Source organism: Alicycliphilus denitrificans (assembly GCF_044792555.1).
In the GTDB taxonomy this organism is placed as follows: domain Bacteria; phylum Pseudomonadota; class Gammaproteobacteria; order Burkholderiales; family Burkholderiaceae_C; genus Alicycliphilus; species Alicycliphilus denitrificans_A.
Window position 1 is genome coordinate 557308 of the sequence record NZ_CP126238.1, and the last position, 56773, is coordinate 614080.

At 67.2% G+C, this 56773-nt stretch carries 48 protein-coding genes and 2 CRISPR repeat arrays (2 of these 50 running past the window's edge); of the genes, 22 read left to right on the top strand and 26 right to left on the bottom strand.

The features are described 5' to 3' along the window. Window positions 1-677 carry the 3' portion of a Bug family tripartite tricarboxylate transporter substrate binding protein gene (locus P7644_RS02650; RefSeq protein ID WP_404301455.1) on the top strand. Its footprint begins 304 nt before the window's first position, so the window shows 677 of its 981 coding nt (coding positions 305-981); its start codon lies beyond the left edge, outside the window; its stop codon occupies window positions 675-677. A gap of 253 nt (window positions 678-930) precedes the next feature. Continuing rightward, window positions 931-2163: a DUF4382 domain-containing protein gene (locus tag P7644_RS02655; RefSeq protein WP_404301456.1), complete on the top strand. Its 1233-nt coding sequence runs from the start codon at window positions 931-933 to the stop codon at window positions 2161-2163. 163 nt (window positions 2164-2326) lie between these two features. Here P7644_RS02655 and P7644_RS02660 read toward each other — a convergent pair whose 3' ends face one another. The 5 genes from P7644_RS02660 to P7644_RS02680 all read right to left on the bottom strand — a co-directional run bounded on the left by P7644_RS02660 (window position 2327) and on the right by P7644_RS02680 (window position 6420). Beyond that, window positions 2327-2473, bottom strand: a complete 147-nt coding sequence (locus P7644_RS02660; protein ID WP_404303272.1) for a hypothetical protein — start codon at window positions 2471-2473, stop codon at window positions 2327-2329. A 5-nt stretch (window positions 2474-2478) separates the two neighbouring features. After that, window positions 2479-3522, bottom strand: coding sequence for a serine/threonine protein kinase (locus P7644_RS02665; protein ID WP_404301457.1), 1044 nt, complete (start codon window positions 3520-3522; stop codon window positions 2479-2481). Between the two features lie 25 nt (window positions 3523-3547). Next, window positions 3548-4987 carry a protein kinase gene (locus P7644_RS02670; protein ID WP_404301458.1) on the bottom strand — a complete coding sequence of 480 codons (1440 nt, stop codon included), beginning with the start codon at window positions 4985-4987 and terminating at the stop codon, window positions 3548-3550. Between the two features lie 3 nt (window positions 4988-4990). Then, window positions 4991-5749 carry a metallophosphoesterase family protein gene (locus tag P7644_RS02675; RefSeq protein WP_404301459.1) on the bottom strand — a complete coding sequence of 253 codons (759 nt, stop codon included), beginning with the start codon at window positions 5747-5749 and terminating at the stop codon, window positions 4991-4993. Between the two features lie 197 nt (window positions 5750-5946). Continuing rightward, window positions 5947-6420, bottom strand: coding sequence for a hypothetical protein (locus P7644_RS02680; RefSeq protein WP_404301460.1), 474 nt, complete (start codon window positions 6418-6420; stop codon window positions 5947-5949). 411 nt (window positions 6421-6831) lie between these two features. Between P7644_RS02680 and P7644_RS02685 the strand changes: the two genes are divergently transcribed. Genes P7644_RS02685 through P7644_RS02695 form a run of 3 tightly spaced genes read left to right on the top strand, consistent with a single transcriptional unit; the run spans window position 6832 to window position 9554 of the window. Next, window positions 6832-8028: a CaiB/BaiF CoA transferase family protein gene (locus P7644_RS02685; protein ID WP_404301461.1), complete on the top strand. Its 1197-nt coding sequence runs from the start codon at window positions 6832-6834 to the stop codon at window positions 8026-8028. A gap of 12 nt (window positions 8029-8040) precedes the next feature. Then, a complete protein-coding gene (locus tag P7644_RS02690; protein ID WP_404301462.1) occupies window positions 8041-8520 on the top strand; it encodes a MaoC family dehydratase in 480 nt (159 codons plus the stop codon). Between the two features lie 29 nt (window positions 8521-8549). Next, the gene (locus P7644_RS02695) at window positions 8550-9554 is read left to right on the top strand and encodes a Bug family tripartite tricarboxylate transporter substrate binding protein (RefSeq protein ID WP_404301463.1); all 1005 of its coding nucleotides are present in this window, start codon (window positions 8550-8552) and stop codon (window positions 9552-9554) included. Between the two features lie 33 nt (window positions 9555-9587). Here the strand turns inward: P7644_RS02695 and P7644_RS02700 are convergent, their stop codons facing one another. Next, the gene (locus P7644_RS02700; protein ID WP_404301464.1) at window positions 9588-10436 is read right to left on the bottom strand and encodes a 3-hydroxybutyryl-CoA dehydrogenase; all 849 of its coding nucleotides are present in this window, start codon (window positions 10434-10436) and stop codon (window positions 9588-9590) included. 116 nt (window positions 10437-10552) lie between these two features. Here P7644_RS02700 and P7644_RS02705 point away from each other — a divergent pair, with 116 nt between their 5' ends. Then, complete coding sequence (locus P7644_RS02705) at window positions 10553-12151, top strand: GMC family oxidoreductase (protein ID WP_404301465.1); 1599 nt, start codon at window positions 10553-10555, stop codon at window positions 12149-12151. Between the two features lie 145 nt (window positions 12152-12296). Beyond that, a complete protein-coding gene (locus P7644_RS02710; protein WP_404301466.1) occupies window positions 12297-13016 on the top strand; it encodes a hypothetical protein in 720 nt (239 codons plus the stop codon). A 63-nt stretch (window positions 13017-13079) separates the two neighbouring features. On the opposite strand, the gene P7644_RS02715 is transcribed toward P7644_RS02710, so the two are convergent. The 5 genes from P7644_RS02715 to P7644_RS02735 form a co-directional block, all read right to left on the bottom strand. Beyond that, a complete protein-coding gene (locus P7644_RS02715) occupies window positions 13080-14435 on the bottom strand; it encodes a GAF domain-containing protein (protein ID WP_404301467.1) in 1356 nt (451 codons plus the stop codon). Continuing rightward, window positions 14432-14923, bottom strand: coding sequence for a pyridoxamine 5'-phosphate oxidase family protein (locus P7644_RS02720; RefSeq protein ID WP_404301468.1), 492 nt, complete (start codon window positions 14921-14923; stop codon window positions 14432-14434). Before P7644_RS02720 ends, P7644_RS02715 begins: the two co-directional genes overlap by 4 nt. A 10-nt stretch (window positions 14924-14933) precedes the next feature. Next, window positions 14934-15743 (bottom strand): ABC transporter permease, encoded by an 810-nt coding sequence (locus P7644_RS02725; protein WP_404301469.1) that lies wholly within the window; start codon window positions 15741-15743, stop codon window positions 14934-14936. Window position 15744: 1 nt separating this feature from the next. Then, window positions 15745-16686 (bottom strand): ATP-binding cassette domain-containing protein, encoded by a 942-nt coding sequence (locus P7644_RS02730; RefSeq protein WP_404301470.1) that lies wholly within the window; start codon window positions 16684-16686, stop codon window positions 15745-15747. A gap of 181 nt (window positions 16687-16867) precedes the next feature. Next, entirely contained in the window at window positions 16868-18496 is a 1629-nt protein-coding gene (locus tag P7644_RS02735) for a methyl-accepting chemotaxis protein (protein WP_404301471.1), read from the bottom strand. A gap of 130 nt (window positions 18497-18626) precedes the next feature. Between P7644_RS02735 and P7644_RS02740 the strand changes: the two genes are divergently transcribed. The 5 genes from P7644_RS02740 (at window position 18627) to P7644_RS02760 (ending at window position 24403) form a co-directional block, all read left to right on the top strand. After that, window positions 18627-20432: a PHA/PHB synthase family protein gene (locus tag P7644_RS02740; RefSeq protein ID WP_404301472.1), complete on the top strand. Its 1806-nt coding sequence runs from the start codon at window positions 18627-18629 to the stop codon at window positions 20430-20432. Then, the gene (locus P7644_RS02745) at window positions 20422-20820 is read left to right on the top strand and encodes a hypothetical protein (protein ID WP_404301473.1); all 399 of its coding nucleotides are present in this window, start codon (window positions 20422-20424) and stop codon (window positions 20818-20820) included. The genes P7644_RS02740 and P7644_RS02745 overlap by 11 nt, the downstream gene beginning before the upstream one ends. Window positions 20821-20912: 92 nt before the next feature. Then, window positions 20913-21686: an enoyl-ACP reductase FabI gene (fabI, locus tag P7644_RS02750; RefSeq protein ID WP_404301474.1), complete on the top strand. Its 774-nt coding sequence runs from the start codon at window positions 20913-20915 to the stop codon at window positions 21684-21686. Window positions 21687-21719: 33 nt separating this feature from the next. Continuing rightward, on the top strand, window positions 21720-23174 hold the full coding sequence (locus tag P7644_RS02755; RefSeq protein ID WP_404301475.1) for a bifunctional enoyl-CoA hydratase/phosphate acetyltransferase: 1455 nt from the start codon (window positions 21720-21722) through the stop codon (window positions 23172-23174). A gap of 2 nt (window positions 23175-23176) precedes the next feature. Next, window positions 23177-24403: an acetate/propionate family kinase gene (locus P7644_RS02760; RefSeq protein ID WP_404301476.1), complete on the top strand. Its 1227-nt coding sequence runs from the start codon at window positions 23177-23179 to the stop codon at window positions 24401-24403. A gap of 219 nt (window positions 24404-24622) precedes the next feature. On the opposite strand, the gene P7644_RS02765 is transcribed toward P7644_RS02760, so the two are convergent. Then, entirely contained in the window at window positions 24623-26122 is a 1500-nt protein-coding gene (locus tag P7644_RS02765) for an AMP nucleosidase (protein WP_404301477.1), read from the bottom strand. Between the two features lie 35 nt (window positions 26123-26157). After that, entirely contained in the window at window positions 26158-28230 is a 2073-nt protein-coding gene (locus P7644_RS02770) for a putative bifunctional diguanylate cyclase/phosphodiesterase (RefSeq protein WP_404301478.1), read from the bottom strand. 100 nt (window positions 28231-28330) lie between these two features. Between P7644_RS02770 and P7644_RS02775 the strand changes: the two genes are divergently transcribed. From P7644_RS02775 to P7644_RS02785, 3 genes are read left to right on the top strand one after another with little or no spacing between them, the layout of a single operon-like run. Further along, window positions 28331-29281: a cation diffusion facilitator family transporter gene (locus P7644_RS02775; protein ID WP_404301479.1), complete on the top strand. Its 951-nt coding sequence runs from the start codon at window positions 28331-28333 to the stop codon at window positions 29279-29281. Then, a complete protein-coding gene (gene dtd / locus P7644_RS02780; protein WP_404301480.1) occupies window positions 29278-29721 on the top strand; it encodes a D-aminoacyl-tRNA deacylase in 444 nt (147 codons plus the stop codon). The genes P7644_RS02775 and dtd overlap by 4 nt, the downstream gene beginning before the upstream one ends. 57 nt (window positions 29722-29778) lie before the next feature. Beyond that, window positions 29779-30228 (top strand): universal stress protein, encoded by a 450-nt coding sequence (locus tag P7644_RS02785; RefSeq protein WP_404301481.1) that lies wholly within the window; start codon window positions 29779-29781, stop codon window positions 30226-30228. 176 nt (window positions 30229-30404) lie between these two features. Here P7644_RS02785 and P7644_RS02790 read toward each other — a convergent pair whose 3' ends face one another. The 3 genes from P7644_RS02790 to P7644_RS02800 all read right to left on the bottom strand — a co-directional run bounded on the left by P7644_RS02790 (window position 30405) and on the right by P7644_RS02800 (window position 32824). Then, the gene (locus P7644_RS02790; protein ID WP_404301482.1) at window positions 30405-31151 is read right to left on the bottom strand and encodes a sulfite exporter TauE/SafE family protein; all 747 of its coding nucleotides are present in this window, start codon (window positions 31149-31151) and stop codon (window positions 30405-30407) included. A gap of 215 nt (window positions 31152-31366) precedes the next feature. After that, window positions 31367-31819 (bottom strand): rRNA maturation RNase YbeY, encoded by a 453-nt coding sequence (ybeY, locus tag P7644_RS02795; RefSeq protein WP_404301483.1) that lies wholly within the window; start codon window positions 31817-31819, stop codon window positions 31367-31369. 51 nt (window positions 31820-31870) lie between these two features. Beyond that, window positions 31871-32824: a PhoH family protein gene (locus P7644_RS02800; protein ID WP_404301484.1), complete on the bottom strand. Its 954-nt coding sequence runs from the start codon at window positions 32822-32824 to the stop codon at window positions 31871-31873. A gap of 48 nt (window positions 32825-32872) precedes the next feature. Here P7644_RS02800 and ruvA point away from each other — a divergent pair, with 48 nt between their 5' ends. Continuing rightward, window positions 32873-33445, top strand: a complete 573-nt coding sequence (gene ruvA, locus P7644_RS02805) for a Holliday junction branch migration protein RuvA (protein WP_404301485.1) — start codon at window positions 32873-32875, stop codon at window positions 33443-33445. Window positions 33446-33476: 31 nt separating this feature from the next. Beyond that, a complete protein-coding gene (locus P7644_RS02810) occupies window positions 33477-34976 on the top strand; it encodes an endoproteinase ArgC (protein WP_404301486.1) in 1500 nt (499 codons plus the stop codon). Window positions 34977-34991: 15 nt separating this feature from the next. Here the strand turns inward: P7644_RS02810 and P7644_RS02815 are convergent, their stop codons facing one another. The 3 genes from P7644_RS02815 to P7644_RS02825 are packed head-to-tail and all read right to left on the bottom strand — an operon-like array spanning window position 34992 to window position 40341. Further along, the gene (locus tag P7644_RS02815) at window positions 34992-37808 is read right to left on the bottom strand and encodes an Hsp70 family protein (RefSeq protein WP_404301487.1); all 2817 of its coding nucleotides are present in this window, start codon (window positions 37806-37808) and stop codon (window positions 34992-34994) included. Continuing rightward, window positions 37805-39721, bottom strand: a complete 1917-nt coding sequence (locus tag P7644_RS02820) for an Hsp70 family protein (protein WP_404301488.1) — start codon at window positions 39719-39721, stop codon at window positions 37805-37807. The genes P7644_RS02815 and P7644_RS02820 overlap by 4 nt, the downstream gene beginning before the upstream one ends. Window positions 39722-39723: 2 nt before the next feature. Then, on the bottom strand, window positions 39724-40341 hold the full coding sequence (locus tag P7644_RS02825; protein WP_404301489.1) for a DUF2760 domain-containing protein: 618 nt from the start codon (window positions 40339-40341) through the stop codon (window positions 39724-39726). A gap of 121 nt (window positions 40342-40462) precedes the next feature. On the opposite strand from P7644_RS02825, the gene ruvB reads away from it, so the two are divergent. From ruvB to tnpC, 5 genes are all read left to right on the top strand, one after another. Continuing rightward, entirely contained in the window at window positions 40463-41521 is a 1059-nt protein-coding gene (gene ruvB, locus P7644_RS02830; protein ID WP_404301490.1) for a Holliday junction branch migration DNA helicase RuvB, read from the top strand. Window positions 41522-41562: 41 nt separating this feature from the next. Beyond that, a complete protein-coding gene (locus P7644_RS02835) occupies window positions 41563-42156 on the top strand; it encodes a Uma2 family endonuclease (RefSeq protein WP_404301491.1) in 594 nt (197 codons plus the stop codon). Window positions 42157-42227: 71 nt separating this feature from the next. Next, window positions 42228-43515: a CRISPR direct-repeat array (repeat unit 28 nt; unit sequence TTTCTGAGCTGCCTATGCGGCAGTGAAC). Between the two features lie 100 nt (window positions 43516-43615). Beyond that, window positions 43616-44044, top strand: a complete 429-nt coding sequence (tnpA, locus tag P7644_RS02840; protein ID WP_404299151.1) for an IS66-like element accessory protein TnpA — start codon at window positions 43616-43618, stop codon at window positions 44042-44044. Window positions 44045-44051: 7 nt separating this feature from the next. Further along, complete coding sequence (gene tnpB / locus P7644_RS02845) at window positions 44052-44384, top strand: IS66 family insertion sequence element accessory protein TnpB (RefSeq protein ID WP_404299152.1); 333 nt, start codon at window positions 44052-44054, stop codon at window positions 44382-44384. 82 nt (window positions 44385-44466) lie between these two features. After that, window positions 44467-45981 carry an IS66 family transposase gene (gene tnpC / locus P7644_RS02850; protein WP_404299153.1) on the top strand — a complete coding sequence of 505 codons (1515 nt, stop codon included), beginning with the start codon at window positions 44467-44469 and terminating at the stop codon, window positions 45979-45981. A 91-nt stretch (window positions 45982-46072) separates the two neighbouring features. Beyond that, window positions 46073-47061: direct repeats of the CRISPR family, unit length 28 nt; unit sequence TTTCTGAGCTGCCTATGCGGCAGTGAAC. A gap of 129 nt (window positions 47062-47190) precedes the next feature. On the opposite strand, the gene cas6f is transcribed toward tnpC, so the two are convergent. The 7 genes in view from cas6f to P7644_RS02885 are tightly spaced (at most 56 nt apart) and all read right to left on the bottom strand, a layout consistent with a single transcriptional unit that may run on beyond the window. Next, window positions 47191-47766 carry a type I-F CRISPR-associated endoribonuclease Cas6/Csy4 gene (gene cas6f, locus P7644_RS02855; RefSeq protein ID WP_404301492.1) on the bottom strand — a complete coding sequence of 192 codons (576 nt, stop codon included), beginning with the start codon at window positions 47764-47766 and terminating at the stop codon, window positions 47191-47193. Between the two features lie 13 nt (window positions 47767-47779). Next, window positions 47780-48805, bottom strand: coding sequence for a type I-F CRISPR-associated protein Csy3 (gene csy3 / locus P7644_RS02860; protein WP_404301493.1), 1026 nt, complete (start codon window positions 48803-48805; stop codon window positions 47780-47782). A gap of 56 nt (window positions 48806-48861) precedes the next feature. Beyond that, window positions 48862-49947, bottom strand: coding sequence for a type I-F CRISPR-associated protein Csy2 (csy2, locus tag P7644_RS02865; protein ID WP_404301494.1), 1086 nt, complete (start codon window positions 49945-49947; stop codon window positions 48862-48864). Beyond that, window positions 49944-51311 (bottom strand): type I-F CRISPR-associated protein Csy1, encoded by a 1368-nt coding sequence (gene csy1, locus P7644_RS02870; RefSeq protein WP_404301495.1) that lies wholly within the window; start codon window positions 51309-51311, stop codon window positions 49944-49946. Before csy1 ends, csy2 begins: the two co-directional genes overlap by 4 nt. Before the next feature lie 45 nt (window positions 51312-51356). Then, window positions 51357-54872, bottom strand: coding sequence for a type I-F CRISPR-associated helicase Cas3f (gene cas3f, locus P7644_RS02875; protein ID WP_404301496.1), 3516 nt, complete (start codon window positions 54870-54872; stop codon window positions 51357-51359). Continuing rightward, a complete protein-coding gene (cas1f, locus tag P7644_RS02880; RefSeq protein WP_404301497.1) occupies window positions 54869-55873 on the bottom strand; it encodes a type I-F CRISPR-associated endonuclease Cas1f in 1005 nt (334 codons plus the stop codon). Before cas1f ends, cas3f begins: the two co-directional genes overlap by 4 nt. 35 nt (window positions 55874-55908) lie before the next feature. Then, on the bottom strand, window positions 55909-56773 hold the 3' portion of the coding sequence (locus P7644_RS02885) for a DSD1 family PLP-dependent enzyme (RefSeq protein ID WP_404301498.1). It continues 296 nt past the right edge of the window; only the last 865 of its 1161 coding nucleotides appear in the window; the start codon falls outside the window, past its right edge; the stop codon is at window positions 55909-55911.

Sequence of the window (56773 nt, forward strand, 5' to 3'; positions counted from 1 at the left end):
ATCACATCTTCGCCAAGGTGCCCTACAACATCCGCAAGGACTTCGAGTTCATCACCCAGCTGGCGGCCACCAGCCTGGTGATGATGGTGAATGCCAATGTGCCGGTGAAGAACATGAAGGAATTCATGGCCTGGGCGCAGCAGAACAAGGGCAAGCTCAACTATGGCTCCTACGGCCAGGGTTCGGCCGGGCACCTGATGAGCGCCTATCTGAGCGACTCGCGCAAGCTGGACATGACCCACATCCCGTACAAGAGCGAGGCGCCGCATATCCAGGACCTGGCCGCCGGCATGGTGCCCTGGGGCCTGGGCACGATCGCGGCGGCCCAGGGCGTGCTCAAGGACCAGCGCGTGCGGCCTATTGCCATCTTCGGCCCCAAGCGCCTGGCCGAGCTGCCCGACGTGGCCACCATGGCCGAGCAGGGCTTTCCTGACCCCGAATTCAACACCGTCGCCTGGTTCACCCTGCTGGCGCCCGCGGGCACGCCCAAGCCCATAGTCCAGCGGCTGGAAAAAGAGGCCGTGGAGATCATCCATTCCACCGCCATGAAGGCGCGCTTCCAGGTCTTTGGCCTGGAGGCGGTCAAGGGCGGGGCGGAGCAGTTCCGCAAGGATTTCGACGCCGTGGACCCGGTGATCCAGAAGCTGGTGAAGATCTCCGGCGCCAAGATGGATTGATTGCGGCGGGCTTTCAGGCGGCCAGCGGCTCATCCCGCATGGCCGCTTGCTGTTTATGCAGCATGGCCACCTGACGCGCCAGTCCTGATCAAAGATAGAGCTTGTCGAGCCAAGCCTGGGCATTTTGCTACTAAATGCATTGCATGATCTGGTCGATTCATAGACCAGCAAAAGACAGATCGCTACGAGCCGTAACACGGCGTTTAAAGGGCCTTTTAGCATTGCGCTGTCTGAATTATCAAGAAGGTGTTGCATGAGGAATGCACGCGCAATTTGGCCTGCCAAGGCCCTGGGCTGGTCTGGAATGGGCTTGATTGCTGCTGGCTTGGCAGCGTGCGGCGGAGGGGGTGGTGGCGACAACGCCTCTCAGCAAGGCTCGCTCAAGCTGGCCATGACCGATGCGCCAGCGTGTGGCTATGACCATGTCTACGTCACCGTCACCAAAATCCGCGTACATCAGAGCGCCTCGGCGGACAGCGGCGACGCCGGCTGGAGCGAACTGCTTATTCCACCCCGGCGCATTGACCTGTTCGGGCTGACGAATGGCGTACTACAAGAGCTGGGAACACTGCCGCTACCGGCTGGCAACTACCAGCAGATCCGTCTGGTGCTGGCCGACAACCCTTCCAAGCCGACGCCGGCCAATCCGCTGGCAAATGCCCTGGTGCCATTGGGTTCGACCAACGAGATCGCGCTGACCACGCCCAGCGGCCAGCAGAGTGGTTTCAAGCTGAAGGCCAACTTCAATGTGACGGGTGGCCAGGTTGCCGATATGGTGCTGGACTTCGATGCCTGCAAGTCCATCGTCAAGGCTGGCAACTCCGGCAATTACAACCTGAAGCCCGTGGTTGCCGTGATAAAGCGGCTGACCACAGAGATTGTGGGCTATGTGGATCCGGCTCTGGCCTCCAGCGTCGTGGTGTCCACGCGTGACCCGGACAACAACCTCCGCGCCACGGTGCCGAATGCCACCACGGGCAAGTTCGTGCTGGCCTATCTGCCGGAACACACCAACTACACCGTGGTGGTCGCAGGCCAGAACCTGACCACCGCAGCGGTGACTGGCGTGCCGGTATCGATCGCCGCCGGCACCACAACGCTCAACACACCGACAACCCCGATCCCGATGCTTGCATCCGCATCGGCGATCGTCTCGGGCACCGTGACAAATGCGTCCAACACGCCTTTGACGGACGCTGCCGTGAATGCCCAGCAGGTACTCAGTGCAGGCCAGAAGCTGGATGTCGCATGGACCTTGGTCGATCCCACCAATGCAAGCTATAGCCTGGCCCTTCCTCTGGTTGCACCCAATAAAGCTCCATACGTAGCGAACGGCCCGTTGATGTTCACCGCAGATACCGCAGTAGCAGGCCAGTACAACATCTTGGGCAGCGCAACCGGCTACACCATCCAGAACACCGCACCGGCAGTCACACTGACCACCCCCAATAGCGTCACAACCAAGAAGCTGGAGCTGGCACCCTGAGGAGGCAAGATAAAGAAATCAAATAACAAGGATCAACGATGAAGCAACTTTTAGGACTCCTGGTGGTTGTGAGCACCCTGCTGGGCGGGTGTGCTGTCTATACCCCAAGTGGTGCTGTCATAGTGGACAGCCCTAGAGGTGGGGGCAATTTCTGCCCGCCGGGTCAGGCAAAGAAAGGCAATTGCTGAGAGCCTTGTCCACATAAAAGAACCGCATCAGCGGTAATGCCGTTCACTTCAGCCAGTGAACGGCATTTTGTTGCTGGATTTGCTTCAAGCTCATGTCTTTTTCCTGGCATCGAGGAATCCACCGCTGTCACGCGGTCAGTGGCTCCTCCCGCATGGCCTCAATCTGTTCGCGCAGCATGTCTACCTGCCCGCGCCAGTAGTCGCTGCTGCCGAACCAGGGGAAGTTGAGCGGGAAGATCGGGTCGGCCCAGCGCCGTGCCAGCCAGGCGCTGTAGTGGATCAGGCGCAGGGTGCGCAGCGGCTCGATCAGCGCCAGTTCGCGCCGGTCGAAGGCCCGCAGTTGTTCGTAGCCGTCCAGCAGTGCCGAGAGCTGCAGCGTGCGCTGGCGCCGGTCGCCCGACAGCAGCATCCACAGGTCCTGCACGGCCGGGCCCATGCGCGCGTCGTCCAGGTCCACGAAATGCGGGCCGCCATGGCCGGCGTCATCGACGGGCGTCCACAGCACATTGCCCGGGTGGCAGTCGCCGTGCAGGCGGATGGTGCTGGCGTTATTTAAACCAAATTGGCATGTAGCGCTTGATGGGTAAGCGCTGATGGCTATCAATTCAATAGCTTCGTCGCAGGCGTCGCGCCAGGCGAACTGCTGATCCATGGGAATGATCTGCGCGTCCAGCAGCCAGTCGCGCGGCTCCTGGCCGAAGCTTTGCAGATCCAGCCGCGGGCGCTGCGCGAAGGGCCGGGCCGCGCCCACGTTGTGGATGCGCGCCAGGTAGCGGCCCAGCCATTCCAGCACCTCGAAATCGTCGAGTTCGGGCGTGCGCCCGCCGCGCCAGGGGCTGACGGCAAACATGAAGCCCGCGTGCTGGTGCAGGCTGCGGCCTTGCAGGAGTAGCGGCGCGACCACGGGCACCTCGGCCGCGGCCAGCTCCAGGGCGAAGGCGTGCTCCTCCAGGATCTGCGCCTCGCTCCAGCGCCCGGGGCGGTAGAACTTGGCCACCACGCGGCTGCCGTCCTCCAGCGTGACCTGGTAGACGCGGTTTTCGTACGAGCCCAGGGCCATCATGCGGCCGTCGCCATACAGGCCCACGCCGGCCAGCGCGTCCAGCACCAGGTCGGGCGTGAGGCGGGCGTAGGGGTGGGGTGCGTCGTCGTGGGGGTGGGGCAGGGTCATGCGCCGATTGTCGCGCCTGCCCGCCTCACTGGCTCAGCTGCTCGAACGGCAGCTGCTGCTTGACCAGGATGACGGTGCAGGGCGCGTCGCGCGCCACGCGGATCGGCACGGTGTCGATGAAGCGCTGCAGCTGCAGCCCGTGCGTGGCCGCGCCCAGGATCATCATGCTCACGCGGTTGGCCTCGGCGAAGCGCACCAGGGCCTGGGCCACGTCGCTGGCCTCCAGCACATGGAAGCTGGCGCTGTGGCGCGAGAGATCGAGCCCCGTGGCCCATTGTTTGAGGCGCGACAGGTGCTGGCGGTGCAGCATGGTTTCGCTGCGCTGGCTGTCCGAGGTGCTGCTGGCCGAGGGCGAGATCACCGACACGCAGGCCAGGCGCGCGCCCGGGCGGATGCCCAACGAGCGCGCCGCCGCCTCGCGCAGCGAGTACAGCGTGGCGTCCTGCACGTCCTCGTGCGGCACGGCGACCATGAGGATGGGTACCTCCGCGATCTGGCGCGCGGGCAGTGGGCTGGGCTGGTAATGCATGCCCGCGGCCTTGATCCAGCGCTTGAAATGTGCCCACGGCCCCGGCCCGCGCAGGCGCCGCCCGCGCTCGGTGAGGGGCACCTGGTCGGGATTCGCCAGGTCGAAGGCCAGATGTGCGGCCGAGGGGTAGCGCTGCGCGGCCTCGGGCTCCAGGCAGCGCAGGATCACCTCCTGCAGCCATTCGGGTAGGTCGGGGCGGTGCTGGCGCGGCGGCGCGGGCGTCATCCACAGGCGCTGGCGCATGCCGCCATCGGTGCCGGGCGCGCCGAAGGGCAGCTCGCCCGTGGCCATCTCGTAGAGCATGACGCCGATGGCGAAGATGTCGCTGCGCAGGTCGCCGCGCACGCCCACCACCTGTTCGGGCGCGATCCAGGTGGGCGAGCCCACGGCCTTGCGCAGCTCCTCGGCCAGCAGGTCGGGGTAGTGCGCGTGGCAGGACAGGCCGAAGTCCAGCAGCACCACGCTGCCATCGGGGCGCAGCAGCACGTTGGCGGGCTTGAGGTCGAGGTGGCAGACGTTCTGCTGGTGGATGCTGTGCGCCGCGATGGCCATGGCGCCGCCGATGCGGGCAATGGTGTCCGCGCTGCGCGCCGTGGTGTCGCCGGGCGGGTGCCGGTCCAGCCAGTGCTGCAGCGTGTCTCCAGGCACATATTCCATGACCAGATAGGGCAGGCGCATCAGATCGCCCGCGGCCACGAAGCGCGGTGCGTGCTGGCCCGAAAGCGTGGGCAATATGGTCAGCTCGACCTCGAAGCTGACGATGTTCTCCGCGCCGTCGCCGGCCGTCATGCGCGGGATCTTCATGGCCAGTGGAAAGCCCGGATTGCGCGCCGCGCTGGCATAGCCCACGCGGTAGATATGGGCCATGCCGCCCGCGTGGATGCACTCGTGCACCACGAAGCCGTCGATCTCGGTGCCGGGTTCCAGCAGTTTCATCGTCTAGCGCCCCTTTTCCAGCCGATCGGCAAAGAACGCGGGCAGGCCGCCGGCGCGCACCGCCGCCGCGGCCGCCATGTGGTCGTAGGGCACGCGCTGGAAGGTGATGGTGGCGGCGTCGGCGTCGAACAGCGCATACATGGCGCGCGTGTCGCCGTCGCGTGGCTGGCCGCACGAGCCCACGAGAGCCAGCCATTGCCGGTGCGGCGGCACGGGCACGGGCACGCCCGGCTGTGGGGAGAAGCGCATCAGCTTGGCCGTGGGCGTGAGGAAGTACAGCGCCTGCTCATGCACATGGCCGCTGAACACGTAGCGGATCGCCGGGTCGATACGCGTGGCCGCGGCCATGGAGCGCTCGGCCGCATTGCCGTCGGCCACGTAGTGCCAGCGCTCGGGGCCGTCGGCGCTGGCATGCACCAGCAGCGCGTCCATCCCCAGGCGCGCGGTCAGCGGCAGGTCGGCCAGGAAGGCGCGCTGCTGCGCATTCAGTCGCGGACCGGTCCACTGTGCGCTCTGGTCGCCCAGGTTTTCGGCGGCTGTGGGCGGGGCCAGGGCGGCAGCGTCATGGTTGCCGCGCACGCACAGGGCGCCGCCCGTGACGAGTTGCATCACCCGGTCGAGTACCGGGCCCGGGTCGGCTCCATAGCCCACCAGGTCGCCGAGCAGGGCAAATTGCTGCGCGCCGTGGGTGCGGGCATGTTCCAGGCAGGCCTCGAGGGCCGGCAGGTTGGCGTGGATGTCGGAGAGCAGGGCGATCTTCATGATCCCGACATGATGGCGGCACTGGCTGAGCGCTGGCTTGCAAGGAGGGACTGGGGGGATTAGGGAAAACGCGGAACTACAGTAGAGGATGCTTTCAACTGCCGGGATCGACACGCGATCCCCTTTTTGAAGAATGCTGTGCCTACAGGTAGATATCGCTCTTGTCTCAGACGTCTAGGCAGAAAGCGTCGAGATGCTCAAGGTTTGGCTGGTTCGGCTGGGGCTGAAGCATCTGCAACTGCTGCGGGGCTGGGGGAAGACGCGGTCGTTTTAGGCGCTGTAGGCGCTGGAGTGCTCTCCTTTGTGGTCAAAACGCCGCACTTTTTTGCGACGGCAGCTTGCTGCAGGGCGTCATGTTCCCCTTTTATGCGCGCGTATTCAGCTTCTTGCTGCTTGGTTCCGCCCAATGCGAACAGCGCAGGCCAGAAGAGCACCAGTCCAACACCCATGATGGCTTTGTCGTTGGACGCGGCCTCGTCTAACCTGCCACCAAGCTGAGATACGCGAGCTGCCAAGCGCTGATTCTCCGCAACGATTTGATCGCAGTCGTAGTTTTGATACTGAACGGGTGACACGTAGGCTGATGCAATGTCCTTGGATGACGTCGCACAACCAGTGAGCCCGAACGAAACAGCGACAGCGATAGCAATTGACTTTTTGACGATGATCATTGGCGGTAAATGATGTAAATTTTGCGTAAATTTACATATTGTTTCTTTCCCTTTGCTTACATGTAGGCTGGCTGGGTCGTCGCGTTTTCAACGCCAAAGTGTGCAATGTTCGCCCCACGTATTGCCGTCTCAACATTGCTGACTGCCGGAAAAATTGGGTGTCCTTGTCTTCATTGCTGGATGGATTTAAGAATTAATAGGCTTAGAGAACCGTGTGCTTGTCATCATCGCCAGCTGATGGATACGGTTATGTCTCAGATGCGCATTTGTTGCTTCCCGTGATGAGATGCTGGCTTTGCGAGGGTTGATTGATATCCAACGCGTATCGTATCCAGGCCAATAAATATTGGACGCGTGCAATCGTCCCCCCGAATAATCGCCGCCACTTATCAAGCCGGTGGAGCGTTGCGCATGGGGCCATTGCAGGGAATACGTGTGCTGGATCTGTCCAGCGTCATCTTCGGGCCGCTGGCCAGTCAGGTGCTGGCCGACTATGGCGCCGAGGTCATCAAGGTGGAGCCGCCCGGGGGCGACTCCACGCGCCACACCGGGCCGGCGCCCGAGCCGGGCATGGCGGCCATGTTCCTGGGGTCCAACCGCAGCAAGAAGAGCCTGGCGCTGGACCTGAAGCGGCCCGAGGCGCAGCAGGCGCTGCAGGCACTGATAGCGACGGCGGACGTGTTCATGCACAGCATGCGCCCGCAGAAGCTCGCCGGCCTGGGGCTTGACCCCGATGCATTGCGTGCGCGCCACCCGCGGCTGGTCTACGCCAGCCTGCTGGGCTTTCTGCCCGGGCCGTATGCGGGCCGGCCCGCGTATGACGACGTGATCCAAGGCATGTCGGGCCTGGCGGACCTGATGGAGCAGCAGGGCGGCGAGGCGCGCTATCTGCCCACCATTGCCGCCGACAAGACCTGCGCCCATGTGGCGGCGCACGCCATCCTGGCGGCGCTGTGGCAGCGCGAGCGCACGGGGCAGGGCGCATTCGTGGAGGTGCCCATGTTCGAGTCCATGGTGGGCTTCAACCTGGTGGAGCATTTCTACGGCCAGCATTTCGAGCCGCCGCGCTCGGCGCCGGGCTATCCGCGCGTGCTGGCGCCGTGGCGCCGGCCCTACCGCACCGCCGACGGCCTGGTGGCCATGATGCCCTATACCGACCTGCACTGGCAGCGCTTCTTTGCCGAGGTGGGGGCGCCCGAGCATGCGCGCGAGCCGCGCTTTGCCGACATCGCGGCGCGCACGGCGCATATCGCCGAGCTGCTGGAGCTGGCCTCGACCTACGTCGTGCGGCACAGCACGGCCCATTGGCTTGCCGCCTGCGACCGGCTGGAGATCCCGGCCGCGCCCGTGGCACGGCTGGAGGAGCTGCGCGGCGACGAGCACCTGGCCGCCACCGGCTTCTTCGAGGAGGTGCAGGACGCCGCCCTGGGCAGCGTGCGCTTTCCCGGCGTCGCCGTGCGCTTTGACGGCCGGCGCCCGCCCGTGGCCATGGCGCCGCGCCTGGGCGAGCACACGCGCGCGCTGCTGGCCGATGCTGGCCTGGATGCAGGGCAGATACAGGTGCTGGTGGACCAGGGAGTCGCCATCACGCCAGCGCAGAAAAACTGAGGACTTTTGCACATGAACACCACGACCACCATGGACCACACCGCCCCGCGCCTGGGCCAGGGTTTTGTCTGGCAGGACCTGCAGGTCGGCCAGCGCTTTCGCACCTTCCGCCGCACCGTCACCGAGACCGACCTGGTGCAATTCATCAACGTCACCGGCATGCTGGAGGCCATCTTCATCGAAGAGGGCTACGAGGGCGGGGCCATGCCGGGGCGGCCCGTGCCTGGGGCCCTCACCTACACGTTGATCGAGGGCTTCATCCTGCAGACCATGATCCAGGGCACGGGCCTGGCCATGCTGGAGCTGCAGCAGAAGATTCTGGCACCGGTGATGGTGGGCGACAGCATCGAGGCGATGGTGGAAGTCACCGGCATTCGCCCCACCTCCAAGAGCGGGCGCGCGGTCGTCACCTCGCGCATCGACGTTTTCAACCAAAAGGGCGTGCAGGTCATGACCTATACCGCCACGCGGCTGCTGGCCGGACGCGGCTGAGCACGGAAAACCCCAACCAGGAGACAAGCATGAAACACCACTTCGCCACCCCCGCGCCACTGCGCCGCCGTGCCTGCCTGGCACTGGCCGCATGCGGCGCCATGGCCGCACTGGCCGCGCCCGCCGTACATGCGCAGGCCTACCCGGCCAAGCCCATCACCATGGTGATCCCCTTCCCGCCGGGCGGCCCCACTGACATGGTGGCGCGCCTGCTGGCGCAAAAGCTTTCCGAGCAAATGGGCCAGCCGGTGGTGGTGGACAACAAGCCGGGGGCCAATGGCAACATCGGCGGCGTTTTCGTCAGCAAGGCGCCGGCCGATGGCTACACGCTGCTCTACAACACATCGTCCATCACCCTCAGCCCGGCGCTGTACAAGAGCATGCAGTACGACGTGCAGCGCGACCTGGCTCCGGTGGCGCTGACCGCGGTGGTGCCCCTGGCGCTGGTGGTCAATCCCGCCGTGCCCGCCAACAACGTAAAGGACTTCGTGGCCTACGCCAAGGCCAATCCGGACAAGCTCTCCTACGGCTCGGCCGGCAACGGCAACGTGACCCACCTGGCCGCCTACCAGTTCGTCAAGGCGCAGGGCATAGAGGCCACGCATGTGCCCTATCGCGGCAGCGCGCCGGCCGACGTGGATCTGGCCGCCGGGCAGATCCAGTTCATGACCGACACCATCAACTCGGTGATGTCCTTCGTGAAGGACAAGCGCATGAAGCTGCTGGCGGTGACCACGGGCAAGCGCATGTCGCTGTTCCCCGAGGTGCCCACGTTGGCCGAGACTGTCATGCCGGGCTTCGAGGCCGGTGCCTGGCAGGGTGTGATGGTGCCGGCCGGCACGCCCGCGCCCGTCGTGCAGCGCCTGAATGCGGAGATCAACAAGGCGCTGCAAAGCGCCGACGTGCGCGAGAAGCTGGCCGTGCAGGGCGCCGAGCCGCTGGGCTCGACGCCGGAGGAATACGGCGCCTATGTGCGCAAGGAGCTGGCGCGCTGGGCATCGGTGGTGAAAGCCACGGGCATCACGCTGGACTGATGTGCGCCGCCGTGGCGCGGCGCACGGCGCGGCTCAGTACTGGTAGACGCCGCGGCCCGTCTTGCGGCCCAGGCGTCCGGCGGCCACGTATTCCTTGAGCAGCGGGCAGGCGCGGTACTTGCTGTCGCCAAACTCGGCCAGGTACACGTCCATCACCGCCAGGCACACGTCCAGCCCCACCATGTCGGCCAGCGCCAGCGGGCCTATGGGCTGGTTGCAGCCCAGCTTCATGCCGGCGTCGATGTCCTCGGGCGTGGCCAGGCCTTCGGCCAGCACGAAGAAGGCCTCGTTGATCATCGGCACCAGGATGCGGTTGACCACAAAGCCAGGCGCGTTCTTCACCGTGATCGGTGACTTGCCCAGGCGCTCGGCGAGCTGCTTCACGGCGTCATGCGTGGCATCGCTGGTCTGCAGGCCGCGGATGATCTCCACCAGCGCCATCATCGGCACCGGGTTGAAGAAATGCATGCCGATGAACTTGTCGGCGCGGCTGGTGGCGGCCGCCAGCTTGGTGATGGAGATGGACGAGGTGTTGGAGGCGATGATGACCTCGGGCGCCACGATCGCATCGACCTGCTTGAGGATCTTCAGCTTGAGCTCGTAGTTCTCGGTGGCGGCCTCGATCACGATCTGTGCGGCCTTCAGGTCGTCGTAGCTGGTCGAGCCCTGGATGCGCGCCAGCGCCGCGTCCTTGTCGGCGGCCGTGATCTTTTCCTTCTTGATCAGGCGGTCCAGGCTGGCGGCCACCGTGGCCACGCCCTTTTGCACGGCGGCGTCGGAGATGTCCACCATGACCACGTGGATGCCCGAGACGGCGCAGGCCTGCGCAATGCCATTGCCCATGGTGCCCGCGCCGATGATGCCGACGGTGGTAATCGTCATATAACAGTCCCTTGAAAGAGTTGTGGGGAAAAAAGAAACCAGCGATGCCGTGATGGTATCGGCAATCGCGCGCCTGCCAGGGCGGCGCGTCCATAACACCGGGGGGAGACACCACCATGCGTGAATTCGACTATGTTGTCATCGGCGGCGGCTCGGCGGGCTGCGTGCTGGCGGGGCGGCTCAGCGAGGATCCGGCCGTGCGCGTGTGCCTGCTGGAGGCGGGCGGCAGCGATGCCAGCGTGCTCATCCACTGCCCCGCGGGCCTGGCCGCGATGGCGCGCAGCGGTGCCTACAACTGGGGGCTGTCCACGACGCCGCAGCCGGGCCTGGGAGGACGCAGGGGCTACCAGCCGCGCGGCAAGGTGCTGGGCGGCTCCAGCTCGGTCAACGCGATGATTTACGTGCGTGGCCATGCGAGTGACTACGACCACTGGGCCGCGGCCGGCAACCCCGGCTGGGGCTGGCGCGACGTGCTGCCGTACTTCTTGCGCGCCGAGAACAACGAGCGCGGCGCCAGCGCCTGGCATGGCACGGGCGGCCCGCTCAACGTGGCCGACCTGCAAGCGCCTCAGCGCGCCAGCCGCGCCTTCGTCGAGGCCGGCGTGCAGGCCGGCCATGCGCGCAATGACGACTTCAACGGTGCGCAGCTCGAGGGCGTGGGGCTCTACCAGGTCACGCACCGCGCGGGCGAGCGCTTCAGCGCGGCCAAGGCCTACCTCACGCCGCACCTGGGCCGGCCCAATCTGCAGGTGGTGACCGGCGCGCGGGCCACGCGCCTCATCCTGGAGGGGCGGCGCGCCGTGGGCGTGGAATACCGCCTGGGCGGGCAGATGCAGCAGGTGCGCGCGGCGCGCGAGGTGCTGCTCTCTGCCGGCGCCCTGCTGTCGCCGCAGTTGCTCATGCTCTCGGGCGTGGGGCCGGGGGCGCAGCTGCAGCGCCACGGCATCGGCGTGGTGCACGACCTGCCGGGCGTGGGCGAGCACCTGCACGACCATCCGGATGTGGTGCAGGTCATGGACGCGCCGGCGCTCACCGACACCTTTGGCCTGTCGCTGGCCGGGGCGCTGCGCGTGCTGCGCGGCGTGCGCGATTGGCGCGCACAGCGCAAAGGCATGCTCACCAGCAACTTCGCCGAGGCCGGCGGCTTCATCAAGAGCCGCCCCGAGGAGCCCCTGCCCGACCTGCAGCTGCACTTCGTGGTCGGCAAGCTGCTCGACCATGGCCGCAAGGCCAGCTGGGGCCATGGCTATTCCTGCCATGTCTGCCTGCTGCAGCCGCGAAGCCGCGGCCGCGTCACGCTGGCCAGCGCCGACCCGTCAGCGGCGCCGCTGGTGGACCCGGCCTTCTTCAGCGACCCGGACGACCTGCCGCGCCTGGTGCGCGGCGTGCGGCGCATGCGCGAGATCCTGGCACAGCCCGCGCTGGCCCGTCTGGGTGCGCGCGAGCTGCCCCATTCGGCCAGCGCGCAAAGCGATGCGCAGATCGCGCAGTTCATCCGCGACTGGGCCGACACCATCTACCACCCCGTGGGCTCGTGCCGCATGGGCCCCGGTCCTCTGGACGTGGTGGATGCCCAGCTGCGCGTGCACGGCCTGCAGGGCCTGCGCGTGGTGGATGCGTCCATCATGCCGCGCATCGTCAGCGGCAACACCAATGCGCCCACGGTGATGATTGCCGAGCGCGCGGCGGAGCTGATCCGCCTGGCCGCAGCTTAAGAATTTTTGAGGGTTTGGATAAGCGTTTTTTAGCAGCGCCCAAGCACCCGCGTTCCTAGACTGCCAGCACCGGTCGACACGGGGTGTGCCGGCTCGGAATGCCGCGGCGCATGCATGCCGCAAAGCTCAAGGAACGGAAACGACGATGCAATTCAACCCACAGGAAATCTCCGCGCTAGCACAGGCAGAGGCCGCCGCACCGCGCATGGACATGTACGCCTTCATCCACAAGGCCCTGCGTGCCTTCATGACCGACACGCTCACGGGGCTGGGCCGCATGGATGCAGATGACGACCTGGAACTGTCCCAGACCGGCGCCCGCGTGCTGCAGCTGCTGGACTTCTGCCGTTCGCACCTGCACCACGAGAACGCGTTCGTGCACCCGGCCATGGAGCGCCATGCCCCGGGCAGCGCCGCCACGGTGGCACGCGAGCACGAGGGCCACGAGCAGGCCATCGCCGCGCTGGCAGCGGGTGCGGTGCAACTCATGCACTGCCCGCGTGAGCGGCGCGCACGGGTCGCGCACGCCTTGTATCAACAACTGGCACTGTTCGTGGCGCACAACTTCGAACACATGCACCAGGAGGAAACCGGCCACAATGCCGTGCTCTGGGCCCATTACAGCGACGCGGAACTGGCCGCGCTCGAAGGCGCCCTGGTGGCCTCCATTCCGCCCGACGAAATGATGGTCACGCTGCGCTGGATGCTGCCCTACATGACGCCCGCCGAGCGCGCGATGATGCTGGGCGAGATGCGCCGCAACGCGCCGCCGCAGGCCTTCGAGGCGGCGTTGGGCGTCGTGCGTCCGCAGCTGTCGCCTGCCGAGTGGGGCAAGCTGGCGCGCGCGCTTGGCTTGGCGCAATGAGGGGCGCGCACGGCCGCTGCGCCGGTGCGCGGCCCGGTGAGGCGCGGCCCTGCCCGGGAAGGCTCAGCCGGTGACCTCCTCCAGCTGCACGGGCGCGTCCAGGCACAGGCGCAGGCGCCCGCGGCCGGTCTTCTCGATATGGATGCCCGTGTCGCTCTCCTGCAGCCGGCGCTGTAGCAGGAGCAGCCGGGCCTCCAGGTTGTCGGCCACGTCGGGCAGGCGCAGGCAGGGGGCCAGGCGCAACTCGCGGTTGCTGAAGTCCCGGCGGTCCGTGCGCGCATGGTCGCGCAGCAGCTTCCAGAGGATGGCGCCGGCCACGCCCTTGATGAGGTAGGTGTCGTTAACGAACAGGCTGTCGTTCACCGCGAAGTGCCGCACCCGCACCGGCGTGCCTTGCGGGGCCGCCGCGGTGGTCTCCACCTGCGGGGCCTCGGCTGCCTCGTCCGCTGCCTGCAGCAGGTCGATGGCGGCGGCCAGGTGCCCGGCCAGGGCCACGAGTGCGTCCTCCTCGGGGTAGCGGAACTGCAGGTCCAGCGGGCTTTCGACGAACAGCACCCCCAGCGTGCGCCCGCGGCTGACCAGCGGCACGGCCAGCTGGCTGTGCGGCGCGGCGAGGCCGGGGTAGGGAATCTCGTGCGCCGGCGCTCCACTGCCCTGGCCCATGCTGCAGCGCATGGCGTGGCTGTAGAGCGCGGCATGCGTCATGTGGCTGATGCGCACGGGCGTGGCCTCGCGCGCGGCCACGCCGATCACGCCCTGGCCCAGCTTGATCTCCGAGCCGACGCCCGAGTGCGCATAGCCATGGCTGGCCACGGTGTAGAGGTGGCCGACCGCTGCGTCCAGCATGAGCACCATGGCGTGCTGCACGCCCAACTGCTCGTGCAGCCCTGCCAGCAGCGCTTGCAGCAGCTCGTCCAGCGTGGCGCAGCGTGCCAGGCGCTGGCTGCACAGGCGCACGGCGCCCAGCAGGTCGGCGCGTGGCAGCTGCCCGGGCCCGGGCTCCAGGCCTTCGCCGGGCACGGGCTCGATGCGCTCGACCGCGTACAGGTCCGAACCCTTGAGCTCGAAGATGCCCTCCAGGCCGGTGTGCGAGGCGATGCCGGCTAGCTGGGCGCGCATGCGCTCGAACAGCGGGCCGCTGGTCTCGGTGCGCAGGTAGCGCAGGTGCAGCCGGTAATAGCGCGCCGTGACCGGGTCCAGCACCAGCACGTTGGCGTAGGGGTTGACGAGGATGTTGGCGCGCGTCTTGTTGAAGAACTGGAACGACAGCGCCACATGCCGCTCGTCCACATAGACCACCTGCGAGAGATAGGCCACGTTGGGCGTGCCATCGGGCGCGCAGGTGGCCATGATGGCGGGAATGGCGCCCTCCAGGCAGGCGCGGATGGAGCGCAGCGTGGGCACGGCGGCGTGGCTCATGGCGTGCCGCCAGCTGGCAAGGGCATGCCGGCGCGCGGGCCGGGGGTCTGGTCGAACGCCGCCTCGGGTGTGAACTCCACGGCCACCAGGTCGTCGCGCGGCGCGCTCAGCATGGCCGCCGTGTACGGCGGCCCGTAGCCCACCTGCGCCACCGCCTGCTGCATGGCCGCCAGGTAGCGCTGCAGCGCGGTCTCGTCGGCCGGCCGCAGGGCGCGCTGCAGCGCGGCCGTGGCCTTGACCTGCACCGTGCGGTGCGAGGGCGGATCGCTGAAGACCACGGCGATGTGGCCCGTGGCGGCGATGTCGGCCAGCAGCTGCTGCGACTGGCTCTTGCGCAGAAAGACGGTGATGCGCCGTCCGTCGGCACGGATGCGCGCGCCCACGGCGCGCATCACGCTGGGGCGCAGCCGCGCATCGCGCGAGGCCACGATGGCGGACACGCCCCGGTCCACCAGTGCGATGTGCTCGGGGCTCAGCAAGGCAGGCATGGTCGGCTCCTCACTTGCGGAAACGCCGGCGCGTGAGCGCCAGCGCCACCCAGTAGGCGGCCACGGTAGTCACGGCGATCACCAGGCCGTGGCGCAGCGGCTGCTGCGGCCACTGGTCCATGAACAGCGGGCGTACCAGCTCCACGGCATTGGTCAGCGGCAGCCAGTCCGAGGCGATGCGTACGGCCCAGGGCAGCTGCTCGCGCGGGAAGAACACGCCCGACAGGAACATCATGGGCGTGAGCACCAGCGTGAAGTAGTAGGTGAAGAAGTCGTAGCCCGGCGCCAGGGCGTTGAAGATCAGTGCGATGCTGGAGAACATGATGCCCACGCACACCAGCACGCCCCAGGCCGCGAACAGTTTCGGGCTGTGGCTGATGGACAGCGCCAGCATCACGCCCAGGATGGCCGTGGCCGTGAACAGCGCCTTGAAAGCGGCCCACAGCATCTCGGCCAGCAGCACGCTGTCCAGGCTGATGGGCGCGTTCATGATGCCGTCCCAGGTCTTTTGCACATGCATGCGCGAGAAGGCCGAGTACAGCGCCTCGAAACTGGCCGCGTTCATGGCGCTCATGCAGATCGAGCCGCTGGCCAGGAACAGGATGTAGGGCACCTTTTGTCCGTTCACCTCGACCTGCCCCACCAGCGCACCCATGCCGTAGCCAAAGGCCAGCAGCCACATCAGCGGCTCGGCGATGTTGCCCACCAGGCTGGGGATGGCCAGCTTGCGCCACACCAGCAGGTTGCGCAGGAACACGGGCCACCAGCGCAGCGACAGGTCGGGCGCGCGCCAGATGCTGAGCGTGGCAGGAGTGGGCATCTCAGGCATCCTCGCGGATCTGGCGGCCCGTCAGCTTGAGGAACAAATCCTCCAGGTTGGCCGGCCGGTGCAGGGTGCGCAGCTGGCTGTGGGCCACCAGGGCCTGCAGCAGGGGACGCGCATCCTGGGTGTAGAAGAAGACGGTCTCGCCGCTGACCTCGATGCGCGCGGCCAGCGGGCGCAGCCGCGCGTCGTGGGCCAGGGCCAGGGCGCCGTTACCGTAGGCCTCGACCACCTCGCGCTCCAGATGCTCGGCGATCAGCGCGCGCGGCGCTCCCTGCGCGATGGTGCGGCCATGGTCCAGCACCAGCAGGCGCGAGCACAGGCGTTCGGCCTCGTCCATGAAGTGCGTGGTCAGCAGGATGGACTTGCCCTGCTGCAGCAGCTGCTGCAGCCGCTCCCACATCAGGTGGCGCGCCTGCGGGTCCAGGCCCGTGGTGGGCTCGTCCAGCAGCAACAGGCGCGGGTCGTTGACCAGCGCGCGCGCCAGCGACAGGCGCCGGCGCATGCCGCCCGAAAGCTCGCCCGGGCGTGCGTCGGCCTTGGTCGTCAGTGCGGAAAACGCCAGCAGCGGTGCGATGCGCTGCTCCATGGCCGCGCCCTTCAGGCCGAAGTAGCGCCCGAATACGCGCAGGTTCTCGGCGCAACTGAAGTCCGGATCCAGGCTGTCGAACTGCGCCACCACGCCCAGCTGCGCCTTGATGGCTAGCGCGTCGCGCGGCATGGCCAGCGGCGCGGTGCCACTGTCGGGGTAGAAGCGCACGCTGCCCTCGTCGGGCGCGGTCAGGCCCAGGCACATGCGCAGGGTGGTGGTCTTGCCGGCGCCGTTCGGGCCGATCACACCCAGGCATTCGCCGCGCGCGATGGAAAACGACACGCCGTCCACCACGGTGGCGGCGCCGTAGCGCTTGCGCAGGTTCTGGACTTCGAAGAGCACGCTCATGCGGCGATTGTGGAGGAAGGCTGCCGGGTGGAGTTTCTCGCGCTGAAGGATTATGTATAAAAAAGGCTTTTTACGCTTTATGAATGAGCGATGTCAGCTATCTTTTTGATGGCGATATGGGGCGTGCTTGCATGCCTCACCCTGAACGGTGCGGCGCAGCTTGCGGCTGCGCCGGGCTGCATCAGGCGGCAAGCGCCCTGCTTGCAGAGATGTGGCTCAGCGCCTCATGCCGGTGTGCCAGGCGGAAGGTGCTGGCCAGGCTGGCAAGCTCTTGTGCCTGGTGCTGCAGCGCGCTGGATGCGGCCGAGGTTTGCTCGACCAGGGCGGCGTTTTGCTGGGTCACTCCATCCAGGTGCGCCACGGCCTGGTTGATCTGCGCCAGGCCCGAGGCCTGCTCGCGGCTGGCCAGGGCGATTTCGTCGACGATGCGGGCCACGCGCTCGATGCCGCTCATGATTTCCTGCATGGCCTCGCCGGCCTGGGCGGCCTGGGCGTTGCCGGCCTCGGCCTTGGTCACTGAGTCGGTGATCAGCGCCTTCACTTCGCGTGCAGCCTCGGCGCTGCGTTGTGCTAGGCTGCGTACTTCGCCCGCCACCACGGCAAAACCGCGGCCCTGTTCGCCGGCGCGGGCGGCTTCCACGGCGGCGTTGAGCGCCAGGATGTTGGTCTGGAACGCTATGCCGTCGATCACGCCGATGATGTCCACGATCTTGTGCGAGGACTGGTTGATGGCGTCCATGGTCTGTACCACCTGCGAGACCACGGCGCTGCCGCGCTGCGCCACTTCGGAGGCGCTGGCCGCCAGTTGGTTGGCCTGGGTCGCGCTGTCGGCGTTTTGCTGCACCGTGCCCGACAGCTGCTCGGTGGCCGAGGCGGTCTGCTCCAGCGCGCTGGCCTGTTGCTCGGTGCGCGCGGACAGGTCGTGCGCGCCTGCCGCCACCTGGCTTGAGGCCTGGGCAATGGAGTCCGTGCCATCGCGCACGCGTCCCACCACCTCGGACAGGTTGCTGCGCATGGCTTCCATCTCGCCGAGCATGGTGCCGATTTCATCGCTGCCCTCGCAGGCAATGCGCTGCGTCAGGTCGCGCGCTGCGATCTGGCTGACAGTGGTGTTGGCGGTGCCAAAGCCGGATTTCAGGCGCCCGAGCAAGGTCATGGCCAACAACACCGAGGGCAGCACCAGCACCACGGTCGCTGCCGCAAAAATCCACAGCGCCAACTGGTAGCGGCCTTGGGCCGCCTGGTAAGCGGCATCGGCTTGTTTGAGTTGGTAGTCGCGCAAGTTCTGCATGGCCTTGACGGTGGCCTCGCCCTCATTGCGGCCAGCGGCCAGGAAAGTGGCCATGGCCTCGGGGCTGTAGTTGTTATGTGCAATGACATCCAGCGCACGTGCCAGTTGCGCGCGCCAGGACTCGCACGCCTGCATGGCAGTGTCAAACAGGGCCTTTTCTTCCGGCGCCTTGATGGCCTGCTCCATGGTCTTGTGCAACTCGTCGGCCTTGGCCTGGTTGCGCGCCACATTGTCCAGATGCAGGCTGGCCGGATGCTGGTGAATGGTTGCCAGGGCACTATCGGGATCATGCTGGAAGGCCAGCAGCACCTCCATGCGATTGTTCAGGGTTTGCATGATGGACTGGTCGGCCAGCAAGGCACGGGCCATGGTTTCGTCGTACATGGTCTTGAGGCTGTCGCGTGCCGCCGACAAGCCCCACAGGCCAACGCCCGCGATGGCGGCAATCGACAACACAAAGATGCACAAAACAGCGACAAAACGCTGGGTGATTTGCAGGTTTTTCCAGAAAGAGCTCATGAAACAAAAATTTGTAGAGGCAAGTTTTTAAAAAATCGTCAATCTAGTGTTTAACTTTATCTAAAAGCGGCTTTCAAGTAACGCGATGTCATAATTTGTGATGTAAGTAACTCGATTAATTGTCATCACAATGAAAGCTCCCTCCAGGCTTGGACCGGTTCAAGAGAGCCAGCGCGTGGCCGCGCAGGCGGTGGATGAGTCGGTGCGTTCCGCCATGGCGCGCATGTACAGCGGCCTGTCGCCGGTGGCGCTGGCCTTGGCGCATGCCGATTGGGCGATGCACATGATGGCCTCGCCAGGGCGCCAGGCGGTGCTGGCGCAGCGGGCCCTGGATCTTTCGGTGCGGGCCATGCACAACCTGGCCAGCCAGCCCGACGAGGCCAGCCCCGAGAAGGATGGGCGTTTTGTCGACCCGGCCTGGCGCGGCTGGCCGTTCAACGTCATCAAGGAGGGCTATAAGGCCGCCGACACTTGGTGGCGCGAGGCGGCTCAGCATGGCGGCGGGGTCTCCAAGCATCACCAGCATATGGTGAGCTTCTTCACGGGCCAGGCGCTGGACGCGCTGGCACCGTCCAACTGGGCCTTGACCAACCCCGAAGTGCTGCGCGTGGCCGGCGAGACCCAGGGACGGTCGCTGCAGGAGGGCTGGAAATTCTTTCAGCAAGACCTGCAGGAATACCTCAGCGCCCACCCCGACACGCCGGCCGAAGAACTGGCGCCGCTGGAATACGCGGTCGGTCAGGACGTGGCCGCGACGCCGGGCAAGGTGGTGTTCCGCAATGCTCTCATCGAGCTCATCCAGTACCACCCGAGTACAGACAAGGTGCAGCCCGAGCCGGTGCTGATCGTGCCGTCCTGCATCATGAAGTACTACATCCTGGACTTGTCGCCGCACAACTCCATGGTCAAGTACCTGGTGGACAAGGGGCATACGGTGTTCATCGTCTCCTGGCGCAACCCCGATGCCAGCGATCGTGACCTGGGCATGCAGGATTACCTGCGCCTGGGCGTGATGCAGGCCCTGTCCGCCGTCAAGTCCTGCTCGGGCGCGCGCCGTGTGCACACGGTGGGCTACTGCCTTGGCGGCACCTTCCTGGCGATTGTCGCCGCCGTCATGGGGCGCCTGAGCCGCAAGAAGGTGCAGGAGCGCACGGCGGCCGAACAGGCCATGATTCCGGCGGACATGCCGGAGCTGGCCTCGGTCATTCTGCTGGCGGCGCAGACCGACTTCACCGAGCCCGGCGAGCTGGGTGTGTTCATCGACGAGGCGCAGCTGGCGCTGCTGCGCCAGACCATGAGCGAACGCGGCTACCTGTCGGGCAAGCAGATGGGGGGCTCCTTTGTCTACCTGGCCTCGCGCGGCCTGCTGTGGGGGCGCAACACGCGCCGCTACCTGATGGGGGAGGAAGACGCCAGCTTCGATCTCATGAGCTGGAACGCCGACACCACGCGCCTGCCCGCGCGCATGCACTCCGAATACCTGGACTCGCTGTTCCTCAACAACGCCCTGGCCTCGGGCCAGTACCGCGTGGCCGGGGGCACGGTGGCGCTCATGGACATCAACGCGCCGATGCTGGTCGTGGCCACCACCAAGGACCATGTCTCGCCCTGGAAGTCGGTCTACAAGATCCACCTGCAGACCAGCACCCCCGTCACCTTCGTGCTGGCCGAGGGCGGGCACAACGCGGGCATCGTGAGCGAGCCGGGGCGCCCGCGCCGCAGCTACCAGATGGCCAGCGCGCAGGGGGATGCCGGCTGGGTCGATCCCGACGACTGGAAGGCCCAGGCCCCGACCGTGCAGGGCTCGTGGTGGGAGGCCATGCATGCATGGGTCACCGAGCGCTCGGGCAAGCCCGTGGCGGCCAAGCCCATCGCCGCGGAGCATGTGCTGTGCGATGCGCCGGGTACCTATGTGATGACGCGCTATGCCGACTGAGATCGCCAACGAGCAAGCCGCCGCCCAGCAGCAGGTGCGACGCCTGGCGCGTCAGCTCGAAAGCCTGGGGGGGCGCATTGCGCTGCTGGCCCAGGCCCTGCGCCTATCGCTGCAAACCCCTGCCGAAACGCAGGCTGCCCTGCAATGCGACGAGGCCTGCGCGGCAGCCGCCGGTGGCGGCCGCGAGGCGCGCATGCGCGAGGAGCTGCGTGGCCTGCTGGTGCTGCGCTACGAGGTGGTGGCGCAACTGGCGACGAATGAGCGCATAGGGGCGCCGGGCGCGCGCGACCTGCTGCTGTATGCCAACGACCGTCTGCTGGCCAAGGGCTTCGACGCCCAGGCGCCCGGCATGAATCTGCGTCCTCTGTTCGAGGGCATCGAGGCCTGAGGCTGAGGCTGAGGCTGAGGCTGAGGCTGAGGCTGAGGCTGAGAGCGTAAACACGCTCCTAGAGCCATTTTTTTGTGTGAGGTTTTGTTTTCATGACATCGAATCTGTTCAGCCTGGCCGGCAAGAAGGGCCTGATCCTGGGTATTGCCAACGACAGCAGCATCGCCTTTGGTTGCGCCCGACTGGCGCGCGCCATGGGTGCCGAGGTGGTGGCCACCTGCCTGAACGACAAGGCCCGCAAGTTCGTCGAGCCGCACACCCAGCCGCTGGGCATAGACCTGCTCCATTGCGACGTCGAGGTCGAGGGCCAGCTGCAGGCGGCCGTTGCGCACGCGGTGGAAAAATTGGGCCGGCTCGACTTCGTCATCCACTCCATCGCCTGGGCGCCGCTGCAGGACTTGCACGGCGACGTGGTGGACAGCTCGCGCGAGGGTTTTGCGCGCGCCGTGAGCGTGTCTTGCCACAGCTTTGCCGAACTGGGCAAGCTGTGTGCACCGCACATGCCGGACGGCGGCACCATGCTGGCCATGACCTACCTGGGCTCGGGCGAGGTGGTGCCCAACTACGGACTCATGGGCCCGGTCAAGGCCGCGCTTGAATCCGTGGTGCGCTATATGTCCATGGAGCTGGGCTCCAAGAACATCCGCGTGCATGCGGTCTCGCCCGGCCCCATCCTCACGCGCGCGTCCTCGGGTATTGCCGACTTCGACACCCTGATGGCCACGGCCCAGTCCAAGGCTCCGCTGCAGCGCCTGGTATCCCTCGAGGAAATCGCCCAGCTCAGCGCCTTCCTGTGCATGAATGCCGCCAGCGGCATGACCGGACAGACGATTTACGTCGATGCCGGCGTGCACGCCATGGATTGATGAGCCGGCCCCTGTTTTAGAAATCCAGACACCATGAATACCAACATCAGCGACCTCGAATGGATGGAAAACGTCACCTATGACGAGCTCAGCGTGGGCCAAAGCGCACGCCTGCTGCGCACGGTGACCCAGGAGGACATCCAGGCCTTTGCCGCCGTGTCTGGCGACATCAATCCCGCCCACCTGAACCCCGAATACGCCGACGCCACCATGTTCCATGGCGTCATCGCGCACGGCATGCTGGGGGCCGCCTTGATCTCGGCGCTGTTCGGCACGCAGTTTCCCGGTCCCGGCACCATCTACCTGGGCCAGGAGCTCAAGTTCACCAAACCCGTGCGCATTGGCGACACGCTCACCGTGCTGACCACCGTCTCCGCCAAGGACGACGAGAAGAAGCGCGTGGAAATGGACTGCCTGGTCACCAACCAGAAGGGCGAGGTGGTGCTCAAGGGCGTGGCGCGCCTGATGCCGCCCACGCAAAAGCTGCGCGTGCCCAAGATCAATGCGCCGCAGATCCAGCTGTTCGACCCCGAGGCGCGTTTCAACGAGCTTTTGTCGCTGGCCGACGGCATTGAGGCCATGCGCTGCGCCGTGGTGCATCCCTGCGATGCGGGCTCGCTCAGCGGCGCCATGGATGCCGCCAGCCACGGCCTGATTCATCCCGTGCTGATCGGCCCCGAGGGGCGCATCCGCCGCGTGGCCGAGGAGGCTGGCATCAGCCTCGAGGGCGCGGACATCATCTCCGTCGAGCACAGCCACGCCGCCGCCGAGCTGGCCGCGGCCATGGCCGCGCGCAAGGAGGTGGAGATCGTCATGAAGGGCAGCCTGCACACCGACGAGCTGCTCAAGGCCATCCTGGCCCAGCCCTCGCTGCGCACCGGGCGGCGCCTGTCGCATGTGTTCCGCTTCGACGTGCCGCTGTACTCGAAGCCCCTTCTGATCACCGATGCTGCCATCAACATCGCCCCCAGCCTGCTGGAGAAGGCCGACATCATCCAGAACGCCATCGAGTTCGCCCAGGTCATGGGCACGGCCACGCCGCGGGTGGCCATCCTGTCGGCGGTGGAAACCGTGACGCCGACCATCCCCTCCACGCTGGATGCCGCCGCGTTGTGCAAGATGGCCGACCGCGGCCAGATCAAGGGCGGCCTGCTCGATGGTCCGCTGGCCTTTGACAACGCCATCTCCATGGAGTCGGTGCAAATCAAGGGCATCTGCTCGGCCGTGGCGGGCCAGGCCGACATCCTGGCGGTACCCGACCTGGAAAGCGGCAACATGATCGCCAAACAGCTCGAATACCTGGCGGGCGCCAGCGGCTCGGGCCTGGTGCTGGGCGCGCGCGTGCCGATTGCGCTGACCAGCCGCGCCGACGGCCCCATGGTGCGCGTGGCCTCGGCGGTGCTGGCCGTGCTGGCGGCACACCAGCAGCGCAAGCGGCAGGACGAAAACGCCTGGAAGCGCGGCCTCGGCTCCGTTCAGGCGGCCTGAACATGGCCATTCTTGCCGTCAACGCGGGTTCGTCCTCGCTCAAGTTCTCGCTGCACCCTTTGCTCGGTGGGCAGGTCCAGCCGCATGTGCTGTCGGGCAACATCCAGGGGCTGGAGCCCGGCGGCAGCCCCGAGATGGGCTGGCAGTACCGGGGCGCAAAGCACCACCGGGCACTGGCCGCGCACGAGGGCGCGAGCGTCTTTGCCGTGGCGCTGGACAGCCTGCGCGAGCTCATCCAGGGGCTGGACGGCGCGCCCGCCATCGACGCCGTAGCGCACCGCGTGGTGCATGGCGGCGGCGAGTTCACGGCCAGCGTGTGCGTGACAGAGGAGGTGCTCTCGCGCCTGGCGCGTTTCAACTCACTGGCCCCGCTGCACCAGCCGCATAACCTGGAAGGCATCCGGCGTTTTCGCACCGCCATGCCGCAGGTGCCGCAGATCGCCTGCTTCGACACCGCCTTCCATGCCGCCATGCCCGAGGTGGACTACGCCTTTGCCCTGCCGCGCGAACTGCGCGCGCAGGGCGTGCGCCGCTACGGCTTTCACGGGCTGTCCTACCAGTACATCATGTCGGTGCTGCAGGAAAAGACCCTCCGCGGCCGCGGGCGGGTCGTCATGGCACACCTGGGCAACGGTGCCAGCCTGTGTGCCGCGCAGGACGGCACCAGCGTGGCCACCACCATGGGTTTTTCGGCACTCGATGGCCTGATGATGGGCACGCGCAGCGGCTCGCTGGACGCCGGCGTGCTGCTCTACCTGCTGGAGCAGGGCTGGACGCACGCGCAGATCGAGAGGCTCCTGTACAAGCAATCGGGGCTGCTGGGCGTGTCCGGCATCTCCGCCGACATGCGCCGCCTGCGCGAGGAGGCCGCCGAGGGCAGCGCCGATGCGCAGTGCGCCATAGCCCAGTTCACGCACCGCGTGGTGCGCGAAACCGGGGCCCTGACCGCCTGTCTGGGCGGCCTGGATCTGCTTGCCTTCAGCGGCGGCATTGGCGAAAACGACGTGCTGCTGCGCCAGCAGGTCTGCGAACGCCTGGCCTGGACGGGGCTGCACATCGATGCGCAGCGCAACCGCGCTGCCGACGGCAAGCAGGCCTGGGCGATACACGCGCCCGACAGCCGCATCGAGATCTGGGTCGTCCCCACCGACGAGGGCCGCGTGGCCGCGCGCGAGGCGGCGGCGCTGCTTGAGTCCACCCAGGCATTGCAGCAGGCCTGCGCGCCTTGATTGGGGCCGGGAAATTGGGGCCAGGGCTCCCATCGGGGATTCATTGGAGCCTGACCCCAATTGAAGGGGTCAAAGAGCCGGATTGGCGACATCTCTCAGACGCCCCCTGCAAAGGCTGGATGCCCGCCTACGCGGGCATGACGGTACTTTCTGAGGTATGAACCTAATCAGGTAAAAGTGGCTTTTGCGCTTGCGTGTCAAGCGCTGGAAGCTATCAATTTATTGAAATGCCACCTCGGCAAAGCTGCGCAGCTTGCGGCTGTGCAGACGCTGCACGCCGCCTGCGCGCAGGATGTCGATGGTGCGCATGCCGATGCGCAGGTGCTGGTCCACGCGCTCGCGGTAGAAGTGGTTGGCCATGCCGGGCAGCTTGATCTCGCCGTGCAGCGGCTTGTCCGAGACGCACAGCAGCGTGCCATAGGGCACGCGGAAACGAAAGCCGTTGGCGGCGATGGTGGCGCTCTCCATGTCCAGCGCCACGGCGCGGCTCTGGGAAAAGCGGCGCTGGGGCAGGTTGTCGGGCAGCAGTTCCCAGTTGCGGTTGTCGGTGCTGGCCACGGTGCCGGTGCGCATGATGCGCTTGAGGTCGCTGCCCGTCATCTGGGTCACGTCGGCCACGGCCTGCTGCAGCGCGACCTGGATCTCGGCCAGGGCCGGGATCGGCACCCACAGCGGCAGTTCCGCGTCGAGCACATGGTCCTCGCGCACATAGGCGTGGGCCAGCACGTAGTCGCCCAGCTGCTGGCTGTTCCTCAGGCCGGCGCAGTGGCCCAGCATCATCCAGGCATGGGGGCGCAGCACGGCGATGTGGTCGGTGATGGTCTTGGCGTTGGCCGGGCCCACGCCGATGTTGACCATGGTGATGCCGCTGTTGTCGGCGCGCACCAGGTGGTAGGCGGGCATCTGGGGCAGGCGCGGCGGGGGCGATCCCAGCTCATCGCCCGGCTCGGCGGCCAGGCCCGTGCGCCGCGTGACCACGTTGCCCGGCTCGATGAAGGCGATGTATTCGCTGTCCGGCCGGGCCATCTCGGCATGGCCCAGGCGCACGAACTCGTCGATGTAGAACTGGTAGTTGGTGAACAGCACGAAGTTCTGGAACCACTCGGGCTGCGTGCCCGTGTAGTGGCGCAGGCGGTGCAGCGAGTAGTCCACGCGCGGGCCGGTGAATAGCGACAGCGGCTGCGCCTCGCCTGGGCGCGCGGTCCAGGTGCCGTTGGCGATGCCGTCGTCCATGGCCGCCAGGTCCGGCAGGTCGAACACGTCGCGCATCAGCGTGCGCCGCTCAAGGCTGAGCTGGCCCTCGATGTGGTCGTGCTCGGCAAACGAGAAGTGGATGGGGATGGGCTGCTGGCTCAGCCCCACCTTCAGCGTAACGCCATGGCTGGCGCGCAGCAGGCGGAACTGCTCCAGGTAGTAGTCGGCAAACAGGTCGGGCCGGGTGAGCGTGGTTTCGTAGCACCCTGGCCCCTCGATGAAGCCATAGGCCAGCTGCGAGGCGGCGCGCGCCACGCTGGTGATCTGCACGCGCACAAAGGGGTAGCAGGCGCGCACATGGCTGGCGGGCGTCTCGCCGGCCACGAAGCGCTGCATGGCATCGCGCAGATGGCCGATCTGCTGCTGGTAGATGCGCTGCACCTGCGCCAGGGCGTCGGCGGGGTCGCTGTGCTGCGTGGCTGCGGTGATGACGGGTGCGGTGGTGCTGGACGGTTTGGAGGGCATGGCGCTATTGTCCATGGGCCGCAGTCACGGTTTCGTCATGCAGGCGCCAGCGCCTGCAGCCACGCGCGCGTGCGCTGTGCGTCCATGGGTGGTGCGATGCCATAGCCTTGCGCCAGTTCGCAGCCCAGGCGCCGCAGCAGCGCCAGCTGCTCCGGCGTTTCCACGCCCTCGGCCACGGACTGCAGCTGCAGGCTGCGCGCCAGCTCGATGATGGCCGTGACGATGGCCACATCGTCCGCGTCGCCGGGGGTGTCGATGACAAAGGACCGGTCCACCTTGATCTTGTCCAGCGGATAGCGCTTGAGGTAGGCCAGGGACGAATAGCCCGTGCCAAAGTCGTCCACCGTCACGGCCACGCCCAGGGCCTGCAGTTCCTGCAGCGTGGTGTGCGTGTGCTCGGCCTGCTGCATCAGCGTGGTCTCGGTGATCTCGATCTCCAGGTACTCGGGCGGCAGGCCGGTTTCCGTGAGGACCTGCGCGATCTCGCGCACCACGTCGCGCTGGCGGAACTCGATGGCCGACAGGTTCACGGCCACGGGCACGCGGGGCAGGCCCTCGTCGTGCCAGGCCTTGAGCTGGCGGCAGGCTTCGCGCAGCACCCAGCGGCTGATGGGGGTGATCAGGCCGCGCGACTCGGCCAGGGGAATGAATTCATCGGGTCCGATGAGGCCGCGCAGCGGGTGCTGCCAGCGCACCAGGGCCTCAAAGCCGGCCAGGCGGCCGCTGGCCGCATGCACCTGGGGCTGGTAGTGCAGCCGCAGGGCCTGTTGCGCCATGGCCTCGCGCAGCAGGTGCTCCTGCTGCAGGGTTTCGGCCGGCTGCCCCGCCATGTCGCCCGTATAGAACAGGCGCGTGCCGCGGCCGCTCTCCTTGGCCTGGCGCATGGCGGCGGCGGCGCGGCGCAGCAGATCGTCCGGGTCATAGCCGTCGCCGGGCAGGATGCTGATGCCCACGGAGAGCGACAGCGACAGCGGCGTGTCGCCAATGACATAGGCGGCGCTCATGCGCCGCGCCAGCGCATCGGCCACCTCGCCAGCTGCGCCGCGATGGGGCAGATCGGGCAGCAGCACCACGAACTGGTCGCCGCCCACGCGCGCGACGAAATCGGTGGCGCTCACGCCGTCCTGCAGGCGCCGGGCCATTTCGCACAGCAGCTGGTCGCCGGCCTCGTGGCCCAGCGATTCGTTCACGGTCTTGAAGTGATCCAGGTCGATGAACAGCAGGGCCATGCGCGCATGGCGCTGCCGTGCCGACGCAGCCCAGCGTGCCAGCTGCTGCATCAGGTGGCGCCGGTTGGGCAGCTGGGTCAGCGTGTCATGCAGGGCCAGAAAGCGCGCGCGTTCCTGGGCCTGGCGGCGTGCCGTGATGTCGCGCACCACAACCACGCGGTGCTCGCCCTGCGGCTGCGTCATGGTCTTGCCCACGGCCTCGATGGGGATGAGGCGCCCGCTTTTGTGGCGCATGGTCAGCTCGTAGGGATATTCGCGTGCGCGGCGCGTGTACTCCTCGGCCAGCGCGCGGTATTCGGACGGTATGAAGTCGAAGATGGAGCGCCCCACGACCTCGGCCAGGGTGTAGCCGGTCAAGCGCAGCATGGGTTCGTTGGCGTCGAGGATGAGGCCGTCCTGGTGGAAAACCAGGCCCTCCTCGGTGGCCTCGGCAAACTTGCGCATGCGCTCCTCGCTCTGGCGCGCGGCATGCTGGGCCTGCCAGTGGTGGCTCACGTCGTTGATGAGCATGATCAGGCCCACCGTGGCCGGCTGGCCGCCCGGCATGGCATGGTGGGGCTGCAGGGTGAATTCCAGCACGCGCTCAGGGTCCAGGCGCTGGCAGGTGTGCTGCACGGCCTCGCCCTTGAGGGCGCGCTGCACCAGGGGTTGGATCTGCCGCCAGGTCTGTGCATCCAGGGCGTCGCTGGCCTGGGTGCCGGGAAGGCTGTCCACGGTGCGGCCGACGAAGTCGGCAAAGCGCTGGTTGGCAAACGTGCAGCGCAGATGCTGGGCGTCGTAATAGGCCAGCATGAGCGGCACCGCGTCGGCCAGCAGGCGCAGCAGGGCATCGCCGGTGCATGAGTCCAGTCCGGATGGATCTGAGGAGGGCGATGGCATGTGCGGGTGGCGAAGGTGTGGCCGATTTATAGCCCATCGCCAGCGCTTTGACGATGCCGCAGGCACGGCACCATGCTGGCGTGACGGGATAATCGTTCCCATGCTCCCTGCCGCCACCAGCCCCCTGCATGTCCCCGCCTGGATGACGCCCCACAACCTGCTGCGCGCCTCGGTGGGCGTGGCCCTGCTGACCATTGCCCTCAAGACCCTGGCCTGGTGGGTCACCGGCTCGGTCGGCCTGCTGTCGGACGCGCTCGAATCCTTCGTGAACCTGGCCGGCGCCATGTTCGCGCTGGCCATGGTCACGGTGGCGCAGCAGCCACCCGACGCCGAGCACCCCTATGGCCACCACAAGGCCGAATACTTCTCCGCCGGCTTCGAGGGCATCCTCATCGTCGGCGCCAGCATCGCCATCCTGTGGGCGGCGGCGCTGCGTTTCCTGCATCCGCAGCCGGTGCAGCAGCTGGGCTGGGGCTTGGGGCTGTCCATCCTCAGCACCCTCTTCAACGGCGTGCTGGCCTGGGCCATGTTCCGCTCGGCGCGCGTCTACCGTTCGGTGGCGCTGGTAGGCGATGCGCGCCATCTGATCACCGACGTCTGGACCTCGGTGGGCGTGGTCGTGGGCCTGCTGGCCGCACGCGCCACCGGTTGGCTGTGGCTGGACCCGCTGGTGGCCGTCGGCGTGGCGCTGAACATCCTGCGGGAGGGCGTGGAGCTGGTCTGGCGCTCCGCGCAGGGCCTGATGGACGAGGCGGTGGAGCAGGAGCTGCTGCTGCAGATCGAGGCCGCGCTGCAGCGCCACGCGCAGGCCGCCGGCGGCCGGGTGTACTTCGATAACCTGACCTCACGCCGCGCCGGCGCGCGCAATTTCCTCGATCTGCACATGCATGTGCCGGCGCACTGGACCCTGGGCCGCGCGGCCGCCGCACGCGCAGCCGTCGAGGCCGAGCTGATGGACATGGTGCCCGGCCTGTACGCCACCATCGAGTTGCTGCCCGAGGGCGCAGAAACCGTGTTTGAACAAGCCGAAGCGCAGGAGAAGACGACGTGATCAGTGTGTTGCAGCGCGTGCGCCAGGCGCGCGTGGAGATCGCCGGCGAGGTCGTGGGCCGCATCGATGCAGGCCTGCTGGCCCTGGTCTGCGCCGAGCAGGGCGACGGCGAAGCGCAGGCCGACAGGCTGCTGGCCAAGATGCTCAAGCTGCGCATCTTCAGCGACGAAGCCGGCAAGATGAACCGCAGCCTGCAGGACGTGGGTGGCGGCCTGCTCATCGTGAGTCAGTTCACCCTGGCCGCCGACACGCGCGGCGGCAACCGCCCGGGCTTCAGCCAGGCGGCCGCGCCCGCCGAGGGCGAGCGCCTGTACGACTACTTCGTGGCCCAGGCGCGCGCGGCGCACCCGGTGGTGGCCACGGGGCGCTTTGCAGCGGACATGCAGGTGCACCTGATCAACGACGGGCCGGTGACCATCCCGCTGCGCATCGGGCCCTGATTCCCGGATGTGCATGTCGGTTCTATGATGATGAACCGTTCCCAGTGAGGGCGCATCATGTACGAAAAGATCCTGGTTCCCGTGGACGGCAGCCCCACCTCGCTGCAGGGGCTGCGCGAAGCCATCCAGATCTCGAAGCTCAGCGGCGGCCGCATGAAGCTGCTGCATGTGGTGGACGACCTGTCGTTCATGACCAGCCTGGAGGCCGGCGTGATGGTGACCGCCGACATCCTGCAGCTGATGCGCGAGGCCGGCGAAAAGCTGCTCGGCGAAGCCCTGGCCGAGGTGCGTGCCGCCGGCCTGGACGCGGACACGCAGCTGATCGAGAGCTGGAGCGGCCGGGTGAGCGATGTGGTCGTCGCCCAGGCCCGGGACTGGGGCGCTCGGCTCATCGTGCTGGGCACGCATGGTCGCCGCGGCGTGGGCCGCATGCTGCTGGGCAGCGATGCCGAGCAGATAGCGCGGCTTGCACCGGTGCCGGTGCTGCTCGTGCGCGGCCAGCCCTGACCTGAGAGGCTGAGAGTCTTTCCCCTATGTCCGCCTTGCGCGCCAAAACACCCCCGCTCATCGTTGCAAATACTCGCCATAGCCCGAGCTATGGCTGCGTTTTGCGCCTCGATCGGGTGCGTTTTGACGCGCCTTTCGGGCACGAGGGAAAAACTCTCAGCCTCTGACGCGCCGGGCTACTGCTTCCAGAAGAACAGCCCCGCCATCACCAGCCCCGTGGCCACGATGCCCCAGCGCAGCATCGGCGCGGGCAGCCGGCGCGCCAGGCGCGCGCCGCCGTAGCCGCCCAGCGTGGCGGCCACCATCATCACCAGGGCCTGCTGCCACAGCACGATGCCGCCCGCGGCATAAATGGCCACGGAAATGGCCGTGAGCAGGGCCGAGACCAGGTTCTTCATGCCGTTCATGGCGTTCAGCTGCGTCTGTCCCAGCAGGCCGAACAGCGCCAGCAGCAGGATGCCCAGCCCGCCGTTGAAGTAGCCGCCGTAGCCGGCGACGGCCAGCATGCCCAGGCCGGCCTTCCAGGGCGAGGCGCTGTGGTGGCCTGAGCCGGCCCATTGCCGCAGCTGCGGCCCGAAGGCGAACAGGGCGGTGGCCGCCAGCAGCAGCCAGGGCACGACCTTGCGGAAGATGGCGTCGGGCGTGACCAGCAGCAGCGCCGCGCCGGCCGCGCCGCCGATGAGCGAGAGCACGACCACGGCGCGCATCGACAGACCCGGCGGCGGCTGCATGTCCTCACGAAAGCCCCAGGCGCCCGCCATGTAGCCGGGCAGCAGGGCCACGGTGCCGGTGGCGTTGGCCACCACGGGCGGCACGCCGGTGAAGACCAGGGCCGGCAGGGTGAGGAAGCTGCCGCCACCGGCGACGGCATTCAGGGCGCCGGCGACGAAGGCGGCGGCGAGGAGCAGGGGGGTGTCGAACATGGCGGCCGATCTTAGGCAGTGCGCACTGCTCGATTGGATGCGTGCGGGGTTAGGGAGAATCTACAAAAACGATTCGCTCGGCCGTCATTCCCGTGCAGGAACGTCACCCCGGACTCTGATCCGGGGCGGGAATCCAAAAGCCGTGAGGTGTTGACGAGTCGAGGCCCTGGATCCCTGCGTGCGCAGGGATGACGGGTGTTTTGCAGCGGTAGCTGTTATGCGGCATACGGGTCGGCAAACCCCAACTCCTGCAGGATCGCCGTCTCGTAGGCCTCCATCTCCTGCGCATCCTCGTCGCTGGTCTCGTGGTCCCAGCCCTGGGCGTGCAGCGTGCCGTGCACCAGCAGGTGGGCGTAATGCTCCTGCAGCGTCTTGCCCTGCTCGCGCGCCTCGCGCTCGACCACGGGGGCGCACAGCACCAGGTCGGCCAGCACCGTGGGTTCCTGCTGGTAGTCGAAGGTCAGCACGTTGGTGGCGTAGTCCTTGCGGCGGAACTCGCGGTTCAGGCGCTGGCCCTCCTCGGCGCCCACGATGCGCACGGTGATCTCGGCATCGACGGCCAGCGCATGGCGTATCCAGCGCACGACCTTGTGCCGCGGCAGGCTTGCGCGGTGCGCGGCGGCCTCGCGCGCGAATTGCAGGGAAAGGGTCAGGTGGTTCAATGCCATTTTGGCTTCAGACGCCCGTAAATAAAGTGTTTACAGCTATTAAATAAGGAGTCATTCGGCCGCGCCGCGGCGGCTGCTGCCTTTAGCGTCATAGGCGTCCACGATGCGCGCGACCAGCGGGTGGCGCACCACGTCGGCGCTGGTGAAGCGCGTCACGGCGATGCCCTGCACGCGCTTCAAGACGCGTTCGGCGTCGATCAGGCCGCTCAAGGACCCCTTTGGTAAATCGATCTGGCTCACGTCGCCCGTGACCACGGCGCGCGCGCCGAAGCCTATGCGCGTGAGGAACATCTTCATCTGCTCGGGCGTGGTGTTCTGCGCCTCGTCCAGGATCACGAAGGCGTTGTTCAGCGTGCGCCCGCGCATGAAGGCCAGCGGCGCGATCTCCAGCACATTGCGCTCGAAGGACTTCTGCACCCGGTCGAAGCCCATCAGCTCGTACAGGGCGTCGTACAGCGGGCGCAGGTAGGGGTCCACCTTCTGCGTCAGGTCGCCGGGCAGGAAGCCCAGGCGCTCGCCGGCCTCCACGGCCGGGCGCGTGAGCACGATGCGCTGCACGGCGTTCCTCTCCAGCGCGTCGACCGCGCAGGCCACGGCCAGATAGGTCTTGCCCGTGCCCGCGGGGCCTATGCCGAAGGTGATGTCGTGCGTGGCGATGTTGTGCAGGTACACGCTTTGCGTGGGCGTGCGTGCGCGCAGGTCGGCGCGGCGCGTGCTCAGCGGGGCCGGGGCGCTGTCGTCGTCGATCATGCTGGCGTCGCCCGCCAGCATGAGCTGCAGGTGGTCTTCCTTGATGGGGTGGTCCGCCATCTCGTAAAGCGCCTGCAGCAGCTCCATGGCCTGGGTGGCGCGGGCCTTGGGGCCGTCCACCTTGAACTGCTCGTGGCGGTGGGCGATCTTGACCTGCAGCGCCGTCTCCAGGGTGCGCAGGTGCACGTCGGCTGGGCCGCACAAATGGGACAGGCGCAGGTTGTTATGGGGTGTAAAAGTGTGGCGCAGTATCACGCTGATAATTCCGCTTGAGAGCCGCTTTGGATGCGGCAAAGGATGAGCATGATAGGCAAGTTGACCGGCCTGCTATTGGAAAAGAACCCACCCGAGGTGCTGCTGGACTGCCACGGCGTGGGCTACGAGGTGCTGGTGCCCATGAGCACCTTCTACAACCTGCCCGCCGTGGGCGAGAAGCTGAGCCTGCTCACGCAGTTCATTGTGCGCGAGGACGCGCAGCTGCTCTACGGCTTTGCCACCGTGCCCGAGCGCCAGGCGTTTCGCGAGCTCATCAAGATCAGCGGCGTCGGGCCGCGCACGGCGCTGGCCGTGCTCTCGGGCATGGGCGCGGCGGACCTGGCGCAGGCCGTATCGCTGCAGGAGGCGGGCCGCCTGATCAAGGTGCCGGGCATAGGCAAGAAGACCGCCGAACGCCTGCTGCTGGAGCTCAAGGGCAGGCTGGGCGCGGACATCGGCGCCAAGTCACAAGTGGTTAACGATGCGCAGGCCGACATCCTGCAGGCGCTGCTGGCGCTGGGCTATAACGACAAGGAGGCCGCCGCGGCGCTGAAGGCCCTGCCGGCCGATGTGGGCGTGAGCGAGGGCATCAAGCAGGCGCTGAAGTCGCTGGCCAAGTAGTGCCAGGATGAGTGCCCTGAAGGGATGAGAAATGGGTATTGCCAAAATCATCATGCCGGCCCTGCCGCTGGTTCTGGCCCTGGCCGCCTGCGGCGGCGGCGGTGACGGTGGCCGCGACAGCGACAGCGGCAGCGGCAGCGGCAGCGGCACCCCTGCGGCGCCGGTGTGGAGCGAGCGCATAGAGCCTTTTGAGCCCCAGGCCGCGCCGGCCCTCAAGCGCACCGGGTCCTTGCCGGGGCCGGCAGGCGCCGTGGCCGGCCCCGCGGCCACGCGGGTGGTGGCCCTGGGCGCGTTGCCGCCCGGCCTGGCCCAGGCGGCAGACCGGCCCATGGCTCCCGGCGCGGCCGGCGTGCCGCGCCGGATAGGCAGCGCGCGGGCGGTGGCCGATACGGCCAGCGTGGCCGCCACCGCCGCGCTGCTGCAATGGCAGGCCACGGCGCGCGGCACGCAGGTGGCGGCACTGCGCTTTGCCTCCCGGGGCGCGCGTGGCGTGCGCCTGGGGGTGCTGGTGCGGGCCCTGCCCCCGGGTGCCGTGCTGCGCTTTTATGGCGCCGCGCCCGACGCGGCGGTGGAGGTCGGCGCGCAGGACCTGCAGGCCATGGCCGAGCGCAATGCCGGCGCCGGTGCCGGCGACGAGGTGGCGCGCACCTACTGGAGTCCCGATTTCGGGGCCGAACAGACCACGCTGGAGGTGGAAATACCCGCCAGCGCCGCGCCCTCCGCCGTGCGGCTGGCCGTGCCGCGGCTGTCGCATTTCACCCTCTCGGTGGCCGAGGCCGACGGCGCCTTTGCCACCAAGGCCGCGGCGGCCGAAAGCTGCCTGGTGGACGTGAGCTGCCAGCCCGAATACCTGGAGCAAAGCCGCTCCGTGGCGCGCATGAGCTTTGTGGCCGAGGATGGCGCCACCTTTTTCTGCACGGGCACGCTGCTCAACGACATGGCATCGAGCGGTACGCCGTATTTTTTAAGCGCCCAGCACTGCATCTCCAGCCAGGCCGAGGCCTCCACGCTGGTCACCGACTGGCTGTACCGCTCCGCCAGTTGCGGCAGCGCTGCCGAAAATCCGGCCAGCCGGCGGCTCACGGGCGGCGCGCGGCTGCTGTATGCCTCGGCCAGTACCGACACGGCCTTCATGCGGCTCAACGATGCCGCGCCCGCGGGCATCGTCTACGCGGGCTCGTACTACGGCGGCGTGCCCGTGGGCACGGATTTGGCCGGCCTGCACCACCCAGAGGGGGGCTGGCAAAAGTTGAGTCTGGGCAGGCTGCTGAACTACAGCAATTGCGGCGACACGAGTTGTGGCAACAGCAGCGATGAGTCAGGCAACTTTCTGGCGCTGAGCTGGCGGCAGGGCAGCACCGAAGGGGGCAGCAGCGGCTCGGGCATCTTCGTCGCCATTGGCGCGCGGCGCTATCTGGCGGGCCAGCTCCATGGCGGCACGGCGAGCTGCGCCAAACCCGATGGCGTGGACTACTACGGGCGCTTTGATCGCAGCTACCGCGCGGCGCTCAAGACTTGGCTCAATCCGTGAGAGCCGGCGCCGGCATCAGCCCACCAGCACCAGCCCCGGCGGCAGGCTGTCGCCCAGGCTGCGCTGGCGGTCCTCCAGGCTGAGCTCCTGCACCTGCGCCACCAGCGCGATCCAGCGCTCGGGCGCGCCGCTGGCGCGCAGCTTGTCCAGCACGCGTGCGCGCTGGGCATCGTCCAGGTCCAGCGTGCGCTCGCCCGTCATGCGCGCGATCTGCACGGCGGCGAACATGGCGTGCTCGTTCCTGCGCCAGTCCTGGGCCAGTAGGGCGTCAAGGAATTCCTGCGCCGCCGCGGGCGGCATGACCCGATGCGCGTTGGCGGCCAGCGGCACGCGCGCGGCCAGGCGGCCGATGGCCCACCAGGTGTGCATGGGCTCGTCGGGGCGGTCCAGGCGCGCCAGCATCCACTGGCCCATCTCCTGGCGGTACTGCCAGGGCACGGCCTCCATGGCGGCGAACAGGCGCAGCATGTCGTCGTAGCTGCCCCAGCGTGCGCGCGCGTTGCGCTGCACGGTTTTCTGCATGCAGGCGGCCACGTCCTCCAGCACCTGCATCTGCTGCGCCTCGTCAAGCCCCGCGGCCACGCGGCGCCACAGCACCCACCATTCGGTCCAGTTGGCGCCCTCGCCGCCATGGCCCAGGCCCTGGGCGTAGAGCTGCCAGAGCTGGGCGATGCGCCAGGCGTCCAGCTCCGCCCCCAGGCCGGGGCGCAGGCACCAGCCGGCCAGGTTCAGCCACACGCGCTCATGTTCGGGCGAGCGCCGGCGCCGCTTGGCGCGCGCCAGCAGCGCATCGAACAGCGTGCGCAGCAGGGGCAGGGCCCAGGATTCGCGCGCGCCCAGGGTTTTTTCCAGCGACTGGCGCAGCTGGCGCACCTCCTTCGGCGGCACGTCCTGGGTCTGGTTGCCGAAGATGCGGTCGATGAGGGTGATGGCCTGGGTGGGCTGGCCCCTTCCCTCTCTCTCTCCCTCTGGGAGAGGGCTGGGGTGAGAGCTGGCCACCATCCCGCGCACGGCAAACGGCAGCAGCCACGACCGCGCCGCGTCCTGCACATCCAGGCAGCGCAGCTCCAGCACCCCCACCTCGCTCATGCAGGCCTGCAGCTGCACCTCGACCCGGGCGACGGCGCGGCCCTCGGGCGCGGGCAGCACGGTGGCCAGCGGCGGCAGCTCCACCCAGCCCTCGCCCGCAAGCGCGGCGATCTGCCCGGCCTGCGCCTGCCCCTGGCTGCGCGCCAGCAGCGCAAAGCGCACGGGCTGGCCCAGCTGCAGCGCGAAGCGCCGGCCGGTGAGCGTGAGGCGCGCCCCCTCCTCGGTGCCGCGCGGCAGCAGGCAGATGCCCTGGGGCGGGGCCCCGGCCTTGCCCGGCAGCACCAGCCAGTAGCTGCGCGCGGCGCCGCCGCCTATGCGTGGGACAATTGTTTTGATAGCTGTTTGCGCTTTGCCAGTAGGCGTTTGCGGCTTTTTTTCCTGATATTGCGCCAACCCATGGGCGGCCGCGCCGCGCGCCACGGCCCAGTCCGGGTGCGGGTTGTGCAGCACACGCACGGGGCCGCCGCGCCATTCGCCAAGCCGTTGCGTGAGCCGCTCGGCCAGCGCATGGGCGTGGAACACGCCGCCGTTGAGCAGCACCGTGTCCGGCAGCTCGCCGCCCGCATGCCGCGCCAGGAACTGCGCCAGATGGCGCGAGATGGCCGCGTCTGCCGGGTAGGGCAGGCCCAGGCCGCGCAGCGCGCCCTGGCGCCGCGCCGGCGTATCGCCAAGCCGCGCGGGCGGCAGGAAACCCTCCACCACGCATTGCAGCACCTGCGCGCGCGTGAGGGCGGCCGAGCGCGCCTGCGCCAGCAGCTTCGAGCCGCCGCCCAGCAGCGTCACCGTGACCGACTCGGGCGCGCCTTGCGCCAGCAGCTCTTCCTTGGCCAGGCGGCAGCGCTGCACCAGCTGGGCGAAGCGCGCGGCCGGCAGGCGCTCGCCCGGCGGTGCGAACTGGGGTTCGAGCAGGTGCGCCAGAGCCAGGTCCATGTTGTCGCCGCCCAGCATCAAATGCTCGCCCACGGCGGTGCGCGTGAGCCGGGGCGGGCCGCCCGGCGAAGGCTCCACGCGGATCAGCGTCAGGTCGGTCGTGCCGCCGCCCACGTCCACCACCAGCACCAGGCGGCTATCGGCCAACTGCGCGGTGAGCTGCCCGTCCTGCAGCACCAGCCAGTCGTGGAACGCCGCCTTGGGCTCTTCGAGCAGCTGCACCGCCGCCAGGCCGGCCAGCCGCGCGGCCTCCAGCGTCAGCGCGCGCGCGCCCTCGTCGAACGAGGCCGGCACGGTGAGCACCACGGCCTGCTGGTGCAGCGGTGCATCGGGGTGGGCCGCATCCCATGCGGCCTTCACATGCGCCAGGTATGAGCTTGAGGCGGCGAGCGGCGAGACCTTGGCCACGTCCTCGCCCGCGCCCCAGGGCAGGATCGGCGCGGTGCGGTCCACGCCGGGGTGCGACAGCCAGCTCTTGGCGCTTGCCACCAGCCTCCCCGGCACGGCCGCGCCCAGCGTGCGCGCCCAGCGGCCGATGACGGCCGGGGCTTCGTCGCTCGCCCCCTGCGGCGGCCAGGGCGCGCGCCAGGCTTCGCCCAGCTCCCCGGGCGCGGCCTGGTAGCGCGTGGAGGGCAGCAGCGGCAGGGCCTGCAGCTCGGCGCTGGAGACGCGCTGGGGGATGGGCAGCAGCGCGATGTCCAACGCGCTGCCATCCAGCGGCACATGGGCCACCACGGTGTGGCTGGTGCCCAGGTCTATGCCAACCGCGTGGCGCGCGGGCCGATCCGCGGGGCTGGCGGTTGCGCCGGTCATGGGGCCGGGGTGTCGGCCCGCACGTCGAACTCCACCTTCCAGCGCTCGCTGCCGCCCACCGGCACGGCGTTGAGCTCCAGCGTGCCGATGTCGGTCACGCGCGCGTGCAGCTGCACGGGCACGACCTCGCCGGGTGTGCGGCCCTCGGCGGGCAGGTGGGCCTCGATCTCCTGCAGCTCCACCAGCTCCTCAGGGGTCCAGAAGTCCAGCAGCGTGCCCACGGCGTCATTGCGGCGCACGCTGGAGCCGAAGAAGCGCAGGCGCACCGGCTCGCCCACGACCAGGCCGAACTCCTGAGCGTCTAGCGCCACCTCCGTGCCTTCCTCCATGCCGAAGGGTGCCAGGCACAGGGCCGAGATCGGCGGCTCCATGCCGGGGATCGCCGGCATGTTCGATTCCACCCCCACGTAATAGCTTTGCGCCGTGCCGCCGCGTATGCGCACGCCGCGGCCCGCGGCCGCCACATGGCCGTAGTAGGCGGCGCCGCGCGCCACGGCCAGGTCCAGGTTCGCGCCCGCAAGCAGCCGCGCCGGCTGCGCGCCCTCGGCGGCCAGCCAGCCGTTGATGACGTCGAGAATGCGCCGCTCGATCTGCGCCGCCTTGAGCACGCCGCCGTTGAACAATATGGCCGTGGGGTGCAGGAAGGATGCGCCTTGCGTCTGCGCGCCCTGCAGGCCCTCGATCTGCGCGGTGGCGCCGGCCTGGCGCGACAGGAAGGCTGCCAGGTGGCGCGTGACGGCCGCATCCTGCGCATAGGGCAGGCCCAGCTGCGTGAGCGCGGCGCGTGCGCGCGTGACGGGCTTGTCGCTGACGGCGACCTGCGGGAAGAAGCCCTCGACCAGCAGGGCCAGCACCTCGGCGCGCGTGACCTCGGTGCGGATGCTGGCGCCAATCAGTTTGCTGCCGCGGCTGGGCACGACCACGGGCACGGCCTCCAGGGCCTCGTCGGCCAGCAGCTGCTCCTTGGCCGCGCGGCAGCCGTGCGCCAGGGCGCGCGTCTGCCAGGCGTCGAGCTGTTTGCCCTCGGCCGCCAGCTTGCGCGCCACGCCGTAGGCCAGGGCCAGGTCCATGTTGTCGCCGCCGAGCAGGATGTGCTCGCCCACGGCCACGCGCTGCAGTTCCAGGTTGCCGCCCTTCTCCAGCACGGCGATCAGCGACAGGTCGGTCGTGCCGCCGCCCACGTCCACGACCAGGATCACGTCGCCATGCGCCACCTGCTTGCGCCAGCCGCCGCCGCTGGCCTGTATCCAGCTGTAGAGCGCGGCCTGGGGTTCTTCAAGCAGTGTCAGCTTCTGGAAACCGGCGGCCCGGCAGGCCTCGGCCGTGAGCTCGCGCGCGGCCGGGTCGAAGGAGGCGGGGATGGTGACCGTGATGTCCTGGGCATCGAACGGCGCCTCGGGGTGGGCCTGGTCCCAGGCGCTGCGCAGGTGCTGCAGGTATTGCGTGCTGGCCGCCAGGGGCGAGACGCGCTGCACCTCGGGCGGCGCGTCCGCCGGCAGCAGCGGCGCGCGCCGGTCCACCCCGGGGTGGCACAGCCAGCTCTTGGCGCTGCTGACTAGCCGTATCGGCGTGGCCGCGCCGCGCGTGCGCGCGAATTCGCCCACCAGGCCGCCCTGGTCCGTACCCCAGGGCAGGGCCAGGTCGGAGGGCGTCAGCTCGCTCTCGTGCGGCAGGTACAGGAACGAGGGCAGCAGCGGCAGCGCCTGGACGCTGGCCGGCGCCGTGAGCTGGGGAATGTCCTGCACGCCCTGCACGATTTTTTCGCCATCGCTGGCCAGCTTGTCCACCCAGGACAGCGCGCAGTGCGTGGTGCCCAGGTCGATCCCCAGGCTGAATTTGGCATTGTTTTGGTCTATAACGCTTGCTGTGTAAGCGTCTGCAGCTACTGAATCAGGAGTGTTTGGGGCGCTCATGCTCACAGCTCCACCTCGGCCTGGGCAATGATGGCGGCGGCCTTGGCATCGGTGAGCTGCGGCAGGCGCACGTCGCTCACCTGCCAGCCGCGGTGGCTCAAGCTGCCGGTAAAGGGCGCCTGGCCGACCACATTGCCCGTCAGGCGTATGGCGCTGGCATCAAAGCCGGCCTGCAGCGTGATGCGGGCGCCCTCGGCCTCGGCGCGCACGGGGGCCAGCGTGAAATGCTCGCGCAGCACCTTGCGGCAGCCCTCGTGCACCACGCGCGCGGCGGCCCCGATCTCGGCGTCGGCATAGGGTGCCACGTCCTCCTGGATGAAGTCCACGAAGCGCGCCTCGCGCTGCAGCAGGCCCAGCAGCTGCAACGCGGCGGTGTCGGTCGCTACCTCCACGCGTTGCTCGACGATCTTCTCGACCGGCACCTCGATGCGGGTCTCGATGATTTTTTCCACCGGCACCTCCACGCGCACCTCCTTGGGTGGGGCGTCGGCGGCCAGGGGCTCGCCGGCGCGCAGGCGGGCGACCTGGGCGGCCAGCGGGGCATTGCCCAGGATGGCGAAGAAGCTGCCGATGGCGATGGCGATGCGGCTGAGAAAACTGGGGGGCTGGGGGCTGCTCATGACAAGGGAGGCGTGCGCGGCGGGCGGCGCGCGCGCGAAGGAAAAAGGGCTGTGATGTTACCCAAACGCACCGCGCCGGCGCTGCCAAAGGGCGCGGGCGATGGGGGACAATGCGGCCCACATGAGCATCCACACCGACGATTTCGCACCCCCGCCCGCCGCCCGCGTGGTCTCGGCCGCGCCGGCCTCACCGCAGGAGGAGGCGCTGGAGCGCGCGCTGCGCCCCAAGCTGCTGCAGGAATACGTGGGCCAGGCCAAGGCGCGCGAGCAGCTGGAGATCTTCATTGGCGCGGCCCGAAAGCGCGGCGAGGCGCTGGACCATGTGCTGCTGTTCGGCCCGCCGGGCTTAGGAAAAACCACGCTCTCACACATCATCGCCGCCGAGCTCGGCGTTCAGCTTCGCCAGACCAGCGGCCCGGTGCTGGAAAAGCCCAAGGACCTGGCGGCGCTGCTGACCAACCTGGAGAAGAACGACGTCCTGTTCATCGACGAGATTCACCGCCTGAGCCCGGTGGTCGAGGAAATCCTCTACCCCGCGCTGGAGGACTACCAGATCGACATCATGATCGGCGAGGGCCCGGCCGCGCGCAGCATCAAGCTGGACCTGCAGCCCTTCACCCTGGTGGGCGCGACCACGCGCGCCGGCATGCTCACCAACCCGTTGCGCGACCGCTTCGGCATCGTCGCGCGCCTGGAGTTCTACACGCCCGAGGAGCTGGCGCGCATCGTCATGCGCTCGGCCGGCCTGCTGGGCGCACCGATAGACCCAGCGGGCGGCCAAGAAATAGCCCGCCGCTCGCGCGGCACGCCGCGCATCGCCAACCGCCTGCTGCGCCGCGTGCGCGACTACGCCGACGTGAAGGGCGACGGCCGCATCACCCAGGATATCGCCCAGCGTGCCCTGGCCATGCTGGACGTGGACCCGCAGGGCTTCGACATCATGGACAGAAAGCTGCTGGAGGCCGTGATCCACCGCTTCGACGGCGGCCCCGTGGGGCTGGACAACATAGCGGCCAGCATCGGCGAAGAGAGCGGCACCATCGAGGACGTGATCGAGCCCTACCTGATCCAGCAGGGTTACCTGCAGCGCACGCCGCGCGGGCGTATTGCGACGCTGGCGGCGTACCGCCACCTGGGGGTGGCGGCGCCGCAGGGGGGGCAGGGTGGGGGCCTATTTTGAGACAATGTCCGGCACCACCCATTGCCATCACGGAACCGATCATGGGAGCCCCAAAGCACGCCGCCGAACGCTACACCTACGGCGAATGCCTGCGCTGGCCCGACGATGTGCGCTACGAACTGATCGACGGCCAAGCCTGGATGATGTCGCCCGTACCCAGCATTGAGCACCAGGACATCGCCGGGGATCTGTATTTTCAGTTGCGCCAAGCACTGCAGGGAGCGCCCTGCCGCGTGTTCATTGCCCCCGTGGACGTGCGCCTGCCTCGCGGCGATGAGGCCGACGGCGACATAGACACCGTGGTGCAGCCCGACGTGCTGCTGGTCTGCGACCCGGGAAAGATCGACCGCCGCGGCGTGCGCAGCGCGCCTGACGGGGTGGTGGAAGTGCTCTCGCCCAGCACGGCGGCGCGCGACCAGATTGCCAAGCGACGCATCTACGAACGCGCTGGCGTGCGCGAATACTGGCTGGTGCACCCCACGGACCGCACGCTCACCGTGCATACCCTCGTGGACGGGCGCTACGGCATTCCCGAGATTTCCGAACTCAAGGACAGCACCGTGCTGGCCATATTGCCCGATGTCGCCATCGCCTGGGACGCCCTGGTGGCGCGGCTGCCAGCGGTGGAGCCTTGAGCTTCCGGTGTGCAGTGCTGTTTGCGCACTGCAAAGCTGTTTAGTAGCCTGTGATCCCGAAGGTGAAGACTTTTCTGAGCTGCCTGTGCGGCAGTGAACGTCCATGTAGCGGGCGTAGTCGCGCACCTTGATTTCTGAGCTGCCTGTGCGGCAGTGAACCGCCCAGGGCGGCTTCAGCGTCCGACCGCTGTTTTCTGAGCTGCCTTTGCGGTAGTGAACTCCTTCTGCGGCCCAGTCCTGGGCCACGTTGCTTTCTGAGCTGCCTATGCGGCAGTGAACGCGCACAGCAGGCTGTGCTCGGCCACGCAGAATTTCTGAGCTGCCTATGCGGCAGTGAACCGGCACAGGCGCCAGCCGGCCGTGGGCGAGCATTTCTGAGCTGCCTATGCGACAGTGAACGACAGTGTTGATGGAAACCGTGCGTGTTTGTGTTTCTGAGCTGCCTATGCGGCAGTGAACTCGTAGACCAGCTTGAAGACGTGCGTCGGCACTTTCTGAGCTGCCTATGCGGCAGTGAACCCGAATGCGTCGGCCTGGCCGGTGGGGGCGTATTTCTGAGCTGCCTATGCGGCAGTGAACTTGAGGCTCGACAACGCCACTCGGCCCAGGTTTTTCTGAGCTGCCTATGCGGCAGTGAACGGTGACGCGGTGCGGGACGCCGTGGACGGCCATTTCTGAGCTGCCTATGCGGCAGTGAACCTTTTCAGCACGCCGATGGTGCTCGCGCTACTTTTCTGAGCTGCCTATGCGGCAGTGAACAAGAACAAAGTACAAGAGCGCGAGATTGAGGATTTCTGAGCTGCCTATGCGGCAGTGAACGCGCCAGACAGCGAGATCCTGTTCGCCCTGTGTTTCTGAGCTGCCTATGCGGCAGTGAACCAATCCGGCGACATCAAACTTCTGGCCTCCAATTTCTGAGCTGCCTATGCGGCAGTGAACACCCAGGAAGGGCGTGCGGTCGGTGTTGCGCATTTCTGAGCTGCCTATGCGGCAGTGAACGTGGCGCACCCCGAGCGCATCCCGACGAATGATTTCTGAGCTGCCTATGCGGCAGTGAACATCAGGTCTGTGACCTGGGGCACGATGAAAAATTTCTGAGCTGCCTATGCGGCAGTGAACCCATCCTGTGGCTGGACCACGCGCTGTTCAACTTTCTGAGCTGCCTATGCGGCAGTGAACGCCGTTGCCAACGTGCGTCTTGCGCATCGCAGTTTCTGAGCTGCCTATGCGGCAGTGAACCGCACTCGCCGCCCTTGTGTTCCTGCTGACCATTTCTGAGCTGCCTATGCGGCAGTGAACCCGCCACCGACTCCTGATGAGTATTGCTCGATTTTCTGAGCTGCCTATGCGGCAGTGAACTCCGTATTGGTTGAACCACCGTATGCGGCTGGCGAACCCATCTTGAATGAGGTGGTAAGGCTGAGCAAGATCGTGTGCACGCAACATTGGCGTGGACACGATGCTCAAAGACCCTCAGACCCCGCGCTATGCGCAGCGGCGTACGCACCGCACCTACACCCCGCAATTCAAGGCCGAGCTGGTGGCTGCCTGCCGACAGCCAGGCGCATCGGTCGCGGCGGTGGCCCTGCAACATGGCATGAACGCCAACGTGCTACACCGCTGGCTCAAGGAATGGGCGCAGGGACTTCACCGTCTTGAAGTTGGCGTCAGCACTGCGGTCGTTGCTTCCCAACCCCCGGCCTTTATCCCCATCGACCTGAGCGCAGTACCGCAGGCGTCTGCTGGTGAGCTACCATCCGCGTCCTTGCCAACGCCAGCGGATGGCATCCGCATCGAATGCCAGCGCCCCGGCATGTCCGTGACCGTGCACTGGCCCTTATCCGCTGCGACCGAGTGCGCCCAGATGCTGCGCGAATTACTGCGGTGATTCGCACATGATCAGGATCGACGCGGCCTGGCTGGCCACCACCCCGCTGGACATGCGCGCGGGCACCGACACCGCCCTGGCGCGGGTGATCGCCACCTTCGGCGCGGCCCAGCCACATCATGCGTACGTCTTCGCCAACCAGCGCGCCAACCGCCTGAAAGTCCTGGTACATGACGGCGTGGGACTGTGGCTGGCCGCGCGCCGGCTGCACCAGGGCAAGTTTGTCTGGGCACCTGCGGGCAGTCCGAACGTGGCGTTGGAACACGCCCAGCTCAACGCCCTGGTGCTGGGCCTGCCCTGGCAGCGTGTGGGCTCGCAAGGTGCCATCACCGTGGTCTGAATCGTCGGCGTAAGGGCGTGGCCGTGGCAATCGGGAGATGCGTCAATGGCTGGACCCAGGGTGAGCGGGCACACTGCCAGCCATGGTGATCGACGAGCAAGCCCTGAGCGAGCTGGACGCAGAGCAACTGCGCGAAGTGACCCAGCGCCTGCTGGCCGAACTGCGTCACCAGCGCGCGCTCAACGAGAAGCTCACCTATGAGTGCGCGCTGCTCAAGCGGCTGAAGTTCGCCGCCCAATCCGAGCGGCACAGCGCCGATCAGAGGAGCCTGCTGGAAGACGAGATCGATGCCGACCTGGCGGCGGTCGCCGTCGAGATTGAGCAACTCCAGCCGCTTGCGGCTGCGCCCGAAGCCAAGCAACAGCCCAAACGCCAGAGCCTGCCTGCCCACCTGCCGCGCCGCGAGATCCGCCACGAGCCTGAGTCGACCACCTGCGCCTGCGGCTGCCAAATGAAGCGCATCGGCGAAGACGTGGCCGAGAAGCTGGACTACGTGCCGGGCGTGTTCACCGTGGAGCGCTACATCCGTGGCAAGTGGGCGTGCACCCAGTGCGAAACCATCACCCAGGCGCCGGTCGAGGCCCATGTGATCGATAAAGGCATCCCGACTGCCGGCCTGCTGGCCCAGGTGCTGGTGGCCAAGTACCAGGATCACCAGCCCTTGTACCGGCAGGAGAACATCTTTGGTCGCGCCGGTCTGGCGATTCCAAGATCCACCCTGGCGCAGTGGGTGGGCACCTGCGGTGCGCGGCTGCAACCGCTGGTCGATGCCCTGAAGGCCGAGGTGCTCGGCCACCGGGTGTTGCACGGTGATGAGACCCCGGTGGCCATGCTCAAGCCGGGCAACGGTAAAACGCACCGGGCCTACCTGTGGGCCTATGCCCCGGGAGCGTTTGAAGCCACGCGGGCCGTGGTCTATGACTTCTGCGAGTCCCGCGCCGGAGAACACGCCCGCGCCTTCCTGGGTGAGTGGCGCGGCAGCCTGATCTGTGACGACTATGCCGGCTACAAGGCCAGCTTTAGCCAGGGCGTGACCGAAGCCGGTTGCCTGGCACACGCCCGGCGCAAGTTCTTCGACCTGCACGCGGCGGGCAAGAGCGAGATCGCCGAATTGGCCCTGGCGCAGTTCGCCCGGGTCTATGAGATCGAACGGCAAGTTCAGCCCCTGGCGGCACCAGAGCGGCTGCAGGTGCGCCAGCAGCACAGTCGGCCCATTCTGGACGCGTTGCACCAGTGGATGGTGCTGCAACGCCAGCAGGTGGCGGGCAACTCGGCGACGGCCAAGGCGCTGGACTACAGCCTCAAGCGATGGGCTGCGCTCACGCGCTTCGTTGATGACCCGCAGCTGCCGCCGGACAACAATTGGATCGAAAACCAGATCAGGCCTGTGGCCCTGGGGCGCTCGAATTGGTTATTCGCAGGAAGCCTGCGCGCGGGCCAGCGGGCGGCCGCCGTGATGAGCCTGATCCAGTCAGCGCGCATGAACGGGCACGACCCATATGCCTATCTCAAGGATGTGCTGACCCGGCTGCCCACGCACAAGGCCAGCCGGATTGAAGAACTGCTGCCGCATCGCTGGCAACCCATCGACATCTGATCATCAGCCATGGCCGCCAGCGGCGGTCAACATGGGTTTGCCGCGCGCTTACAGTGAACCCCCATTCGGCCCAGTTGAGCGGAACGTCCTATTTCTGAGCTGCCTATGCGGCAGTGAACACCACTGCCTTGCCCTTGATCGCCTTGAGCTTTTTCTGAGCTGCCTATGCGGCAGTGAACAACGAGCCTGCGCAGATCGGCCTGTGCTGCCTTTTCTGAGCTGCCTATGCGGCAGTGAACGCGCGGCGGCGTCGCGCTCGCTGGCGTAGCCTTTTCTGAGCTGCCTATGCGGCAGTGAACGACGTAGCCCGCGCCGGCGGCGTGGGCGTGGTTTTCTGAGCTGCCTATGCGGCAGTGAACGTCTGCGGGGCGGCAGAGCCCCCTTCGGAGCTTTTCTGAGCTGCCTATGCGGCAGTGAACCCACATGTGGGCGCCAAGCAGGTTGCCGTCGATTTCTGAGCTGCCTATGCGGCAGTGAACGCGCAAGCCTCGCGGTAGGCCTTCTTTGCTTTTTTCTGAGCTGCCTATGCGGCAGTGAACGCAGTGGTGAATCACGGCGGATCGGCCTTTGCGTTTCTGAGCTGCCTATGCGGCAGTGAACTCGGCGCGTGGATTTTGAACACCCGAGGGCATTTTCTGAGCTGCCTATGCGGCAGTGAACTTTCACATTGCGATAAATTTAAATGTCTATTATTTCTGAGCTGCCTATGCGGCAGTGAACGCGAGGGGCTGGATTTCTCCCGCATCGTGGACTTTCTGAGCTGCCTATGCGGCAGTGAACCATGCCGTGGTGGACATCATCGACACCGGCCCTTTCTGAGCTGCCTATGCGGCAGTGAACCGCACCGGGGTGATCGGCGCGGGGGCGTTGGTTTTCTGAGCTGCCTATGCGGCAGTGAACCCGTTGCAGGCCGCCCGAGAGCTGGGGCGACTTTTCTGAGCTGCCTATGCGGCAGTGAACGAATCACATCGCGGATGGCGGCTTCTGCTATCTTTCTGAGCTGCCTATGCGGCAGTGAACACAGGCTTCAAGGGGACAAGGCGAGGACTGATTTTCTGAGCTGCCTATGCGGCAGTGAACTAGCAGTCGATTTCTGTAACCACCTGATTTTTAAAGAACATTCACCCTCCAAGCCGGAACACCCCAATTTCCGGGGTGTTCCGTAAGTACTTGATTGACAAGGCTCCGCAATGAACCTTGAAAAAAGGGTCAAAACCAGGGCACTGTCGCTTCATGCCCCAGGCCGTAGGCGTTAAAAGCTCCAGCGACTGGCTGCGCCTGTAATGGCCCGTGTTCTACGCACAGGCAAAACGGCTGGCCCGTGCTGCTGCTGTGCAGTTGCACAAACGGCAGGTCAGGTCGCCGTTCCACGCTGTCGGGGATGGCGGCTGCAGCCTGTTCGGCAGTTTCGCCTTTACGCACCATGCGGCGGCGGCGCAGGCGGTCCACATTGGTCTTGAATTGGCGCCGCCGCACCGTGCGGTGCTGCGCGTTGACAGGCACCGGCAGCAGTTCGCTCACTTGCGTGTGGTCGCGCATGCCTTTGAGCCAGTCTTGCCCCATCAGGCGCTGCAGCGCCTCGGGCGTGCCGTGCAGGCGCAGCACCGCGCCCAGGGTGCGCTTTGTTAGCGGCTGGCCGATGTGCTGTGGGTAGCTCACCCCAATGTCGGTGGTTTGCCCTTGCACCAGCGCCCGGTGCAGCTTGGCCACCAGCGCGCCCAGCAGGTGCGGTTGGCTGAACTCCGGGTCGGGCAGCAGAGTGATGTCGATGTAGTACGTGGTCATGGGGCCTCGCGGGTCAGCTGGCGTCGCCAAACACGCCACCACGGATCAGCACGGCCATCACAAAGTGCTGCTGCTCCGCGGGCGGCACCTGGTCTTTCAGCAGCCAGCTGTCCAGCAGGGTGTAAAAGTCCAGCTTCTGCTTGGGCTGGCGGTAGGCCTTGCCCTGGGTGGTGACCGAGCCATAGGGCTCCACAGCGATGGGGCCAAGTTCTTCTGCCCCTTCGTACCAAGTGTCGATGGTGCGGATGGCGTTGCCGATCTTTTGCGAGTGGATGGCGGCCACGCCGTTCACGTGATACAGCGTCTTGCTCTTACCCGCGCTGCCCTTGTCCAGAATCAACTCTTGAGATGGGAACACCTCCTGCCCTGCACCCTGACGCACAAAGGCCGTCACCCGCAGCAGCACATGCTGCGATCCAGCCAGCCCGGCGGCAATCGCCTGGCCCAGTTCTTCCAGGCCTTTTGCTTCGATATTAATAGCATTTACCGCACGAGTATTGAGCTCCAGAGCATCAAATGACCATGTTTTTGCGGCTTGGCCGTCCTGCATTTGCTCCACAGTCACTTCCACCTGCTCTGCCCCTGCGCGGTTGCGCCACAGGAAGCGGCCATTGGCCAGGTTGGCCGCGTAGCGCCGGGCCAGCTCGCCAAAGCCGTGCTGCTGCACATAGCCCTGCACGGTGGCCAGCAGCTTGGCCTGGTAGGCCGCGCTGTTGCAGGCTGATGGTGTGCCCGCACCGCCTAGCACGCGCAGCGTGAACTGCACCTTGAGCGTGTCGGCCTCGGCGGGCAGGGCGGCTACGTCTACGGTCTGCAGGTTGGGGTTCTCGATGGCAGCGTCCAGCTTGGCGGGGTCCTGGTCTTTGGCCTTGAGCCGGTTGCTGATGGTGCCGCGCACAGACTTCTCACGGATTGCTACGGACTGCCAGGCATGGGACCGTGCGCGGTCTTCCCAGCGGCCTGCATGGAATACCGCGTCGGACGGGTCCAGCTTGCGTTCAAAGGCCAGGACGGAAGCGGTGGTGAGTTTGTCGGTCATGGTGTCAATCTTTCAAAAATGGGGGAATTGAATGCGAAGGGGTCGGTAAGCGGGGCTCAGGTGTAGTCATAGGCCTCGGCGTCGTCCCATTCGTCCAGCGTGTCGGCAGGAGCAGCGGCCTCTGCGCTAGCGGCGTCCGCTTGCGTGGGCTGGTAGGTATTGCGGCAGCGGTACAAGCCCTTGGCCTCGTCGGCTTCGGCATGCCACAGCAACTGGCCCAGGTGCGTCAGGCGGTGCGGGCTGATCCATTCGCCCAGCGCATAGACCGACTCCACAAACCGCAGCGGCACCATGGCATCACGTGCATTGCGCACCGTGCCCGCCGCATGCGCCTGGGACGTGAGTGCGGCATAGCCCACAGGGATGGGCACCACCCAGCCGCTGCCTTTGGGCCGCCGTGGATCGGCCCATTGCACCTGCCCATCTGGCGCAGGGGTGCCGCTATCAGGCAGCACGGGTTCGTAGTTGAAGCGGGCCGCATGCAGCCATGCGTCCAGCAGCGTGGTATCGGGCTGGGTGGTGCGCAGGTCGTGCACCCTTTGGGCTAGCAGGTCGTCGCGCCCCACCAGGGCAAATCCAGGCAGCCATTGCCGCCGCCACTGGCGAAATTCTTTTTCTGCTGCCTTGGAGTCTTCGGGCACGATGGCCATCCAGGGCCGCACGCGCTTGCCCGGCACGGGGCGCGAGGGCAGCACGCTGCCCCCCGCCACACGCATGCCTGCCAGGATGTGGCCTGCCTGCGTGGCCCAGTCGTCCAGTTGCGCCTGGTTGCCCTGCACCAGCGCCGCTGGGGTGCCGGGCACGCGCTTTTCCGAAACGGCCAGCACCAGCGTGATCTGCAGGTGCATGCGGCCTTCTTCCACGATGGCTGCGGTGCTGCCGTCTTTGTCCACCGGGTTGCGCGTGAGGTTGAAGCTGCGCACATAGCCCTGCGTGACCTGCTCCTGGTGGTGATGGCACACCACGCCCACGCCGTGCAGCCGCAGCGGCACACCGGCCTGGGCCAGCTTGCGCTCCAGCGCCCACATCACGCCGGTAAAGGCGGTGATGGAGGGGAAGCCGTGCGTGAGCGGGCTGGCAATAGCGTTGGCGTTCTGGATGCGCAAGTGGGGCAGGACGAGAATGGCTTGGGGTTGCGTCATGGTGTGACCTCCGTAGCCGTGCGGTCCAACCGCTGGCGCAGTGCGCGCAATTGCTGTTGAAAGCCGTCCTCGTCAGTCAGCAGCTCTTTCTGCCATGCACGCGCTTCCGCGTCCCCCACCGGCAGCTTGCCGCGCAACTGCGCGTTGAGCCAGTTGGCAAAGCGTTGGCCCACTGCGGCAGGCCAATCCATCTGCAACCACTCGCGGGCAAATTCGGCTTCATCAGGGCGTTCGGCGCGCAGCGGGTCCAGCCACAGTTGTTCGGCGCGGTGCAGATCCGCAAAGCGCTCGTCATCCCGGCTCCACCCCGGCGGCAGGATCTGCTGCAACTCGGCGGCCAGCGAGACCAGCTCGTCCACCATCGTGTCCAGCAGCTCCTCGCGCCGCTCACGGGTGGCCAAGTTGGCGTCGGGGTCAGATTCCAAAAAAACCCGCAGTGTCCGTACGGCGCGGCGCACCTCGGGACGGGCGATGAACAGCTTGTCGAACACGGAGGCCGCATGCACCGGCAGCCGCACCGCGCTGGCCTGCCACTGCGGCGGCAGCGACGACAGCAGGTAGTTCATGCCCCGCCGCTCGCTGTTGAGCTGGCTGATGTTCTGCGGCTTGGTGCCGCCCATGTTCTGCACGGCCAGGCCGGGGTAGTCATGGAACACGCCACCATGCATCTTGCGCTCGCGCCGAGCCTGGCGGGCGGCCTTGTTGGCCTCGCCAAAGCGGTCTTCCTGCACCTGGGCGTGCACCGCATGGGCCAGCGACGTGGCGTACAGCGGGGCCAGTAGGGTGTAGTCGCCATCGTCACAGGCATCGCTGCCCGTCAGCCAATACAACTGCTTGGCCAGGGTATGGCTGCTGGGGCCTTCGGCGCGGGGCTGGGTCAGCGACACAAACGCATCGCGCAGCGCCTGGGCTTGTGCTGGATCGGCATGCAGAGCTGTTAATGCGTCAGCGTCCTGCGCCAACAAGGCGACGAGCAGGCTGCGCCCGTTCACTTCCAGCTTGAGCAGCTTGTACACATCCAGTGCAGCAGCGTTGCCCACCACATCGCCCACAAAGCGCTCGCCCAGCGCGTGGCTGCCCAACTCGGCCAGCGGGGGCAGGGTGCGGGGCTCCACATACAGGTTGGTGCCCCGCGCATCGGGGTGGATGGGTTTGAGGGAGTGGGTGACGGCCTGGATTTGCTGCACACGCCGTGCGGCATCTTCCAGCCATGGGGTGGGCTGATGTTGTGCAAGCAGCTCTGCGCGTTTTCCTTCCTCATCGGCTTTGAGCTTCTCCAGCTTGGCATTCAGTCGCTCTTGCAGGAATGCGTGGATTGCCTCTCGGTAGTTGCTGAAAGTGGGCGGTGCTTCATTCGGTGGCATGCCTTGGCCCTCCTGGTGGGTTATGTTTTCGATACCTCTCTGTCATCAAGACGCCTCCTTCTTGTTGAAACCTAGTTGTTCGTGCCACCGCCAGCCTGCCTGGCATTGCGGCAGGCTGGCGGTGGCATAGCGTTCTGCGCAGTGCTCCAGCGACAAGCCCTGCGCTTGCGCCAGCGCTGCCAATTCCTCCATCAAACTCACCTGCGGCCAGGGCGATACGCTGGGTGACGCCAGTTGTGCTGCGGACACCGGGTGGCACAGGCTTTGGTGGATGGGCACATAGAGCTTCTCGTAGCGCCGCTCCCCGTCTTGCACGCGGTGTAGCTGCAGGGTTTCTTCCTCCTCGTCCGGTAGCAGGGCCACGTCGTCGCGTTGCTGTGGTTCGTAGCGAAAGCGCTGGAACTGCGGCAGCAGGCCGGTGAGCCACAGGGATCGGGGCGTGTCCGGTTGTGGCTCGTGCCACTGCAGGCAGGCCGCATGGGTGGGCGTTGCGGTGCCTTGCGGTTTAGGCAGCAGGCTGTCGTGCATGCGGGCGTGCTCCAGGTCTGTCCAGCGGCGGCTGGGCACCAGCTTGTCGGCTGGCAGCGCAATGCGCGGTTGCGCATCCACCGGCCAGGCTGCGGCTTCGCCCACCTCTCGCGCCAGCAGGTCGTGCAAATGGTGGGACTTGAGCTGAAACGGCGCATGTGCTGTCTCAAACCCCGGCTTTTCGTACGCAGGCTTGCCGGGTTTTTTGTAATGCCGCAGATTGCTGTCCAGCACCGCCATGTTCACCCCGCCCACCACCCCTGCCCGGTGCCGCCGCACGCGCCCGGCCAGCTGGATGAGCGAGCGCATGGACGAGGGCTCCACCACGGCCCAGTCGTAGTCGTGGTCGCGGCCCACTTCGGTCACGGGGCTGCCCAGCACGATGAACAGGTGGTGGGGCTCGGTGTGGGCGTCGATGAGGGCACGCAGGGCGGGGCGGTGCAGCGCGGGGTCGTGGCCGTCTTTGGCGCCCCGGCGGTTGAGCAGGGTGTCCAGTTGCTGCTCGATGGCCGAGCGCAGCAGCAAGGGGAACTGCGAGTGGTACACACACAGATGAATGCGCACCGTGCCTTGCAGCGCGGGTGGCAGTGCATCAGCCGCGTATATGGCCAGTGCCACGTCGTACAGCGGCGCGATGTTGGCCATGCGGATGAGGCCCAGGCTCACGCGCTTTCCGCTGGCGTCCTGGCTGTGGTTGTGGGGCTGCTGGTGCAGTTGCCAGGCTTGCGCCAGCACCAGGCGGGCAAAGTCCTTGCGGCGCTCGGCTTCTTGCATGCCGTGCCAGGTGTCGGGCAGGGTGGCAATGTGGGCGATGCGGCGTACTTCGGCCTGCTTCAGCTTGGCGACGCGCTTGCGCACGTATTGGCTGTGTGCTTCGCGGAAGACAGCTCCGTCCGCGCAGTCTTGGGTGGCTTGGTGGAACTCGTCGATCCACAGGCAGCACACATTCACGCTCTCGCCGGGCCGCTCGCTGCGGTGGCGCTGGTACACGGCACGCCCGGCGTGGTAGGCCAGGAACAGCCCTTCCACCAGCGCAGGCGGCAGCGTGGCCGATGACAGCAGCACGCGGCTGCCCAGCAGGCCCGCCCAGTGCACCAGCCGCGTGAGCGCGGGCAGATCGGCCATGTCGAAGTCGTCGGGTTCGTCCAGTACCAGGTCGCTGGTCAGCAGGCGCAGCATGGGGGCGATCTGGCGGCCGCCGCGCAGGCTTTCGGTGGCGGGGGTGAGGTGGTCCACGGTGCACACCAGCAGCGGTGCGGCAATCAGCGCGCGGGCTTTGGCATCGTCCGTCAGGCGTTGCAGCAGCGGGTGCTGGTCGTTGCCCTCGTAGAGCACGGTGCCGACTTCATCCAGCAGCGCCTGGCTGGATGCGGAGCCGGTGGCCTCGGCCTGCTGCTCCCAGTATTCAAACAGCGCCCGGCTGGCCGCGCCGCCGACCTGGATGGCCAGTTGCTCGTCATTCAGTTGCAGGTCGTTCTGGAAGACCCGTCCTGTCTGCAACGTGAGAGTGCGCAAGCCCATGGCAAACGCACAGCGCATGCCCGTGGCCGGGTCGGCCAGCGCGTTCATCACCCGGGCGTTGCCCAGCGTCTTGCCGCAGCCGGTGGAGGCCATGTTGACGATGAAGGCGCCTTGCTGCGCTGCGCGGGCGCGCACGCTGGCAGCCAGATCGGCGGCCTTGTCTTGCCAGGCAAAGCGCGGGTCGGCGCTGCGCTTTTTGAGGGGCTTGTGGTTCTTGAGCGCGGGCAGGCTGTGCGTAAGGCTGGGCAGGGAGCGCGCCACCAGCGTGGCGTGGGCTTGCACGCCCAGCAGGTGCTCGTCCAGGGTTTGATTGAAAAGTGGGCTCTGGCGCTTTTCCATCAAGCGCAGGAAACTATCGTTTTGATAGTGAACGCTGCGTGTGTTGGCATACAGTGGGTAGGCTGCGTTGCGGTACGGAGCGCGCCGGGCTTCGTCGGTGATGCTGGAGTAGTGGTGGTCGGCCAGCATGAGGCACAGGCGCGCGACATGCATGGCAAACGGGTCGTGCAGCACCGACCGCTGGCTGTGCACCTGGGACAGCTCCAGGAGTTTGCGTGCGTAGCGGGCGGCCTGCTTGCGCCAGGCCGGGGTGGTGACTGGCAGCCCGTGCGGGAAGCGCCAGTGGGCTTGCACCGTGGCGTGGTCCGCGCGCTCGCGTGGCTCGTTCCAGTCGGCACTGATGCGCAGCAGCACATCGTCCAGAACGCCAGCGTTCAGGAAGCCAGGGCGCGCGCCAAAGCGGCGGTATGTGATCCTGCCCTCCTCTACGTCTGCGTCGTCACTGCCGTTGGGCTGCTCCACAGGCAGGCACGGAAGCCGGTGGTGGGTGAACACCAGCCACGCCAGGGCTTGCGCCAACGGCGCATGACTCAGCGCGGCGAAAGGAAGTGCGCTTTTCGCTCGCGGCTCATCCAACCCATCGCGCAGTAATCGCCGGTCCAACCACAGCGCTTCAAACGCCTGGGCATCCGTATCCGTCTCGGCGCAGGCGGCGAGCCGCTGCAGCCAGCCGGCATCGTCGTCCTGCCCGACAAACGCTTGGAACAGCCGCACCGACACCCATTCGTGCCGGTAGTGGTTGCGCTCGCGCAGGCCGGTTTTATTGAGCCTGTCCTGAAACGCCTGCGTGGCCTTTCCCAGGTCGTGCAGCAGGGCCGCCAAGGCGGCCAGTGCGCTTATCAGCGGCAGGTGGTGCCAGGCGTTTTCGTCACCGGCGCGCAGCACATTGCTGGCCGTGGTGTTGGTAGGCACGGCGCCCTGGTCGTTGAACTGGCTGGCGTCGCCCACCACCCACAGCAGCTCACTGTGATCCTTGGCCCGTATCCAGTGGCAGGCCACGGCGGTATTCTTGCGCGCGGTCTGGCGCAGCAGTTTGCGCACTGTGTCCAGCCCCGCCTGGGTGATGGGGGTTTGCCAGGTGCGCACGCCGCGCCGCTCGGCAAACTGGTCGAGGATGCGGCGGGTTTCTGCCAGCGCACGCTTGGTGCACTGGGCCACAAACAGTACGTTCATTCGCCGGGCTCCTGGGAAGGAGCCTGCGCCCCGGCCAGCTGTGCGGTGGTGGCGGCGATGAGCTTGAGCGTATCGATGATGAAATCGAGCGACTCACTGCGCGTGAGGGCCTCTATGCACTGACGGCGGAACTGCTGCTCATCGTCGCCGCGCATGGCCGACAGAAAGGCTTGCGGCAGGATGGCGGCATCCTTGACCAGATCGGCCGCGTCGAACACCAGCCCGCCGCGCCGTGTCTTGCCATGCAAAACCGCCAGGCCATGCGGCAGGCCCAGCACCCAGGTGGCCGTGGCGCCCAGGCCGTAGGCCAGGTAGTTGCCATGGTCGAGAAAGCGGTTGGCGGCGTCGGTGCCCGTGCCGCGCTTGGCGCGGGCAAACTCACCATAGCCTACGGCTTCGACGGCAAGCTTGAACAGGGCCTTGGTCAGCTGTGCTTCATTGGTCAGCAGCGCGGTCACATCGGGGGCAGTGGCAATGCGTGGCGTGAACTGTTGCACCAAAGTCTGCAAGCGTGCCAGATCCACGGTGAAACCCGCTTCACGCAAAGCACCTGCGTTCCACTCTGTCTGCAAGCGCTGCAGCCGCCAGGCCTGCAGTTGTTTGGCAGCATGCAGCCGCAGAGCGTCGTCAAACCAGAACTGCACCCAGGCCTGCAGATACTGGGTGGGCCGGTACTCGCTTTGCGGAGATAGCCAGGCCACCTCCACATCCACCTCATTGGCGGCAAACAGCGGTGTGCCGCCGCCCCCGCAAAAACCCACCAACACGCCCGCCTTGGCCAGCTCGCGCATGGCCGCCTGGGTGATGGAGGTACCGGTGCCCAGCAGGATGCTGGTGGTGTTAGCGATCGGGATATTCCAGTACAGGCTTTTCTTGCCTGCGTCGGTCACGTACTCGACGCGGCCGCCGTTGACGAGCAGGCGGCAGTGCTCCAGATAGTAGATGTTGGCCCGCTTGGAGTGCAGGATGGCTTTGAGGTCGCTGGCGTGGATGTCTTCCATTGGGGCGCAGTGTGCCCACATGCCTTGCTTGGTGCTTACGTCACCGCCCCACGCGCATCCACCCTGATGAGGCGCTCCACCACCCCATGCTCCAGTCCGCCGCGCACGCCTATCAGGTGATCGTGCAGGTTCACCGTGGGGTCGCAGTGGCCGGGGATGAGCCATAGCATGTCGCCCAGCGCGGGCAGCCGGGTCTCGGGGCCTTCGGCGTGCAGGATGCCGTGCTCGTCGCCGCCGTTGGCGTAGCGCAGCGCGCGTCCGGGCGGCAGGCCGTGCACCAGCGGCAGGCCGCTGTCGATGGCGTGGCTTTTGTGGCCGGCGTCGCAGACGGCGTGGTTGGCGCGCACCGAGATGACCTGGGTCTTGATGAGCAGCGCGTGCTCGAAGGCGGGCTGGGCCGCGTCGCGTTCGTTGGCGGCGTAGTCCGCGTCCATGAACAGGAAGGAGCCGGCCTGCAGCTCGCCATACACGCCGCTCGTGGCCTCGTGCACCATGGTGCCTGTGCCCGCGCCCGTGATCAGCGGCACGGGCAGGCCGGTGGCCTCGATTGATGCGCGCGTGGCGGAGGCCGCCTGTACCGCGTGGGCTATGGCGGCACGCCGCTCGGCCACGCTGCGCAGGTGCTGGGCGCTGCCCTGGTAGGCGTGCAGGCCGGCAAATTTCAGGCGCGGGTGGGCGGCGATGGCCAGCGCCAGGGCGACGGCCTCGGGGCCGGGCGCTGCGCCGCAGCGGCCCTGGCCCACGTCGATTTCGACGAGGACATCGATGCCCGCATCGCTGCCGGCGGCGCCCATGGCATCGGCCAGGCGGGTGATGCCCTCCAGGCTGTCCACGACCAGGCCCAAGCGACCGCCGCGTGCGGCCAGCTCGGCTGCCAGTTGCGCCACGCGCAGCAGCTTG

Bases quoted from the DNA above. Each gene is read 5' to 3' on its own strand.
- P7644_RS02705 (WP_404301465.1), top strand. From the start codon at position 10,553: ATGCGTGAATTCGACTATGTTGTCATCGGCGGCGGCTCGGCGGGCTGC.
- P7644_RS02835 (WP_404301491.1), top strand. From the start codon at position 41,563: ATGGGAGCCCCAAAGCACGCCGCCGAACGCTACACCTACGGCGAATGC.
- P7644_RS02725 (WP_404301469.1), bottom strand. From the start codon at position 15,743: ATGCCCACTCCTGCCACGCTCAGCATCTGGCGCGCGCCCGACCTGTCG.
- P7644_RS02745 (WP_404301473.1), top strand. From the start codon at position 20,422: ATGCCGACTGAGATCGCCAACGAGCAAGCCGCCGCCCAGCAGCAGGTG.
- P7644_RS02735 (WP_404301471.1), bottom strand. From the start codon at position 18,496: ATGAGCTCTTTCTGGAAAAACCTGCAAATCACCCAGCGTTTTGTCGCT.
- P7644_RS02775 (WP_404301479.1), top strand. From the start codon at position 28,331: ATGCTCCCTGCCGCCACCAGCCCCCTGCATGTCCCCGCCTGGATGACG.
- P7644_RS02815 (WP_404301487.1), bottom strand. From the start codon at position 37,808: ATGACCGGCGCAACCGCCAGCCCCGCGGATCGGCCCGCGCGCCACGCG.
- P7644_RS02790 (WP_404301482.1), bottom strand. From the start codon at position 31,151: ATGTTCGACACCCCCCTGCTCCTCGCCGCCGCCTTCGTCGCCGGCGCC.
- P7644_RS02730 (WP_404301470.1), bottom strand. From the start codon at position 16,686: ATGAGCGTGCTCTTCGAAGTCCAGAACCTGCGCAAGCGCTACGGCGCC.
- cas6f (WP_404301492.1), bottom strand. From the start codon at position 47,766: ATGACCACGTACTACATCGACATCACTCTGCTGCCCGACCCGGAGTTC.
- P7644_RS02675 (WP_404301459.1), bottom strand. From the start codon at position 5,749: ATGAAGATCGCCCTGCTCTCCGACATCCACGCCAACCTGCCGGCCCTC.
- csy2 (WP_404301494.1), bottom strand. From the start codon at position 49,947: ATGACGCAACCCCAAGCCATTCTCGTCCTGCCCCACTTGCGCATCCAG.
- cas1f (WP_404301497.1), bottom strand. From the start codon at position 55,873: ATGGAAGACATCCACGCCAGCGACCTCAAAGCCATCCTGCACTCCAAG.
- P7644_RS02715 (WP_404301467.1), bottom strand. From the start codon at position 14,435: ATGAGCCACGCCGCCGTGCCCACGCTGCGCTCCATCCGCGCCTGCCTG.
- ruvB (WP_404301490.1), top strand. From the start codon at position 40,463: ATGAGCATCCACACCGACGATTTCGCACCCCCGCCCGCCGCCCGCGTG.
- P7644_RS02760 (WP_404301476.1), top strand. From the start codon at position 23,177: ATGGCCATTCTTGCCGTCAACGCGGGTTCGTCCTCGCTCAAGTTCTCG.
- fabI (WP_404301474.1), top strand. From the start codon at position 20,913: ATGACATCGAATCTGTTCAGCCTGGCCGGCAAGAAGGGCCTGATCCTG.
- P7644_RS02785 (WP_404301481.1), top strand. From the start codon at position 29,779: ATGTACGAAAAGATCCTGGTTCCCGTGGACGGCAGCCCCACCTCGCTG.
- P7644_RS02770 (WP_404301478.1), bottom strand. From the start codon at position 28,230: ATGCCATCGCCCTCCTCAGATCCATCCGGACTGGACTCATGCACCGGC.
- P7644_RS02690 (WP_404301462.1), top strand. From the start codon at position 8,041: ATGAACACCACGACCACCATGGACCACACCGCCCCGCGCCTGGGCCAG.
- P7644_RS02810 (WP_404301486.1), top strand. From the start codon at position 33,477: ATGGGTATTGCCAAAATCATCATGCCGGCCCTGCCGCTGGTTCTGGCC.
- P7644_RS02755 (WP_404301475.1), top strand. From the start codon at position 21,720: ATGAATACCAACATCAGCGACCTCGAATGGATGGAAAACGTCACCTAT.
- P7644_RS02665 (WP_404301457.1), bottom strand. From the start codon at position 3,522: ATGACCCTGCCCCACCCCCACGACGACGCACCCCACCCCTACGCCCGC.
- tnpC (WP_404299153.1), top strand. From the start codon at position 44,467: ATGGTGATCGACGAGCAAGCCCTGAGCGAGCTGGACGCAGAGCAACTG.
- P7644_RS02740 (WP_404301472.1), top strand. From the start codon at position 18,627: ATGAAAGCTCCCTCCAGGCTTGGACCGGTTCAAGAGAGCCAGCGCGTG.
- csy1 (WP_404301495.1), bottom strand. From the start codon at position 51,311: ATGCCACCGAATGAAGCACCGCCCACTTTCAGCAACTACCGAGAGGCA.
- P7644_RS02655 (WP_404301456.1), top strand. From the start codon at position 931: ATGAGGAATGCACGCGCAATTTGGCCTGCCAAGGCCCTGGGCTGGTCT.
- csy3 (WP_404301493.1), bottom strand. From the start codon at position 48,805: ATGACCGACAAACTCACCACCGCTTCCGTCCTGGCCTTTGAACGCAAG.
- P7644_RS02670 (WP_404301458.1), bottom strand. From the start codon at position 4,987: ATGAAACTGCTGGAACCCGGCACCGAGATCGACGGCTTCGTGGTGCAC.
- P7644_RS02695 (WP_404301463.1), top strand. From the start codon at position 8,550: ATGAAACACCACTTCGCCACCCCCGCGCCACTGCGCCGCCGTGCCTGC.
- P7644_RS02685 (WP_404301461.1), top strand. From the start codon at position 6,832: ATGGGGCCATTGCAGGGAATACGTGTGCTGGATCTGTCCAGCGTCATC.
- P7644_RS02680 (WP_404301460.1), bottom strand. From the start codon at position 6,420: ATGATCATCGTCAAAAAGTCAATTGCTATCGCTGTCGCTGTTTCGTTC.
- cas3f (WP_404301496.1), bottom strand. From the start codon at position 54,872: ATGAACGTACTGTTTGTGGCCCAGTGCACCAAGCGTGCGCTGGCAGAA.
- P7644_RS02825 (WP_404301489.1), bottom strand. From the start codon at position 40,341: ATGAGCAGCCCCCAGCCCCCCAGTTTTCTCAGCCGCATCGCCATCGCC.
- tnpB (WP_404299152.1), top strand. From the start codon at position 44,052: ATGATCAGGATCGACGCGGCCTGGCTGGCCACCACCCCGCTGGACATG.
- tnpA (WP_404299151.1), top strand. From the start codon at position 43,616: ATGCTCAAAGACCCTCAGACCCCGCGCTATGCGCAGCGGCGTACGCAC.
- ruvA (WP_404301485.1), top strand. From the start codon at position 32,873: ATGATAGGCAAGTTGACCGGCCTGCTATTGGAAAAGAACCCACCCGAG.
- P7644_RS02765 (WP_404301477.1), bottom strand. From the start codon at position 26,122: ATGCCCTCCAAACCGTCCAGCACCACCGCACCCGTCATCACCGCAGCC.
- P7644_RS02710 (WP_404301466.1), top strand. From the start codon at position 12,297: ATGCAATTCAACCCACAGGAAATCTCCGCGCTAGCACAGGCAGAGGCC.
- P7644_RS02720 (WP_404301468.1), bottom strand. From the start codon at position 14,923: ATGCCTGCCTTGCTGAGCCCCGAGCACATCGCACTGGTGGACCGGGGC.
- P7644_RS02820 (WP_404301488.1), bottom strand. From the start codon at position 39,721: ATGAGCGCCCCAAACACTCCTGATTCAGTAGCTGCAGACGCTTACACA.
- ybeY (WP_404301483.1), bottom strand. From the start codon at position 31,819: ATGGCATTGAACCACCTGACCCTTTCCCTGCAATTCGCGCGCGAGGCC.
- P7644_RS02700 (WP_404301464.1), bottom strand. From the start codon at position 10,436: ATGACGATTACCACCGTCGGCATCATCGGCGCGGGCACCATGGGCAAT.